The sequence below is a fragment of the Streptomyces sp. NPDC025618 genome, assembly GCF_055558795.1.
In genome coordinates, this window is sequence record NZ_JBVHLW010000037.1 from 1 (window position 1) to 56,438 (window position 56,438).

Annotated in this window: 45 protein-coding genes and 2 pseudogenes; 29 read left to right on the plus strand and 18 right to left on the minus strand. The window is 73.8% G+C overall.

Features of this window, described 5'->3' with window-relative positions; all coding sequences use genetic code 11:
- Positions 1–616: 616 nt before the first annotated feature.
- Together ACZ4A5_RS25345 and ptsP are read left to right on the plus strand one after the other, a co-directional pair.
- Entirely contained in the window at positions 617–1,066 is a 450-nt protein-coding gene (locus ACZ4A5_RS25345) for a PTS glucose transporter subunit IIA (protein ID WP_398872041.1), read from the plus strand.
- An 87-nt stretch (positions 1,067–1,153) separates the two neighbouring features.
- Positions 1,154–2,824: a phosphoenolpyruvate--protein phosphotransferase gene (gene ptsP, locus ACZ4A5_RS25350; RefSeq protein ID WP_398872039.1), complete on the plus strand. Its 1,671-nt coding sequence runs from the start codon at positions 1,154–1,156 to the stop codon at positions 2,822–2,824.
- A 71-nt stretch (positions 2,825–2,895) separates the two neighbouring features.
- Here ptsP and ACZ4A5_RS25355 read toward each other — a convergent pair whose 3' ends face one another.
- Positions 2,896–3,807, minus strand: a complete 912-nt coding sequence (locus tag ACZ4A5_RS25355) for a hypothetical protein (RefSeq protein WP_467588620.1) — start codon at positions 3,805–3,807, stop codon at positions 2,896–2,898.
- Between the two features lie 22 nt (positions 3,808–3,829).
- Positions 3,830–5,101, minus strand: a complete 1,272-nt coding sequence (locus ACZ4A5_RS25360; RefSeq protein ID WP_467588624.1) for an MFS transporter — start codon at positions 5,099–5,101, stop codon at positions 3,830–3,832.
- 46 nt (positions 5,102–5,147) lie between these two features.
- On the opposite strand from ACZ4A5_RS25360, the gene ACZ4A5_RS25365 reads away from it, so the two are divergent.
- Complete coding sequence (locus ACZ4A5_RS25365) at positions 5,148–6,467, plus strand: aminotransferase class I/II-fold pyridoxal phosphate-dependent enzyme (protein WP_467588627.1); 1,320 nt, start codon at positions 5,148–5,150, stop codon at positions 6,465–6,467.
- A 60-nt stretch (positions 6,468–6,527) separates the two neighbouring features.
- Here ACZ4A5_RS25365 and ACZ4A5_RS25370 read toward each other — a convergent pair whose 3' ends face one another.
- Positions 6,528–8,534, minus strand: coding sequence for an acetoacetate--CoA ligase (locus ACZ4A5_RS25370; RefSeq protein WP_467588630.1), 2,007 nt, complete (start codon positions 8,532–8,534; stop codon positions 6,528–6,530).
- A 220-nt stretch (positions 8,535–8,754) separates the two neighbouring features.
- Here ACZ4A5_RS25370 and ACZ4A5_RS25375 point away from each other — a divergent pair, with 220 nt between their 5' ends.
- The 3 genes from ACZ4A5_RS25375 to glpK all read left to right on the plus strand — a co-directional run bounded on the left by ACZ4A5_RS25375 (position 8,755) and on the right by glpK (position 13,595).
- Positions 8,755–11,172 (plus strand): glycoside hydrolase family 31 protein, encoded by a 2,418-nt coding sequence (locus ACZ4A5_RS25375; RefSeq protein ID WP_467588633.1) that lies wholly within the window; start codon positions 8,755–8,757, stop codon positions 11,170–11,172.
- Between the two features lie 44 nt (positions 11,173–11,216).
- Positions 11,217–12,002, plus strand: coding sequence for a M15 family metallopeptidase (locus ACZ4A5_RS25380; RefSeq protein WP_467588638.1), 786 nt, complete (start codon positions 11,217–11,219; stop codon positions 12,000–12,002).
- An 84-nt stretch (positions 12,003–12,086) separates the two neighbouring features.
- Positions 12,087–13,595: a glycerol kinase GlpK gene (gene glpK / locus ACZ4A5_RS25385; RefSeq protein WP_467588642.1), complete on the plus strand. Its 1,509-nt coding sequence runs from the start codon at positions 12,087–12,089 to the stop codon at positions 13,593–13,595.
- On the opposite strand, the gene ACZ4A5_RS25390 is transcribed toward glpK, so the two are convergent.
- From ACZ4A5_RS25390 to ACZ4A5_RS25405, 4 genes are all read right to left on the minus strand, one after another.
- Positions 13,592–14,197, minus strand: coding sequence for a GTP-binding protein (locus ACZ4A5_RS25390; protein ID WP_467588645.1), 606 nt, complete (start codon positions 14,195–14,197; stop codon positions 13,592–13,594). The two genes, glpK and ACZ4A5_RS25390, sit on opposite strands and share 4 nt — an antisense overlap.
- A 142-nt stretch (positions 14,198–14,339) precedes the next feature.
- A complete protein-coding gene (locus tag ACZ4A5_RS25395) occupies positions 14,340–14,777 on the minus strand; it encodes a DUF742 domain-containing protein (protein ID WP_467588649.1) in 438 nt (145 codons plus the stop codon).
- Positions 14,778–14,785: 8 nt separating this feature from the next.
- A complete protein-coding gene (locus ACZ4A5_RS25400; RefSeq protein ID WP_467588653.1) occupies positions 14,786–15,262 on the minus strand; it encodes a roadblock/LC7 domain-containing protein in 477 nt (158 codons plus the stop codon).
- Positions 15,259–17,694: a sensor histidine kinase gene (locus tag ACZ4A5_RS25405; RefSeq protein ID WP_467588656.1), complete on the minus strand. Its 2,436-nt coding sequence runs from the start codon at positions 17,692–17,694 to the stop codon at positions 15,259–15,261. Before ACZ4A5_RS25405 ends, ACZ4A5_RS25400 begins: the two co-directional genes overlap by 4 nt.
- Positions 17,695–18,054: 360 nt before the next feature.
- Between ACZ4A5_RS25405 and ACZ4A5_RS25410 the strand changes: the two are divergent.
- From ACZ4A5_RS25410 to ACZ4A5_RS25420, 3 genes and pseudogenes are all read left to right on the plus strand, one after another.
- Positions 18,055–18,390: pseudogene (locus tag ACZ4A5_RS25410) on the plus strand (hypothetical protein); the annotation flags it as partial.
- A 95-nt stretch (positions 18,391–18,485) separates the two neighbouring features.
- The gene (locus ACZ4A5_RS25415) at positions 18,486–19,634 is read left to right on the plus strand and encodes an L-histidine N(alpha)-methyltransferase (RefSeq protein ID WP_467588659.1); all 1,149 of its coding nucleotides are present in this window, start codon (positions 18,486–18,488) and stop codon (positions 19,632–19,634) included.
- Between the two features lie 103 nt (positions 19,635–19,737).
- Positions 19,738–20,364 carry a hypothetical protein gene (locus ACZ4A5_RS25420; protein ID WP_467588665.1) on the plus strand — a complete coding sequence of 209 codons (627 nt, stop codon included), beginning with the start codon at positions 19,738–19,740 and terminating at the stop codon, positions 20,362–20,364.
- Positions 20,365–20,399: 35 nt separating this feature from the next.
- Here the strand turns inward: ACZ4A5_RS25420 and ACZ4A5_RS25425 are convergent, their stop codons facing one another.
- The 6 genes from ACZ4A5_RS25425 to ACZ4A5_RS25450 all read right to left on the minus strand — a co-directional run bounded on the left by ACZ4A5_RS25425 (position 20,400) and on the right by ACZ4A5_RS25450 (position 30,111).
- Positions 20,400–25,145 (minus strand): coiled-coil domain-containing protein, encoded by a 4,746-nt coding sequence (locus ACZ4A5_RS25425; RefSeq protein ID WP_467588669.1) that lies wholly within the window; start codon positions 25,143–25,145, stop codon positions 20,400–20,402.
- Positions 25,146–25,192: 47 nt separating this feature from the next.
- Positions 25,193–26,110, minus strand: coding sequence for a hypothetical protein (locus tag ACZ4A5_RS25430; protein WP_467588672.1), 918 nt, complete (start codon positions 26,108–26,110; stop codon positions 25,193–25,195).
- A 73-nt stretch (positions 26,111–26,183) separates the two neighbouring features.
- Complete coding sequence (locus ACZ4A5_RS25435) at positions 26,184–27,707, minus strand: hypothetical protein (RefSeq protein WP_467588676.1); 1,524 nt, start codon at positions 27,705–27,707, stop codon at positions 26,184–26,186.
- Between the two features lie 66 nt (positions 27,708–27,773).
- Entirely contained in the window at positions 27,774–28,418 is a 645-nt protein-coding gene (pcp, locus tag ACZ4A5_RS25440) for a pyroglutamyl-peptidase I (RefSeq protein WP_467588679.1), read from the minus strand.
- Between the two features lie 32 nt (positions 28,419–28,450).
- Positions 28,451–29,419 (minus strand): DUF979 domain-containing protein, encoded by a 969-nt coding sequence (locus tag ACZ4A5_RS25445; RefSeq protein WP_467588683.1) that lies wholly within the window; start codon positions 29,417–29,419, stop codon positions 28,451–28,453.
- Positions 29,416–30,111, minus strand: a complete 696-nt coding sequence (locus ACZ4A5_RS25450) for a DUF969 domain-containing protein (protein ID WP_467588685.1) — start codon at positions 30,109–30,111, stop codon at positions 29,416–29,418. The genes ACZ4A5_RS25445 and ACZ4A5_RS25450 overlap by 4 nt, the downstream gene beginning before the upstream one ends.
- A gap of 204 nt (positions 30,112–30,315) precedes the next feature.
- Between ACZ4A5_RS25450 and ACZ4A5_RS25455 the strand changes: the two genes are divergently transcribed.
- From ACZ4A5_RS25455 to ACZ4A5_RS25470, 4 genes and pseudogenes are all read left to right on the plus strand, one after another.
- Entirely contained in the window at positions 30,316–30,960 is a 645-nt protein-coding gene (locus ACZ4A5_RS25455; RefSeq protein ID WP_467588688.1) for a GntR family transcriptional regulator, read from the plus strand.
- Positions 30,957–31,745, plus strand: coding sequence for a LamB/YcsF family protein (locus ACZ4A5_RS25460; protein WP_467588691.1), 789 nt, complete (start codon positions 30,957–30,959; stop codon positions 31,743–31,745). Before ACZ4A5_RS25455 ends, ACZ4A5_RS25460 begins: the two co-directional genes overlap by 4 nt.
- A gap of 11 nt (positions 31,746–31,756) precedes the next feature.
- A complete protein-coding gene (gene pxpB, locus ACZ4A5_RS25465) occupies positions 31,757–32,377 on the plus strand; it encodes a 5-oxoprolinase subunit PxpB (RefSeq protein ID WP_467588757.1) in 621 nt (206 codons plus the stop codon).
- Positions 32,374–33,234, plus strand: a pseudogene (locus ACZ4A5_RS25470) (5-oxoprolinase subunit C family protein); the annotation flags it as partial. The gene pxpB and the pseudogene ACZ4A5_RS25470, both read left to right, overlap by 4 nt.
- Positions 33,235–33,491: 257 nt before the next feature.
- On the opposite strand, the gene ACZ4A5_RS25475 reads toward ACZ4A5_RS25470, so the two are convergent.
- Complete coding sequence (locus ACZ4A5_RS25475; RefSeq protein WP_467588696.1) at positions 33,492–33,647, minus strand: hypothetical protein; 156 nt, start codon at positions 33,645–33,647, stop codon at positions 33,492–33,494.
- 225 nt (positions 33,648–33,872) lie between these two features.
- On the opposite strand from ACZ4A5_RS25475, the gene ACZ4A5_RS25480 reads away from it, so the two are divergent.
- The 7 genes from ACZ4A5_RS25480 (at position 33,873) to ACZ4A5_RS25510 (ending at position 42,724) form a co-directional block, all read left to right on the plus strand.
- Positions 33,873–34,328 carry an SPW repeat protein gene (locus tag ACZ4A5_RS25480; protein ID WP_467588700.1) on the plus strand — a complete coding sequence of 152 codons (456 nt, stop codon included), beginning with the start codon at positions 33,873–33,875 and terminating at the stop codon, positions 34,326–34,328.
- A 313-nt stretch (positions 34,329–34,641) separates the two neighbouring features.
- Positions 34,642–36,246, plus strand: coding sequence for a benzoylformate decarboxylase (mdlC, locus tag ACZ4A5_RS25485; RefSeq protein WP_467588703.1), 1,605 nt, complete (start codon positions 34,642–34,644; stop codon positions 36,244–36,246).
- 57 nt (positions 36,247–36,303) lie between these two features.
- Entirely contained in the window at positions 36,304–37,707 is a 1,404-nt protein-coding gene (locus tag ACZ4A5_RS25490; RefSeq protein WP_467588706.1) for an FAD-binding oxidoreductase, read from the plus strand.
- Positions 37,704–39,128, plus strand: a complete 1,425-nt coding sequence (locus ACZ4A5_RS25495) for a cytochrome P450 (RefSeq protein WP_467588710.1) — start codon at positions 37,704–37,706, stop codon at positions 39,126–39,128. Before ACZ4A5_RS25490 ends, ACZ4A5_RS25495 begins: the two co-directional genes overlap by 4 nt.
- Positions 39,125–40,600 carry an alpha/beta hydrolase family protein gene (locus ACZ4A5_RS25500; protein ID WP_467588713.1) on the plus strand — a complete coding sequence of 492 codons (1,476 nt, stop codon included), beginning with the start codon at positions 39,125–39,127 and terminating at the stop codon, positions 40,598–40,600. The genes ACZ4A5_RS25495 and ACZ4A5_RS25500 overlap by 4 nt, the downstream gene beginning before the upstream one ends.
- A gap of 58 nt (positions 40,601–40,658) precedes the next feature.
- A complete protein-coding gene (locus ACZ4A5_RS25505; RefSeq protein ID WP_467588716.1) occupies positions 40,659–42,437 on the plus strand; it encodes a peroxidase family protein in 1,779 nt (592 codons plus the stop codon).
- Complete coding sequence (locus ACZ4A5_RS25510) at positions 42,437–42,724, plus strand: hypothetical protein (RefSeq protein ID WP_467588719.1); 288 nt, start codon at positions 42,437–42,439, stop codon at positions 42,722–42,724. Before ACZ4A5_RS25505 ends, ACZ4A5_RS25510 begins: the two co-directional genes overlap by 1 nt.
- 79 nt (positions 42,725–42,803) lie before the next feature.
- On the opposite strand, the gene ACZ4A5_RS25515 is transcribed toward ACZ4A5_RS25510, so the two are convergent.
- Positions 42,804–43,088 (minus strand): hypothetical protein, encoded by a 285-nt coding sequence (locus ACZ4A5_RS25515; RefSeq protein WP_398871978.1) that lies wholly within the window; start codon positions 43,086–43,088, stop codon positions 42,804–42,806.
- 161 nt (positions 43,089–43,249) lie between these two features.
- On the opposite strand from ACZ4A5_RS25515, the gene ACZ4A5_RS25520 reads away from it, so the two are divergent.
- The 5 genes from ACZ4A5_RS25520 (at position 43,250) to ACZ4A5_RS25540 (ending at position 48,322) form a co-directional block, all read left to right on the plus strand.
- The gene (locus tag ACZ4A5_RS25520) at positions 43,250–43,927 is read left to right on the plus strand and encodes a response regulator transcription factor (protein ID WP_467588722.1); all 678 of its coding nucleotides are present in this window, start codon (positions 43,250–43,252) and stop codon (positions 43,925–43,927) included.
- Positions 43,920–45,317, plus strand: coding sequence for a sensor histidine kinase (locus ACZ4A5_RS25525; RefSeq protein WP_467588726.1), 1,398 nt, complete (start codon positions 43,920–43,922; stop codon positions 45,315–45,317). Before ACZ4A5_RS25520 ends, ACZ4A5_RS25525 begins: the two co-directional genes overlap by 8 nt.
- A 162-nt stretch (positions 45,318–45,479) precedes the next feature.
- Entirely contained in the window at positions 45,480–46,796 is a 1,317-nt protein-coding gene (locus ACZ4A5_RS25530; RefSeq protein WP_467588760.1) for an FtsW/RodA/SpoVE family cell cycle protein, read from the plus strand.
- A 116-nt stretch (positions 46,797–46,912) separates the two neighbouring features.
- Positions 46,913–48,103: a cytochrome P450 gene (locus ACZ4A5_RS25535; RefSeq protein ID WP_467588730.1), complete on the plus strand. Its 1,191-nt coding sequence runs from the start codon at positions 46,913–46,915 to the stop codon at positions 48,101–48,103.
- Positions 48,104–48,106: 3 nt separating this feature from the next.
- Complete coding sequence (locus ACZ4A5_RS25540; RefSeq protein WP_467588733.1) at positions 48,107–48,322, plus strand: ferredoxin; 216 nt, start codon at positions 48,107–48,109, stop codon at positions 48,320–48,322.
- Between the two features lie 25 nt (positions 48,323–48,347).
- Here ACZ4A5_RS25540 and ACZ4A5_RS25545 read toward each other — a convergent pair whose 3' ends face one another.
- Complete coding sequence (locus tag ACZ4A5_RS25545; RefSeq protein WP_467588735.1) at positions 48,348–49,007, minus strand: MerR family transcriptional regulator; 660 nt, start codon at positions 49,005–49,007, stop codon at positions 48,348–48,350.
- A gap of 131 nt (positions 49,008–49,138) precedes the next feature.
- On the opposite strand from ACZ4A5_RS25545, the gene ACZ4A5_RS25550 reads away from it, so the two are divergent.
- Entirely contained in the window at positions 49,139–50,446 is a 1,308-nt protein-coding gene (locus tag ACZ4A5_RS25550) for a YhgE/Pip domain-containing protein (RefSeq protein ID WP_467588738.1), read from the plus strand.
- A 141-nt stretch (positions 50,447–50,587) separates the two neighbouring features.
- On the opposite strand, the gene ACZ4A5_RS25555 is transcribed toward ACZ4A5_RS25550, so the two are convergent.
- A complete protein-coding gene (locus tag ACZ4A5_RS25555; RefSeq protein ID WP_467588741.1) occupies positions 50,588–51,592 on the minus strand; it encodes an inositol monophosphatase family protein in 1,005 nt (334 codons plus the stop codon).
- Between ACZ4A5_RS25555 and ACZ4A5_RS25560 the strand changes: the two genes are divergently transcribed.
- From ACZ4A5_RS25560 to panD, 3 genes are all read left to right on the plus strand, one after another.
- A complete protein-coding gene (locus ACZ4A5_RS25560) occupies positions 51,501–53,126 on the plus strand; it encodes a carboxylesterase/lipase family protein (protein WP_467588745.1) in 1,626 nt (541 codons plus the stop codon). The two genes, ACZ4A5_RS25555 and ACZ4A5_RS25560, sit on opposite strands and share 92 nt — an antisense overlap.
- A 27-nt stretch (positions 53,127–53,153) precedes the next feature.
- The gene (locus ACZ4A5_RS25565) at positions 53,154–54,719 is read left to right on the plus strand and encodes an ATP-dependent DNA ligase (RefSeq protein ID WP_467588748.1); all 1,566 of its coding nucleotides are present in this window, start codon (positions 53,154–53,156) and stop codon (positions 54,717–54,719) included.
- 80 nt (positions 54,720–54,799) lie between these two features.
- Positions 54,800–55,222: an aspartate 1-decarboxylase gene (gene panD / locus ACZ4A5_RS25570; RefSeq protein ID WP_467588751.1), complete on the plus strand. Its 423-nt coding sequence runs from the start codon at positions 54,800–54,802 to the stop codon at positions 55,220–55,222.
- Between the two features lie 82 nt (positions 55,223–55,304).
- On the opposite strand, the gene ACZ4A5_RS25575 is transcribed toward panD, so the two are convergent.
- Positions 55,305–56,333 carry a hypothetical protein gene (locus tag ACZ4A5_RS25575; RefSeq protein WP_467588754.1) on the minus strand — a complete coding sequence of 343 codons (1,029 nt, stop codon included), beginning with the start codon at positions 56,331–56,333 and terminating at the stop codon, positions 55,305–55,307.
- Between the last annotated feature and the right edge of the window lie 105 nt (positions 56,334–56,438).

A 56,438-nucleotide genomic window follows, 5' to 3' on the forward strand; every position in this document is an offset into this window, starting at 1 on the left:
AATGTTTACCCGTAATCGGGTGACACTCGCGTTGAGCGGCACAGCCAGGCGGAATAAGCCCGGCCGTGCACAGCGTCCTCGCTGTGTTGTTGCCTTCCCGAAAGAAGGACTTTCAAAGGAACCTCATCCATCGAGATGGACGGGGTGTTTTATAGTCTGGCGTTGACTTTTGGCACGCTGTTGAGTTCTCAAGGAACGGACGCTTCCTTTGGTCCCGCTTCCGGGCCCTCTGGGCGCTTCCCTTCGGTGTTCCACCACTCTATCAGGAGTTTTTCCGCTCCCTTACCGCTCGTTTCCATGGTCACAATGGACACACGGGCACACAGAAGCGGATCCGGGAAAAGGATCATATCCGATAGGTGCCGCCCCTCGCCTTGCCAGCAGTTGACTGCGGGCCTCGGTCGTGGGCAGGGATCCGACAGTACAGCTCCCGGCGGGGCGAGGCAAATCGATTCCGGGGCCGTCCCCCGCGCATAGGAGGGGCCTCGGTGGCTGCGCCGGGTGGCCCTCGCGCGTGCGGAATCAGCAGTTCCTATGACATACGCTTCTGGCCAGCGCGCCGTCCAGGACAGGCAGTGACGGCGTGTGATGAATCTTCACCCCTGGGAGGCTTCCCATGACCACCGTGACGTCCCCTCTTGCCGGACGCGCCATCGGACTCGCGGCAGTGCCCGATCCGGTCTTCTCCGGCGCGATGGTGGGACCCGGTACCGCTATCGACCCCGTGCGTGAGCCTTCGGCCGCGGTCTCGCCCGTTGACGGCGTCATCGTCTCGCTCCACCCCCACGCGTTCGTCGTCGTCGATGCCGAGGGGCACGGCGTGCTGACGCACCTCGGCATCGACACCGTGCAGCTCAACGGCGAGGGCTTCGAGCTGCTCGTCAACAAGGGCGACACGGTCACGCGCGGCCAGGAGGTCGTGCGTTGGAACCCGGTCGCCGTCGAAGCGGCCGGCAAGTCGCCGATCTGCCCGGTCGTCGCGCTCGAGGCCACGGCCGACTCGCTCGGCGATGTGCGCGAGGACGGCGACGTCAAGGCGGGCGACCAGCTCTTCAGCTGGCAGTAGCCGGCCCCGTCCCTGAGGACAGACAGGGACGGCACGTACGACATCCACCGCGGCGGTCGAGCCGCCGCATCAACGGAGACGGGTGAAATGGAGACAACGCTGCGAGGCGTCGGCGTGAGCCACGGTGTGGCGATCGGCGAGGTGCGGCACATGGGCACGGCGGTGCTGGAGCCGCCGGCGAAGCAGATCCCGACGGACGAGGCGCCGCGCGAACAGGGCCGCGCCCGCCAGGCCGTGGAGGCTGTCGCCGCCGACCTCATCGCGCGCGGCAACCTGGCCGGTGGCGAGGCCCAGCACGTGCTCGAGGCCCAGGCCATGATGGCGCAGGACCCGGAGCTCATGGCGGATGTCGAGCGGCGCATCACCGTCGGCAGCACCGCCGAGCGCGCGGTCTACGACGCCTTCGCCGCCTACCGCGCGCTGCTCGCCAACGCGGGTGAGTACCTGGCCGGCCGGGTGGCCGACCTCGACGACGTGCGGAATCGTATCGTCGCGCGCCTGCTGGGCGTTCCGATGCCGGGCGTGCCCGACAGTGACGAGCCGTATGTGCTGATCGCGCGGGACCTCGCACCCGCCGACACCGCGCTGCTCGACCCGACCCTGGTGCTCGGCTTCGTGACCGAGGAGGGCGGGCCGACCAGCCACAGCGCCATCCTGGCCCGGGCGCTGGGCGTGCCCGCGGTCGTCGCGCTGCCGGGCGCCGGTGAGCTGGCCGAGGGCACGGTCGTGGCCGTGGACGGCAGCACGGGTGACGTCTTCGTGGAGCCGAGCGACGAGAAGCGCGCGGAGCTGACGAAGGCCGCCGAGGCGCGGAAGGCCGCGCTGGCCGCTTCGTCCGGCCCGGGTGCGACGTCCGACGGGCACAAGGTGCCGCTGCTGGCGAACGTCGGCGGTCCGGCCGATGTGCCGGCCGCGGTCGAGGCGGGTGCGGAGGGCGTGGGCCTGTTCCGTACCGAGTTCCTCTTCCTGGACGACAGCCAGAAGGCGCCGTCCGAGGCCAAGCAGGTCGAGGCGTACCGCAAGGTCCTGGAGGCGTTCCCCGAGGGCCGCGTGGTCGTGCGGGTGCTGGACGCGGGCGCGGACAAGCCGCTCGACTTCCTGACGCCGGCCGATGAGCCGAACCCCGCCCTGGGTGTGCGTGGTCTGCGCACGCTGCTGGACCACCCCGAGGTGCTGCGGACGCAGCTCACGGCGCTGGCCAAGGCCGCCGAGGGGCTGCCCGTCTACCTCGAGGTCATGGCCCCGATGGTGGCGGACCGCGCGGACGCGAAGGCCTTCGCCGACGCGTGCCGTGAGGCGGGGCTGCGGGCCAAGTTCGGCGCGATGGTGGAGATTCCCTCCGCCGCGCTGCGGGCCCGCTCGATCCTGCAGGAGGTCGAGTTCCTGTCGCTGGGCACCAACGACCTGGCGCAGTACACCTTCGCCGCCGACCGTCAGGTCGGTGCGGTGTCGCGGCTCCAGGATCCGTGGCAGCCGGCGCTGCTCGACCTGGTCGCGGCCTCCGCCGAGGCCGCGAAGGCCGAGGGCAAGAGCTGCGGTGTCTGCGGTGAGGCCGCGGCCGACCCGCTGCTGGCCTGTGTGCTGACCGGTCTGGGTGTGACCAGCCTGTCCATGGGTGCCGCGTCCATTCCTTATGTGCGCGCGACCCTGGCCAAGCACACGCTCGCGCAGTGCGAGCGTGCCGCTGCCGCCGCCCGTGCGACGGACTCCGCCGAGGAGGCCCGTGTGGCCGCGCAGGCGGTGCTGTCCGGCGAGTGAGCCGGTGACGTGGTGACACGTCGTCAGATGCGGGAGGTGCCCCGCCGGGCCGGCGGGGCACCTTTCGCGTTTCAGGCCGTGGGGCGCCCGTCTCCTTCCGTGGGCTCGGTGAGATGCAGGCCCGCGCGGTAGTCGACGCCGGGCTCGGGCGGCACCGGTTCGCCGGTCCGGGCGTCGGTGCAGTAGGCGGCGAAGACCTCCGCCTCGCTGAGCGGCCTGAGCCAGCCGTCGCGCAGGCTCCAGCCCCGGACGGTGTCGCGGCGGCCGGGCGCGGCGGTGCGCAGGACGACTCCGCCGGGCCGCTCCGTGGCGATGCCCGCTCCCAGGACCGTGCAGAACACGAGGGCGGCGGCTTCCCCGAGGCGCAGCTCGCCGCCGTCGCCGTGCTCCGCGTGGAGGACGGCGACGAGCGGGGTGGCGCCTTCGGCGGGGACGCTGCACACGAGGTGGTGCGCGCCGGGGCCGGCCGCCTCGATGAGCTGCCGCAGGGCCTGGCTGGCGCGGGCGAAGGCGGCCCGGCCGATGTCCTCCCCGCAGGAGGCGCAGTCGCCGCGGGTGAGCAGTGACGAGGCGTACTCCCATGTGGCCTGCTGCTCGGCCTCGTTGACGAGCTGGGGCAGGAGTCTGCCGATCGGCTGGCCCTCATAGGTGACGCTGGTGCCCGCCGCCGCGACCTCCGCCGTATAGCGGGTGCGGCTGGCCGGGGTGTCGGGGTCGAGGCGGGCGTCCGCGCAGAACTCCTCGTAGTCGACGGGGTCGAAGAGGGTCACGGTGGTGTGCGTGCCCTGGGCGGCGAGTGACCGCAGCAGCCCCTCCATCTGCCGCAGATACGTCGCGTGGTCGTCGAACAGGAAGGATTCGTACCGCCTCATGGCGGCGAAGTCCTGCTCGTCTGCCAGCACGGCCACCGTGCTGGGCACTTCTCGGCGCAGTGCGCGCCGCGTCGCCGGTCGTCGGTTGCCGCTGTTCCCGGTGTTCGCCATGGTTCCCCCTCAGCGCGGACGATCAATGCTCACTCACCGTAACCGGTGGCACTGACAACGCCGTTGTGCCGCGGTCGCGCACCAGGTGGCGCTGGGCGTGGCAGACGGCGGCGAGGGCGGCGCCCAGGCCGAGCCAGCCGGCCGGTCCGGTGGCGATGGCGCAGGTCATGGCCAGGGGGCCGACGCTGCGTTGGGCGGCTTGGGCGAGGCCGTGGACGCCGAGGTAGGCGCCTTGGGCGGTGGGCGGGGCGAGGGCTACGGACAGTTCCCAGGAGACGGTGGCGTGCAGCATCTCGGCGACGGTGAAGGCGGTCGCGGCGAAGGTGAGGGCGAGGGTGGCGAGCCAGGGTGTCGCGACGACGGAGGCGGCGAGGGCGGCGCCCCCGGCGAGGAAGGCCGCGCCCAGTGGGAGGAGGGTGGCGCGTGCGGCGCGCGGGGTGTTGCCGAAGCGGGCGAGGGGGACTTGGAAGCAGACGACGAGCAGGTTGTTGAGGACGAGGAGGAGGGGTACGGCCTGGTGCGGTGCGGTGGTGGCGGTCACGGTCCACAGCGGCAGCCCGATCTTGAAGACGGAGTCGTCGAGGAAGAGCAGGGTCTCGCTGGCGGTATAGGCGAGGTAACGGCGGTCGCGCCAGGGGTTGTTGTGGCCTATCGGGGTGAGTGTGGTTTCCGCGTCGGTCATGGCCTCCTGGGCCGATGGAGCGGAGGGGAGTGACGGGGCGGAGGGGATTGGCGGTTCGGCGCAGCGGAGGGTGAGGAGCGCGCAGAGGACGAAGGAGAGGGCGTCGCCGGCGAGCAGCCAGCTGTAGACGGTGGTGGTGCCCAGGGTGAGCGCGCCGGCCGCGACGAGGCCGCCGATGGCCCATCCGGTGTTGGAGACGGTGCGGTTGATGGCCTGGTAGCGGCTGCGCTCCTCCCCCGCGATGCGGGTCGCGTAGAGCTTGGTCAGGACGGCGGAGGTCCGGTCGCCGAGGCTGCCGACGGTCGCGATGGCGAGGAGGAGGCGCAGGTCGGTGGTGGCGAGGAGGCCGAGAGAGGCGAGGGCGCGTACGGCTTGGACCACGGTCAGCAGGGGGCGCAGTGGTACGCGGTCGGCCAGGAGGCCGCCGAGGGGTGGGCCCGCTATGCCGATGGCGCCCGAGAGGCCGACGAGGAGGCCGATCTCGGCGGTGTCGAGTCCCGCGACGAAGGTGAAGTAGAGGGCGGAGGTGGCCCCCCAGAGCCCCGAGCCCGCCTTGTCGGCGAAGGTGACCGCCATCATCCGGTGGCCGTCCGGTCCCCCCGGTATCCGCATGTGCTCCCCCTTGACCGAGCTATTGTATTGATACATAGTTAGATCTGTGGCAACACAATATGAGATCAGCGGTACGAACGCCAAGGAGATTTCCGCCTCCGTCGAACGGGGCGTCGCGGACGGGTCGTTGCCCCCGGGCAGCGCCCTGCCGCCCGTCCGGGCGCTGGCGGAACGGCTGGGGGTGAGTCCGGGCACGGTCGCGGCCACCTACAAGGAGCTGCGCGGCCGCGGCATCGTCCTCACGCGCGGACGCGGCGGCACGGTGGTGGCCGAGGCCCCGTCGGTCGCCTCGCGGCGCCCGCCGAAGGTCCCGGTGGGCCTGCGCGACCTGGCCGACGGCCATCCGGATCCGGCGTTCCTGCCCGACGCGGCGCCGTCCGTGCGGGTGTCGCCGGGCGCGCGTTCGCACCGCTCCTCGCCCCGGCTGCCGCACCTGGAGGAGCTGACGCGCGCGTGGTACGAGCGCGACGGCGTGCCCTGTGGCGATGTCACCTTCGCGCACAGCGCGCTGGACTGCGTGGCCCGGCTGCTCTCCGTCGAGCTGCGGCCCGGGGACGCGGTGGCGATGGAGGATCCCGGCTACCACCACCTGCTGGACCTCGTGCCGGCCCTCGGGCTGCGGTCCGTGCCGGTCGCGGTGGACGACGAGGGCATCCGTCCCGACGCGCTACGGGCCGCGGTGCGCGCGGGCGTACGGGCGGTGATCTGCAGTCCGCGGTCGCAGAATCCGTACGGCGGGTGCTTCTCGGCACAGCGGCGGGACGCCCTCGTCGAGGTTCTGGCGGAGGCACCGGACGTGCTGGTGATCGAGAACGACCACGCGGCGGAGATCGCCGGGGTGCCGCTGCACAGCCTCACCGCGGGCGGCCTGACGCGCTGGGCCCAGGTCCGCACGGTCACCAAATACCTGGGGACGGACCTGCGGTGGGCGGCGATGGCGTGCGACGCGATCACGCTGGCCCGGCACGACGGGCGGCTGCTGCTGACGTCGGGCTGGGTGAGTCACGCCTTGCAGGAGACGGTGGCGAGCCTGCTGACGGACCCCGCCGCCCAGGATCTCGTACGACAGGCGAACGCCGCCTACGCGCTGCAGCGGCGGACGCTGCTGGACGAGCTGGCGCGGCACGGGATCGCGGCGCACGGAGCGAGCGGCCTGAACGTCTGGGTGCCGGTGCGGGACGAGGCGGCGGTGATCAACGGGCTGCGGTCATCGGGGTGGTGGGTGGCCGCGGGGGCGCGCTTCCGGCTGGCGGCTGGGCCGGGGGTGCGGGTCACCGTGACCGAGCTGCTCCCGTCGGAGGCCGGGCGGTTCGCGGCGGACTTCGCGGCGGCGCTGGGGGAACGGCAGGCGACGTACGGCGGGTGAGCGGGTTTCCCCCGCCCACCCCTTCCGTGGCCGGCTGTCAGGAGGGAGCGGGTCCGTCCGTCACGCCCGCTCGCGGCCCAGCTTCTCGTAGAAGTGCAGCAGCGCGACGTTGTCGACCGAGCCGGGGTTGACCGCCTTCTCCAGGGGCGTGCCCTGGAGAAGGCGCTTGACGGGGACCTCTATCCGCTTGCCTGTGAGCGTGTGCGGGATGCCCGTGACCTCGATGACCTCGTCGGGGACGTGACGCGGTGAGAGCTGCTCACGGATGGTGCGCTTGATGCGGCCGAGGAGTTCCTCGTCCAGCGTGGCGCCGGGTGCGAGGTGGACGAAGAGCGGCATCCAATAGCCGCCGTCGGGCCGTTCGACGCCGATGACGAGGGACTCGCGGATCTCGGGGAGCCGCTCGACGGCCTCGTAGATGTCCGAGGAGCCCATGCGGACGCCCTGGCGGTTGAGGGTGGAGTCGGAGCGGCCGTGGATGACGACGCTGCCGCGCGAGGTGAGGGTGATCCAGTCGCCGTGCCGCCAGACTCCGGGGAACATCTCGAAATAGCTGTCGCGGTAGCGGCTGCCGTCGGGGTCGTTCCAGAAGCGGACCGGCATGGACGGCATGGGGGCCGCGACGATCAGCTCGCCGACCTCGTCGACGACGGGCTCGCCGTGCGCGTCCCACGCCTGGAGGTCCGTGCCGAGGCAGGGGGCCTGGAGCTCGCCGATGTGCACCGGGAGGGTGGGCACGGCGCCGGCGAAGCAGCTGCACACGTCCGTGCCGCCGCTGACGGAGGCGATCCACATGTCGGCGGCGACCTCGTCGTGGAGCCAGCGGAAGCCGTCGGGGGGCAGCGGTGAGCCCGTGGTGGCCACGCATCTGACGCGGGAGAGGTCGAAGTCGGGGCCCGGGTGGACGTCGGCCTTGCGGCAGGCCATCACATAGGCGGCGGAGGTGCCGAAGAGCGTGGCTCTGGTGCGCTCGGCGACGCGCCACTGGGCGGCGGTGTCGGGGTGGCCGGGGCTGCCGTCGTAGAGCACGACGGTGGCGCCCACCAGGAGGCCGGAGACGAGGAAGTTCCACATCATCCAGCCGGTGGAGGTGTACCAGAAGAAGCGGTCGCCCGGGCCCAGGTCGCAGTGCAGGGCGAGCTGCTTGACGTGCTCGACGAGGATGCCGCCCTGGGACTGCACGATGGCCTTGGGCAGACCGGTGGTGCCCGACGAATAGAGCACCCACAGCGGGTGGTCGAAGGGGACCTGCTCGAAGACGGGCTCCACCGTGCCGCAGGTGAGGGCGTCCCACTCCAGCGCGCCCTCCGGGGCCGGGGTGCCCAGCAGCGGGATGTGCACCACGGCGCGCACCGTGGGCAGCCCCGCCCGCAGCTCGGTGACGGTGTCGGCCCGGTCGTGGCGCTTGCCGCCGTAGTGATAGCCGTCGACGGTGAACAGCACGACCGGCTCCACCTGCTGGAAGCGGTCGAGGACGCTGCGGGCCCCGAAGTCGGGGGCGCAGGAGGTCCAGACGCCGCCGACGGCCGCGGTGGCGAGCAGGGCGACAACGGCCTGCGGGATGTTGGGCACATACGCGCTGACGCGATCACCGGGACGGACCCCGAGCCGGCGGAGCTCGGCGGCCAGCGAGCCCACCTGGGCGCGCAGCTCGGCCCAGGTCACCGGGCGCGGGTCGTGCGTCTCGTCGGTGTGCAGCAGGGCCGGCTCATGGGCGCGGGCGGGGTCCTCGGCGGTGCGCAGCGCGTGCTCGGCGTAGTTGAGCGTGGCGCCGGGGAACCATACGGCGCCGGGCATCGCGGGATCGGCGAGGACCCTCTCGTACGGGCTGGAGAAGCGCACGTCGCACCACTCGGTGACGGCCTGCCAGAAGCGCTCCAGCTCCGCCACCGACCAGCGGTGCAGGGCGGCATAGCTCGCGGCGGGGTCGCCGGGGGCGGGGGCGGGCGCGCCGTGGTGCTCGGCGGCCCAGCGGTGGAAGCGGGTGACCTGTGCGCGGGCGACGCGGTCCTCGCCGGGGCTCCAGAGGGGCTCCGGTCGGTCGGCGGGCTGCGGTGCGGTGGTCATCGTGGCTGCTCCCGGCTGTACGCGTCGTGGGCGTCGCCGCGCACGCCGTCTGGGTGCCGTGCGTGACGCGGCTGAGCAGGACGATGCCATGTGATCGACTCGGGCACCAGCCCTGTGGATAACCCGTGAGCGGGCCCACTGGTGTCCGGTGGATCCCCGGGGGGTGAACGAGTGTTGAACGGAGCGCCGCCCCGAGGGCGGCGGTGGCAGGCTGAGCAGCATGGATGCGCGTGATCTGCGGCGGTTAGTGAATACGGTCGGGACGGCACGGGGCCTGCGGTCCCTGCGGTGGGCCTGGCGCAGGCGGTGGGCGGACGCGGCGGGTCTGCCCCGGCGGGGCGCGGAGCGGGCGCGGGTGCCGGGGGCCGTGCGGGGGGCCGAGCCGCTGCCGGGCGGCGGGGTGGTGCGGTTCGCGCGGTCGTCGCTGCGGGTGCGGGTGGCCGTGGGCGGCGCGGTGTTCTGCGGCTGGGACGGCGCGGAGCCGGAGCCGTCGTACGCCTTGGCGGGACAGGTGCCGGAGGCGGACGAGCGCGCGGTGCTGGAGCCGGACACCGACGGCGGCTGGCGGGTGGTGTCCGAGCGGGTCCTGGTGGTGGTGGGGCGCCACGGCTCGGTGGAGGTGCGGACGCCGGGCGGGGTGGTGCTGCGGCGCGATCTGCCGCCGCGGTGGTGGGAACCGGTGGATCCGGCGGCCCGGGAGGCGGTGGAGGCGCGGTGGACGCAGCGGTCGGAAGTGGCGGCCGACGCGCGGTTCTTCGGCCTGGGGGGCAGGGCGGCGGGACCCCGGCTGCGGGACGGTGCGTACCGCCTGTGGAACACCGACCCCGGCGGCGCCTTCGAGCCCGGTGACGATCCGCTGTACATCACGATGCCCGTGCAGTTGGTGGTCGCGGACGCGGGTACGCATCTGGCCTTCCACGACAACACCTGGGACGGCCGGGTGACGTTGCGCGAGGGCGAGGAGGGCGCGGGGTCGGGTCACGACCGGCCGGGGAGCTGCGAGGTGCGGATGGAGGGCGGTCCGCTGCGCTCCTGGGTGGTGGTGGGCACGCCCGCGCGCGTGCTGCACACCTGGTCCTCGCTGACGGGGTCCCCGGCCCTGCCGCCGGCCTGGGCGCTCGGCCCGCAGCACGCGCGCTGGGGGTTCGGCAGTGAGCGGGAGGTGCGCAGGGTCGTCGCGGGGTACCGGGAGCGCGGGCTGCCGCTGTCCGCGGTGCACCTGGACATCGATCACTATCAGGGGCATCGCGTCTTCACGGTGGACCGGCAGCGGTTCCCCGATCTGCCCGGTCTGGCGGCCGAGTTGCGGGAGCAGGGGGTGCGGCTGGTGTCCATCGTGGATCCCGCCGTGCGGGCCCGGCCGGGGGTCGCGGTGTACGACAGCGGCACGGCGGCCGGTGCGTTCGTGCGGGACGCGCGCGGGCGGGAGGTGCGCGGCGAGGTGTGGCCCGGTGAGTCCGTCTTCCCCGACTTCACCGATCCCGGGGTCCGCGAGTGGTGGGGCGGGCTGTACGCGGAGCGGCTGGCACAGGGCTTCTCCGGGGTGTGGCACGACATGAACGAGCCGGTGTCGTTCGCGGCGTTCGGCGATCCGTCGCTGCCGCGTTCCGCCCGGCACTCGCTGGAGGGCCGCGGAGGTGATCACCGTGCGGCGCACAATGTGTACGGGCTGACCATGGCGCGCGCGGGTTACGAGGGGCTGCGCGGACTGCGGCCGGAGGAGCGTCCGTTCCTGTTCTCCCGGTCGGGCTGGGCGGGCATGCAGCGCTACGGCGGCACGTGGTCCGGTGATGTGGCGACGGGCTGGCCGGGGCTGCGCGCGTCACTGGCGCTGGTCCTGGGGCTGGGGCTGTGCGGAGTGCCGTATTCGGGCCCGGACGTCGGCGGTTTCACCGGTCATCCGTCGCCGGAGCTCTTCCTGCGCTGGTTCCAGCTGGGCGCGTATCTGCCGCTGTTCCGTACGCACGCGGCGCACGACGCGGGCCGCCGGGAGCCGTGGGAGTTCGGGCCGGAGGTGCTGGAGCACGCGGGTGCGGCGCTGCGGGAGCGGATGCGGCTGTTGCCGTATTTCGTGACGCTCGCGCATCTGGCCCAGCGCACGGGCGCGCCGTATGTGCGGCCGGTGTGGTGGCGTTCACCGGAGGACCGTGCCCTGCGTGACTGCGAGGACGCGTTCCTGCTGGGTGATTCGCTGCTGGTGGCGCCGGTGCTGGAGCAGGGCACCGACCGGCGGGCGGTGCGGCTGCCGCGCGGCCGGTGGTACGACACGGTGACGGGGCAGGCGCACGAGGGGCCGGGGCAGGTGCTGCTGGACGCTCCCCTGGCGCGCCTCCCGGTGCTGGCGCGGGCGGGTTCGGTGATCCCGGTGACCGGGGCGGACGGCGGGGTGGAGCTGGAGGTGTGGGCGCCGGCGACCGGCCGTACGGGCGGCGGGGTGCTCGTGCCGGACACGGGTACGGGGTGGGCCGCGCCGTCGGTCGTGCGCTTCACGACGCGGCTGCGCGACGGTGTCGTCGAGGTGGAGCGGGAGGGGGCGGAGGATGTGGGCTATCCGGTGCGGGTGCGAGGTGAGGCGGGCGGCGCTCTCCTCCGGCCCGCCCGTTCCCGGGACCGGAGTTCGGCGCCGGAGGCGCCGTAAGGGGCCCTTCCGTGCGCGCCCGCGCTCTGCTATCTGGAAACGTCATGTCGAGATTCTCCGCAGCCCTGCGCGCCCTCGCTCTCCCTCTGGCCGGCCTCGTGGCGCTCTCCGCCGCCCCCGCCGCGCACGCCCGGCCGGTGGAAGCCGGACCGCCCGCCGGTTTCGTGGCACTGTCCGACGTCGATCCGACGATCCTCCAGGAGGTGCGGTACACCACCGCGCACAACTTCACCGGCCACCGTGTCGACGGCTACCGGCGCCCCGTGTGTCTCCTGACCCGTCAGGCCGCCCAGGCGCTGCACCGGGCGCAGCGCGCCCTGCTGCCGCGGGGTTACAGCCTCAAGGTGTACGACTGCTACCGGCCGCAGCGTGCGGTCGACGACTTCGTGGCCTGGGCGAAGGATCTCGCGGACGAGCGGATGAAGGGGGAGTTCTATCCCCGGGTGGACAAGTCGCGGCTTTTTGACGACGGTTACATCGCCGCGAAGTCCGGGCACAGCAGGGGCAGCACGATGGACCTGACGCTGGTGCGGCTGCCCGCCCGGCCGACGCGTCCGTACCGCCCGGGTGAGCGGCTGGTGCCCTGTTACGCGCCGCAGGAGCGCAGGTTCCCCGACAACTCCGTCGACATGGGGACGGGGTTCGACTGCTTCGACACCCTCGCGCACACGCTGGATCCCAGGGTCGGTGGTGCGCGGCGCGATCACCGGCTGCTGTTGAAATCCACGATGGAGCGGGCCGGTTTCGTCAATCTGCCGGAAGAGTGGTGGCACTACACGCTCCGCGGGGAGCCGTTCCCCGACACCTATTTCGACTTTCCCGTGGGGTGACGGCGGCGCTTGACGCTCCCATACGCCAGGTGAACACTGCCCGTTCGAACAGTGTGGGCCAGCGCAGTCCTCCGAGGAGACGCCATGACGGGCTCGTACGTCGCCGCGATCGACCAGGGCACCACCTCCAGCCGCTGCATCGTCTTCGACCGGGACGGGTCGGTCGTGGCCGTGGACCGGCGTGAGCACCGGCAGATCTTTCCCCGGCCGGGCTGGGTGGAGCACGACGCGGCCGAGATCTGGGCGAAGGTGCGCGCCGTGGTCGCGGGCGCGCTCGCGGCGGCGGGGCTGCGGGCGGAGGAGCTGAGCGCGCTGGGCATCACCAACCAGCGGGAGACGACGGTCCTCTGGGACCGTTCGACGGGCAAGCCGGTGCACAACGCCGTCGTCTGGCAGGACACCCGGACGGCCGCGCTCTGCCACGACCTGGGCGGCGCGGACGGGCCCGATCGCTTCCGGGAGACGACCGGGCTGCCGCTGGCCAGTTATTTCTCCGGGCCCAAGGTGGCCTGGCTGCTGGAGCACGTGCCGGGGCTGCGGCGGCGGGCGGAGAACGGGGAGATCGCGTTCGGCACCGTCGACTCCTGGCTGATCTGGAATCTGACGGGCGGCACGGACGGCGGGGCGCACGTCACCGATGTGACGAACGCGGGGCGCACCCTGCTGATGGATCTCGGCACCCTTCAGTGGGATCCGGCGATCCTGGCCGAGCTGGGCATACCGGAGGCGGTGCTGCCGGAGATCCGGTCCTCGGCCGAGGTGTACGGGAGGGCGGTGGGTCCGCTGGCCGGGGTGCCGGTCGCGTCGGCGCTGGGTGATCAGCAGGCGGCGCTGTTCGGGCAGACCTGCTACGGGGTGGGCGAGGCCAAGAACACGTACGGCACGGGCAGTTTCCTGCTGCTCAACACGGGTGAGCGGCCGGTGCCGTCGAAGAACGGGCTGCTGACGACGGTCGGTTATCAGCTCGGCGGGGAGGCGCCCGTCTACTGCCTGGAGGGGTCGATAGCGGTCACCGGCGCGCTGGTGCAGTGGTTCCGCGATCAGCTGGGCCTCATCCGCTCCGCCGACGAGATCGAGCCGCTGGCGGCGAGCGTGCCGGACAACGGCGGCGCGTATGTCGTGCCCGCCTTCTCCGGGCTGTACGCCCCGCACTGGCGCTCCGACGCCCGTGGTGTCATCACGGGGCTGACCCGCTACGTCACCAAGGCGCACCTGGCGCGGGCGGTGCTGGAGGCCACCAGCTGGCAGACCCGTGAGGTCGTGGACGCGATGTTCCAGGATTCCGGGGTGCCGATCGCCTCGCTCAAGGTGGACGGCGGCATGACGGCCAACTGCCTGCTGATGCAGCACCAGGCCGATGTGCTGGGGGTGCCGGTGATCCGGCCCGTGGTCGCCGAGACGACGTGCCTGGGCGCCGCGTACGCCGCCGGGCTCGCCACCGGTGTGTGGGGCGGCCTGGACGAACTGCGGGCGCACTGGCGGCAGGACGCGGAGTGGACGCCCCGGATGGACGCGGCGGAGCGGGAGGGCGAGTACGGGCGCTGGCGCAGGGCCGTGGAGCGCAGCTTCGGGTGGCTCGACGAGGGCACCTAGGGGGAGGGCGCCTGGGGGAGAGTCTGCGGAGCGTCTCGTTCCGTGACGCCGGTGGCGATGGCGTGTTCGACGACGGAGATCAGGACGTGCTTCACGGACTCGCGTTCGCGGGCGTCGCACATGACGACCGGCACGCCCGGGTCGAGGTCGAGCGCCTCGCGCACGTCGCTCTCGGGGTAGCGGTCGGCGCCGTCGAAGCAGTTGACGGCGAGGGTGAAGGCGATGCCGCGCCGTTCGAAGTAGTCGACGGCCGCGAAACAGTCGGCGAGGCGGCGGGTGTCGGCGAGGACGACGGCGCCCAGGGCGCCCTGGGCGAGCTCGTCCCACAGGAACCAGAAGCGGTCCTGGCCGGGTGTGCCGAAGAGGTAGAGGACCAGGTCCTCGCGGAGGGTGATCCGGCCGAAGTCCATGGCGACGGTGGTGGTGTGCTTGGTCTCGACTCCCGTGAGGTCGTCGACCGGGCGCCCGGCCTCCGTGAGCGTCTCCTCCGTGCGCAGGGGCCGGATCTCGCTGACCGCGCCGACCATGGTGGTCTTGCCCGCGCCGAAGCCGCCGGCGACGAGCAGCTTGAGGGCGAGCGGGGCGGTGCGGGTGGGTGTCATGGCGGCCCCCTTCGGGGGTGATCGTTCCGCATCGGTCGTGATCACGACAAGTTTTTGGACTCCCCCGGTGGACGGCGCGCCCGCCGCCTTCGCGTGCGTCCCGGTGTCCCCGGCCGCCGCACGGTGTGCGGCGGCCGGGCCGTCACAGCGTCCGGAGGGCGTCGATGACGTCCCTGAGGACGGTCTCGTCGGGGAGCTCCGCCGGTGGCACCGGGCGGGTGACCCGGACGAGTCCCGCCTCCAGCAGGTCTCCGACGAGCACCCGCAGCACGCCGACCGGCAGGTCGAGCTCGGCGGCCAGCTCCGCCACGGACTGCGGGCGCGTGCGCGAGAGTTCGACGATGTCGAGGTGCTCGGGCGAGAGCGTCCGGTCCGCGAGGGCGTGCGCCGCGCCGGACGGACCGGCGAGGGACTCGTCGGCGATGATCACCGCGATGAGGTCGAGTTCACCGCCGTCCGCGCCGCGGGTCCGGCCGCGGGTCATGGCGTACGGGCGGACCACCGGGCCCGCCGCGTCGTCGTACCACCGCACCGCGGCGTGTGCGTCCGCGGCGGTGCGGTGGCCGTCGTCCCCGGTCATGCCGGCCGTCACCCGTCGGCGGCCACGCCGGTCCGCGGAGCGGTGGCCAGGTGCGCGCCCACGCGCTTGACGAGCAGCGTCATCTCATAGGCGACCAGGCCGATGTCGGAGTCGGCGTCGGCGAGCACGGCGAGGCAGCTGCCGTCGCCGGCGGCGGTGACGAACAGGAAGGCGTTGTCGAGTTCGACGACGGTCTGGCGGACCTGGCCGGCGTCGAAGTGCCGGCCCACGCCCTTGGCCAGGCTGTGGAAGCCGGAGGAGACGGCAGCGAGGTGCTCGGCGTCCTCGCGGGAGAGCCCCTGGGACTTGCCGGTGGGCAGGCCGTCGCCGGAGAGCACCAGCGCCTTGCGCACCGTGCCGACGCGCTCGACCAGGTCGTCGAGCAGCCAGTTCAGGTCACCGGCGGCTGCCGGCCGCCGCTCGTGCGTGCCGGCCGGTGTGCCGTCGGTGCCGGTGGTGCGTATCGCGGCCTTCGGTGCGGTCATGGACCGTCCCCCTCGTGTGTGGTTCCTGGTGCTGTGGTTCTCATGCCGGTTCCATGATCCTCCCGCCCGCGCTGCCAGCCGCGCTGGAGGGCCGCCATGCGGGCCCGTACCTCCTCGGCGTCGCGCTCCGCTTCCGCGGCGGAGCCGTGCGCGGGGGCGTCCCGCGGCCGGCGGACGGGGCCGCTCCGCAGCTGTGGGGCGAGGCTGGCCTGGCGTACGCGCCGGGGCAGCCCGCCGGTCGGGGTGCGCTCGTCGTCGGCGTCCGGGCCGCCGCCGTCGGCGATCAGGGCGGGGGGTCTGCGGCGGGGCAGCGGCTGCGGTCCGTCGCCCGCCAGGTGGTGCTGTGCCTCGCCGTCGTCGGGCCCGGTGTCGAACGGGCAGAGCGGAAGCTCCGGTTCGGCCGTGGCGTGCCGGTGCCGTCCGGGCAGCGGGGCTCCGCCGGGCGCGGCGAGCGCCGAGAGCGGCGACAGGGGCGTCGTCGGCCGGTCCTTCGGCAGCTCCCGCGCCCCGGTGTCCTCGTCGTCCGGTGCCGCGCCCTTGCCCGCGGCGGTGAGCAGCGCGAGGGGGACGAGGACGACCGCGGTGGTGCCGCCGTACGGGGAGGGCTGGAGCGAGACCTTCACGCCGTGGCGGCGGGCGAGCCTGCTGACGACGAACAGGCCGAGGCGGTCGGTGTCGGACAGCTCGAACTCGGGAGTCTCGGCGAGCCGGAGGTTGGCTTCGAGCAGGAGGTCCGGTGCCATGCCGAGTCCGCGGTCGTGGATCTCGATCGTGAAGCCGTTGGGGACCCGCTCCCCCAGCACCTGGACGCCGGTGTGCGGCGGGGAGAAGACGGTGGCGTTCTCCAGGAGTTCGGCGAGGAGGTGGGTGAGGTCGCCGACGGCCGGGCCGTGCACGGCGAGGCGGGGCAGGCGGCGCACCTCGACGCGTTCGTACGCCTCGACCTCGGCGACCGCGGCCCGTACGACGTCCATCAGGGGGACCGGCCTGCGCCACTGGCGGGCGGGGGCGGCGCCCGAGAGGATGACGAGGCCCTCGGCGTGGCGGCGCATGCGGGTGGTCAGGTGGTCGAGGCGGAAGAGGTCGGCGAGTTCGTCGGTGTCCTCGGTGCGGCGCTCCATGGCGTCGAGGAGGGTCAGCTGGCGGTGCAGCAGCACCTGGCTGCGGCGGGCGAGGTTGACGAAGACGTCGGAGACGCCGCGGCGCATGTCGGCCTGTTTGACGGCCGCTTCGACGGCGGCGCGCTGGAGGGTGTTGAGCGCCTGGCCGACCTGGCCGAGTTCGTCGGGGCCGAAGTCGCGGCGGGGCGCCTCGGCGTCCACGTCGATCTGTTCGCCCGCGGCGAGGCGGCGCATCACGGCGGGCAGCCGTACGCCCGACGCCTCGTGTGCCTCCTTGCGCAGGGCGCGCAGGTCCCGGACGAGGCCGCGGCCGACCTTGAGGGAGATGACGAGCGAGCAGACGAGGGCGGCGAGCCCGAGGACGCCCGCGGCCGCGGCCTTGACGAGGACGACGGTGGCGGCGGGCTGGACGCGGTCCGCGTAGCGGTCGATGGCCTGGGTGCCCATCCGGCCGAGCTCGTCGAGGACCGTGCCGGCGGCGGAGTTCCAGCGCTGGGGGTCGACGGCGTGCGGGGCGCGGTCCGCGCCCGCGAGGACGACGGTGTCCTCGGTGGAGCGCAGGGTCTCGGCGGTGCTGCCGCGCCAGTAGTCCTCGTAGATCTTCTGGTCCGCGAGCGGCATGACGGCGAGGCTGGTGCTGTAGAGGACCTGGCGTTCGGCGACGCGGTCGGAGAAGGCGCGCAGGTCCTGGCGGCTCATGCTGCCGGCGGTGAGCGCGGAGGCGAGGAGGGCGTCCTCGCGGGAGAGGGCCTCACGGGCGCGGGCGATGTTGACGAGCGCGCGGCCCTGCTTGTCGAGCTCGGCGTCCTGGAGGGCGCTGAGGGTGCTGAGGAACGCGTAGTAGGGCTCGACGAGTTCGTTGTACGCGAGGAAGGCGCCGTGCCGGCTGATGGTGTCGTCCTCGGCTCTGCGACGCACGCTGTCGAGGTCGCCGAGGCTCTTCTCGATGGCGGTGAAGCGGGCCGCGGCCTGGGAGGTCAGTTCGCCGCGGACGTCGCCGTCGGCGCCGGAGCGCAGGGCGGCGACGGCCTTGTCGGTGGTGCGCTGCCGTGCGCGCAGGTCGGCGAGGGCGTCGGAGCGGCGGGGGTCGGCGAGGTGGACGAGGGTCTGGCGGCGTTCCTGCTGGAGGGCGCGGACCATGTCCTCCGCGGGGTAGCCGACCTTGCGCATGACGTCGGCGACGGTGAGCAGCTGGGCCGCCTCGCTGCCGGTGATCACGGTGGCGAAGGCCCAGAGGGCGGTCAGCGACACCATCGGCACGAGCAGCAGCGCCACGATCTTCCGGCGGATCGACTTCCCGCGAAAGCGCATGGCCTCCCCAACGTCAATCCCGGCGCCCCGGGGTGGTGTTCCGACAACAATGCGGCGTGAGCCTACTACTGCGTGGTACGGGTCTCGAAGGCCAGTGCGGGGGCCGAATCGCGGGTGTGGCGGCGGCGGGTCCCTTGTTGTCCGGTGATTCCAGGACTTTTCGGCCTGGCTGGATTGCTCTCCCCATGGGAACCTTTGGGCACCGTCGTTCGCTCTTCATGCAGGGGACCGGTGTCAGCACGGGGGCGGTTCGGGTGGCGTTATGCCCGGCCCCTCTCCTTTTGATCCCGTTCGGTCCCTCTGGTGAGCGTCTTTTGGCAGCAGCCCCACAAGGGCGGCCACTGGGGGAGGTGAGCGGTCATGGACCCGAATCGCGACATCCCGTCGCACCGGAGCCGCCCGCTGTGGGTCGAGGAGCCGGCGCGCCGGCCGCGGATGCCGGATCCGGTGCGCACGGCGGCGGTGCGCGCGGCCCTGATCGGCGCGGTGACGCTGGTGGAGGCGATGGTCGCCGCGCTGTTCGCGCTGGCCGGTTCGTGGCTCGCGCTGCCCGCGCTGCTGTGTGTCCTGGCGAGCGTGGTGGCGGCGACGTGGGCGGTGCTGGATGTGTGGGTCACGCGGCAGGTGTGGCGGCAGCGCCATGGTGTGGTCTCCGTGCCCAGCAGTTCGGCCCGTCCGGTGCGCCGGGCCCGCCGCCCCCGCTTCCCCTGATCGTCAACTGCCGGGTAGGTTCGGCAGTTGACGGGCGTACGCCGCCGGTCGGGGCGGCCGGGTGGAATGGGGGCGGCACGATGGTGGAGCGTGAGCAGGCGGTGCACCGCATTCCGGAAGTCCTGCGGGACAGCGGGTGGACCGTCTGCCTGGTCGGCGAGGAGCAGTCGGGCAAGCTCGCCCAGGTGACCGCGGGTCTGCGGCGCCGCCCGGACGGCTCGGGCTCCGGCAAGCTGATCACCTCCGGCTTCTCCTACTGGGGCCTGGAGTCGACCGTGGCCTGGGCCCACGCGTGCAACGACCTGTACTACCCGGTGATGCGCGAGAGCATCGCCTCCTTCAGCCGCCGCTGGCGCGGCATGGGCGAGCTGCTGCCGGAGGGCCCCCTGCACTATGTGAGCCTCGGTCCCGGCACGGGCCAGAAGGACCAGGCCCTGCTGCGGTCGCTCGACGGCCGCGGCCGGTGCGGCTGTTACATCCCGGTGGACGTGAGCGCCGAGATGCTGCGCCTCGCGCAGCGCGAGGCGCTCCAGCACCTGCATGTGCCGGTGGCCGATGTGCTGCCCGTGCAGCTGGATTTCTCCCTGCCCGCGAATCTCGACCGGCTGAGCACGCTGATCCGCCGCACGGTGGGCGAGGAACCGGTGGTCTATTCACTGCTGGGCAACACACTCGCCAATTTCGACAGCGACACCCAACTGCTGGCGCTGCTCGGCGAGAAGCTGCTGCGCCCGCAGGACCGCTTCCTGCTGGAGGTCGCGAGCACGGCCGGGCAGGACGAGCCCGCGGCCCGCGCGGCCGCCCAGGAGTACGAGAACAGCCCGCGCTTCCGGGAGTTCGTCACCAGCGCGCTGATGCAGTACACGGACCTCCAGATCGATCTCAACAGCATCACGTACGAGGGGCTCGTCGAGGACGACCGGGCGCTGCTGATCAAGGTGGTCTACCACAACCGCACAGGGGCGACGCTGGAGCTGACGCTGCCCGACCGCAGCACCGTGCCCTTCCCCGACCAGGACACCATCCGGCTGCTCCTCAGCCGGAAGTACACCCTGAGCGGCCTGGAGAAGATGCTGGTGGACGCGCGGCTGACCAAGGTGGGCGAGACGCACGAGACCGGACACACCGCCTTCGACCGGCCCGCGTTCGGGATGGCCCTGCTGCTGCTCCAGTCCGGTGACGCGCCCCGGCCGGGGCGGGCCATAGGGCCCAATCCGTTCGGCGACTGAGACGACTGAGGCGACTGAAACGGCCCGGCGGCCACAGCAGGCTGAAGGCCCCTTATGTTCCGGTGATGTTCCGGCCCCCTTGGGACGCTCGATAGGACACCTGATGGGTATCGTCAGCCGGCTCAGCCGGCAGTTCTTCGCTGCCGCCACCATCGCCTGCCTGCTGACCGCGCTCGGCATCTGCGTCTGGTGGGTGTGCGTCGCCCAGGGCCAGGGCAGCCACTTCGAGCCGGCCACCTCCGGGCTCGCGCTGGTCGCGGCCATCACCGGGGTGTACGCGGAGCGGCGGGCCGCCGCCCGGGAGCGGCGCGCGCAGGCGCTCTACGCCCTCGCCGGCGAACTGGTGAAGAACACCGAACTGCTCGACGGCGAGGGCTTCGCGCCCCTGGACCCCGAGGCGCCCAAGGCCCGCGTCTATCCCCGGCTGGTGCAGTCCGCGACCGACGCCGCGCTGGTGTCCGGGGTGTTCTCCGAGCCGGGTCACGACGAGCTGATCGCCCTGCTGCACCACTGGCGGGACGCCGTGCACGACTTCAACCGGCGGCTGGATCTCACCGAGCTCCGCACCTACGTGGGGGCCGTGCCGCCCGAGGAGTTGCTGGCGATCGACGCGGCGATGCACCGGGAGGGCGGCCAGCTGGACAGGGTGCGGAGCTTGCGGCTGCGCGTGGCGGCCCTGCTGCGGGAGCGGTACGGGGAGGGGGCGCGCTCGCTTTCCCCCTCCCCGTGACCGGGCTCCTCCTGCCCCGCCGGCCAAGCCGCCGGTCACGCCCCCGCCGGCACCGGCTCCTCCTCCGCCGGGCGGCGGTACATGCGGGTGGCCGTGATCTGCCCGTGCACCTGCTCCTCGTCCGGGTTCTGCTGCTGCGGCAGGCCGGGGCGCAGGTGTTCCTCCACGCTGATGTACTTCAGGCCCGCCCGGAGGTCCGCGTCGTTGCGCAGCCGGATGACCAGCGGGAACTCCGCCAGGGCCGTGGTGTCGAACAGGCCGGTGGTGTAGAGCAGCTGGACGCCCAGCGCGTCCGCGACGGCCCGCTGGAGCTCCAGCAGATACGTGGCGTTGGCGCGGCCGATCGGGTTGTCCAGGAACAGCGTGCCCGCGTACCGCTGCTTGTCGCGGCCGCGGTCGTTGCTGCGCAGGGCCGCCATGGTGCAGTACAGCGCGATGGCCGCGGTCAGCAGCTGTCCGCCGGAGAAGACGTCTCCCATCTGGCCGACCGACACCCGCTCGGCGCGCAGCACCGCGTCCGGCTTGAGGATCTCGACGGCGACGCCGCGCGGCTGCAGTGCGGCGGCGACGCCCCGCAGCAGCAGGGACATCCCGTCGCGCCGCAGGTCGGAGTTGCGCTTGACCGCGGAGCGGGTCGCCTCGTCGATGACCTCGCCGAGGCGCTCGGTGAGCGTGGCCTGGTCGGGGTCCTCGAAGCGGATGCGCAGGAACTCCTGGCCGGACCACTCCCCCAGGCCCTCGGGCAGCCGGGAGAGCCGCTGGGCGGAGCGCAGGGTGGTGAGCGAGGACTCGACGAGTCCGCGCAGCCGGTCGACGATGCTGTCGCGGTTGCGCTCCAGCTGCTCCAGCTCGTCGGTCAGCACCCGCAGCCGGGGCGCGAACGCCTCGGCCCAGGCGGCCGCGTGCTCGGGCAGGGCCGCGGCGGGCAGCTCGCGGATCTGCTGGCGGGCGGGGGTGCGCACCTGCTCGTAGCGGGTGGAGTTGGCGTGCCGCACGAGGATGTCACTCGCCTCGCGGACCGCGGCCTCGGCGGCCGAGAGCTCTCCGGCGCAGCCGCGCAGGGAGCGGCGGGCCTCGCCCGCGGCCTGCCGGGCCTCCTCCAGGGAGCCCCTGTAGGGCTCGGGCTCCTCGGCGTCCTCCTCGGGGGTGTTGTCTCGCAGGAGGTCGCGCAGGAGGGCCGCGGTGTCGTCGAAGCCGGTGGCGGCGTCCTCGGCGGCGCGGTGGGCGCGCAGCAGGTCGCCGTGCGCCCTGCGGGCGGCCTCCAGCGCGTCGGTGCGCGCGGCGAGTTCGGCGGTGGCGGTGCGCAGCAGTTCCTTGGCCCGGTCGGCGTCGGCGGGCACGAGCTCCTCGGGGAGCTCGGTGTGCGCGTCGCCTTCGGCGGGTGCCAGGCGCTCGGCCTCGCCGCGGAGGCGGCCGAGCTGCTCGCTCGCGGTGGAGGCGCGGGTCTCCAGCATCTGGACGAGCTGTTCGGCGCGGGCGGCCGCGGCCTGGCGGGAGGGGCCGTCGGCGCCGTCGGTGCCCTCCAGGAGCTGGGCGGCGCGGGTGCGGACCTTGTTGGTGAGGCGGTCGAGTTCGGCGCGGGCGGCGCTCTCGTCGCTCTCGGCGCGGGCCTGTTCGGCGCGCAGGTCGGCGCCGACGCCGACCTTCTCGTAGAGCTGGGACGCGGCGCGGTAGGCCTCGCGCAGGGCGGGCAGGGAGGCGGTGGGCGGCTCCACGGCGTCGGAGACGTCGTCGGGGGCGCCCGCGATCTCGGCGCGCTCGGCGCGCAGCGCGCGGGCGGTGCGGCGCGCGTCGTCGGCCGCGCGCTGGGCGGCGCGGCGGTCCTCGTCGGCCGCGCGGGCCCGGTCCACGTACGCGGCGGCGCGCTCCTCGGACTCGGCGGCCTCCTCCGCCAGTTCGCGCAGGCGGATCTGCCAGGAGGCGCGCTCGCGGAGCCGGTAGGCGAGTCCGGCGAGGGCGTCGGCGACGCGGCGGGCGCGGGCGGCGACCTCCTGGCGCTCGTCGCGCACCCGGGCCGCCTCGGCGGCGCTCTCCTCGGCCTCGGCGCGGGCGGTGCGCAGCTCGGCCAGCTGCTCGTGGGCGGTGTCGGCGGCCGTGCGGGCGCGCTCGGCCTCGGCGGCGAGCTCGGCGAGGCGGCCGGCCGGGCAGCCCGCGCGCCACGAGGTCAGCCGGGCGGCGAGGGTGCGGTCACCGGCGAGGCGTGCCGCTATGGCGCGGATCTCCTCGTCCCGGGCCGTGGCGCGGGCACGCAGCGCGTGGCGCTCGTCGTCGGCGGCGCGCTCGTCGTGCATGGCGGGGTTCGGCGGCACGAGGAAGACGCCGGAGCCGCCGGGGTCCTGGGCGTCGCGCGCGGGCGGCGGGGCGAGCAGGGCGGCGGCGGTGCCGACGGCGACGGCGGAGCGCGGCAGCAGCGAGGCGGCGCCGAGGACTTCGCGGGCCCGGGTGTGCGAGTCGGCGTCGGTGATGACGACGCCGTCGACGAGTTCGGGGCGGGCGGCGAGCACGGCGGCGTGGTCGGCCGGGTCGACGGCCTGGGCGAGGTAGCGCCAGCCGGGCAGGGCGGGGATGCCGTGCTCGCCCAGGTACTCCACGGTGGCCAGCACGTCGGCGCTGGGGGGCAGCAGTCCGCCGTCGCCGAGCGCGCCCAGGATCCGGGCGTCGTCGGCGGCGGCGGTGCGCAGGTCGAACATCTGCCGTTCGGAGATGGCGACGCTCTCGTCGAGCATCTCGCGCAGGGCGTCGGCGTTGCGGTCCACCTCCTCGGCGGTGAGGGGGCCCGTCGCCTGGCGGCGCGCGCCGTCGGACGCGCCCGCGGCGGTTCCGCTTCCGGGGCCGGTGCCCTCGGCGGAGCGGCGCGGGGCGGGCGGGCGTTCGCCGCTGCCGCTCTCCTGTCCGGGGGCGGCGCCGCGCTGGCCCGGCACCTGGCCGGAGGCCACCGGCTCGGGCAGGCCCAGCAGTTCGATGAGCCGCTGCTCGGCGCCGAGGGCTTCGGCGGCGCGGCGCTCGGCGTCGTAGGCCGCTTCGGCGGCGGTGGCGGCGTCGGCGGCGCGGGCGGCGGCGAGTTCCGTGCCGGCCAGGGCGGCGGCCGCCTCCTTGGCCTGCTCCGCGGACTGCCGGGCGCTCTCGCGGGCCGCCTCGTAGGCGGCGACGGCCGGCTTCTCGGCGTCGCTCGCGGCGAGCGCGGCGCGGGCGGGGTCGGCGTCGGGGGCGGTGTCGTCGAGCCAGCCGGCGCGGACGGCCTCGGCGGTCTCCTGCTCGACCTCGGCCAGGCGCTGGCGCAGGTGGCCGGCCTCGCTGCGGGCGCGCTGGGCCTCGGTGGCGGCGGCGGTGGCGTCGCGGTGGGCGGCCTCGCCGGCCTCCTGGAGCGCGGCGGAGCGCTCCTCCTCCTCGTTGGCGACCCGCTCGCCTTCGTCGGCGGCGCTGTTGAGGGCGCGTACGAGATCGGTGGCGGCCTGGGCGCGGGCGGCGAGGGCGGGGGCGGCGTCGCGCTCGGCCTCGCGGATGGCGGCGGCCACGCGCGCGGAGCGGTCGGCGGCGGCGCGGTGGCGCAGGACGGTCTCGGCGGCCTGCCACGCGGAGTGCAGGGTGCGGGCGTCGTTGAGCTCGCGGCGCTGGGCGGCGGCGGCCTTCTCGGCGGCGGCGAGCGCCAGGGAGGCGTGCCGGTAGGCGAGCTCGGCGGCGACCAGGGAGCGGCGGCCGCGCTCGGTCTCGGCGTCGGTGACGGCGTGCGCGGCGGCGGCGACCTGCTCGGCCAGTTCGGCGGTGCGGCCGCGCTCCTCGGCGCCGCGCGCGGACAGCGTGCGGGCGAGGGCGCGGGTGCGGCGCTCGGCGCCCGCGTGCACGCCGCGGGCCTGGTCGCGCTTGACGGCGGCGTCGGCGATGCGGGAGAGCAGGTCGAGGGAGCCGGCGGTGAAGTCCCGTTCGGCGGTCAGCTCGGCCCTGCGGCCCAGCTTGTGCGCGAAGCCGTGCACGAGGTCGGCGAGGCCGTCGGTGTCGCGGGTGTCGGTGACGGCCCGCAGGAGCAGGTCGGTGAAGTCGGAGTCGTTCTTGACGGCGAAGAGGCCGGCGGCCTCGCCCTCGTCGGCGTTCATCTCGCGCTGGTAGCGGAAGAGTTCGGGGTCGAGGCCGAGCTCGCCGAGGTGTTCGTTCCAGCGCTCGTGGATCTCTTCCCAGACCACGTCGAGGTTGGGGTACGCCTTGCCGGCCTCGGTGAGGGCGTCGCGGAAGCCCTTCATCGTGCGGCGGCGGCCGCGGGCGCCGGAGGCACCGTCGGCGGCGCGCAGGGCGGTGGACTCGGCGACGGGCAGCGAGTCGAGGCTGAGCCCCGGGCCGGGGCGGAAGGAGTACCACGCCTCGGCGAACTTCCGCGGGTCGTTGGACACCTGGCGGCCGCGCCACTCGCTGACCTTGCCGACGACGACGGACTCGCCGGTGAGGACGTGCTGCCACTCCAGGGCGACGTGCCCGCAGTCGTCGGCGAGGAGGAACTTGCGCAGCACGCCGGAGCTGGCGCCGCCCAGGGTGTTGCGGTGGCCGGGCAGCATGACCGAGAAGATCAGCTTGAGGAGGACGGACTTGCCGCCGCCGTTCTCCAGGAAGAGCACGCCCGCGGGTGCGGGGCGGCGGGGCGGGCCGGTGGGCTCGTCCTCGAAGAACTCCGCCTGCGCGGGCGCGGGGTCGGGCACCGGGGCGCCGACCCCCCGCAGGTCCAGCACGGTGTCGGCGTAGCGCGCACCGGCGGGCCCGATGGAGTAGAGGCGGACCCGGGACAGCTCGTACATGGCGGACTCTCGTTGTCGTGACGGGCGGTTGGTCAGGAGGCTGCCGGCTAGCGCCGGGTGGTGTCCCCGTGCTCGAAGAACGGCAGGCCGGCGTCGGCCACCAGGTCGAGGGCGTCGGCGTCGTCCGGCGGCAGCAGGCTCGGGCTGCCGTCGCCGACGGGCACGATGCCCAGTTCCAGCAGCTCGGACATGGCGGCGGTGCCCGCCATGTCGCGGACCTGGAGCTGGTAGCGGGCCGTGGTGCGGTACGCGCCGCCGGCGTCGTCGCCGGTGCGCTGGAGGAAGCCGGAGTCGACGAGGAAGGCGACTGCCTTGGCGATGATGCCGGTGGTGGAGCCCGCGAGGCGGCGGGCGTCCTTGGTGGCGCCGGTGGCACTGCGGCGGGCGTAGACGCGCCACGCGGCCTCCAGGCCGGGGGCGTCGCTGGTGGGGTCGGTGTTCTCGCCCTGTTCCGCGGCGCGTTCCTCCAGCCTGCGGCATGCCTGGCGGACGAAGGCGTCGATGCCGTTGACGGTGACACGGCCGATGTAGCCATCGTCGGCGAGGTCCTCGGGGCGGGGGAAGGCCATGGCGGCGACCGCGAGGTGGGCGAGGCCGTGCAGGAAGCGGTCGGCGGAGTCGACGGTCGCGCGGCGGGCGTAGTCGCCCATCCGTACGGCGAAGACGGAGTCCTCGGCGGCGGTGACGGCCATGCCGGCGCGGGTGGAGACCTCCAGGACGACGAGCCCGAGGCCGGCGGCGACGGCGTCGGCGAGGCGCGCGAAGGCGGGGTCGTCGCGGTGGCGGCGCAGCAGCTCGGTGTATTCCGCGTCGCGGGCGGGCTGGAGCTTGGGCTGGAGGCCGAACGCGATGAGCCGGGCGGCGTCGGCCGCGTCGGCGGGGGTGACGTTGCCGCTGGGGGCGGGGGCCTCGCCGTCGGCGGCGGGCTCCGGCTGTGCCGCGTCGTCGATGTCGTACTCGGTCACGGTTGCTGCTCCTGTGAGTGCTGCTGCGGGTTGACGGCCGGCCCGGTGCGGCGGGGCGCTCCGGCGGTCCCGCTCATGACGCCGCCTCGCGGTCCGCCGCCATGCCGGCCGCGTCGAGCAGGGCCTTGCCGACGATGAGGTCGGCGCCGCCGAACTCCGGGTCGTCGAGCTCCGTGCCGTCGTCGACGGCGAAGAGGAGGGTCGGCTCGCCCTGGCGGTAGGCGGTGCCGACGGGCGGACTCGCGGCGTGAACGGCCAGGAGGGCGACCAGGTAGGGCAGTTCGGGGTCTTCGCGGCGCGCTTCGGCGAGCAGTCCGGACAGGCGGCGGGGGGCGTCGGCCGGCAGGTCGAGCAGTTCCATGGCGCTCGCGAGCTGCGCCTCGCTGAAGCGGCTGTCGTCGGGGGTGGTGATGAGGTCGGGTTCGGGCATCTCCGCGCCGAGGTGCTCGCGCTCCGCGGGCGGGGTGAGCAGCAGCTCGACGAGGTCGCCGACGCGTACGGACGCGGGGGTGCGCAGGCCCGTGCCCTTGGCGAAGAAGGCGTCGGTCACCCGCCCGGCCTGTTCCACGGGGAGCGGCAGGAGGGGGGCGAGGAGCTGGCCGTAGAGGTCGAGTCCGGAGCCGGGGGCGGAGGGGGCGAACGCCTGCCGGTCCTGTTCGGCGCGGAAGAGGGGGCCGGCCTCCAGCAGCCTGGACTGGAGCTGGGTGTGGCGGCGGATGCAGTCCTTGACGATGTCGACGAGCTCGGCGGCGCGGCGCTTGTGCTCGGGGTCCTCCGCCTCGTCGCGTGCCTTGCGGATGTTGGTGAGGATCGCGTTCTCGTGGCGGTAGCGGTCGGCGACGTGGTCGAGCGCCTCGGCGATCATGTCGGGGACGGTGCGCAGCCAGTCGACGGCGCGGACGTTGCGCCGGGTGGCGTCGAGGGTCTTGCGGAGGGTCTCGGCGTACTGCACGGTGCGGTAGCGGGCCTGTTCGGCGGCGAGCTGGGCGTCGGCGAGGCGGCCCCGGCTGATGAGGACCTCCAGCTTCACCTCGGCGGCGATCTGGGCGCTGGTGACGTCGGTGTCGAGGGCCCCGACGAGGACGTTGACCGCTTCGTCGGTGGTGCGCAGGAAGACCGTGCCGCCGTGGCCGGGGACCTCTTCGATGAGCTTGAAGTCGTAGTCGCGGCGGACGTACGCGCCGTCGGCGCCGAAGGTGCCGTAGACGGCGCGGAAACCCCGGTCGACGCTGCCGACGTTGATGAGGTTCTCCAGGACCCACCGGGCGACGCGCTCGTGCTCGGCCGCGGGGCGGCCGGGTGCCTGGGCTCCGACGCGCGGGAGCAGCCGGGACACTATCTGCTCGTGGTCGGCGCCGGTGTCGAAGTCCATGTTGAGCGTGACGAGGTCGATGGCGGCGAGCGCCACCTCGGCCATGGCGTAGCCGCCGTACTCCCCGGCCAGGTTGGCCTTGCGCGCGTCGAGGTCGTGCAGGGGCGCGGTGCAGGCGAGCGCGCGGAGCCTGCGGGCCAGGCCCTCGTCGGCGGCGGGGCCCGGGGCTGGGCGCGGGGGCCCGTTGAGCTGGGGCGGAACGGCCGCCGGGGCTGGAGAAGTCACGTCGCACAGAGTAGGCGGTCACACCGACAACGGACGAAACGGCACGGGTGAAATGCCCGTACTGTCCTAGTGTGTGGTGCCGCCGGCCACGCGGATGTCCTGGTCGCGCCCGGCGGCGGTGATCGCGATCACACGCAGCGCCGCGGCCGCGGCGGCCACGGGGAGTGACGGCAGCGCCCGGTCGGTGACCTGTTCCGGCGCGTAGGGCACGTGCACGAACCCGCCGCGCAGTCCTGGGTGTTCGGTCGCGGCGAGGTGCAGCAGCCCGTAGAAGACGTGGTTGCAGACGAAGGTCCCGGCGGTGTGGGAGAGGGAGGCGGGCAGGCCCGCTTCGCGTACGGCGGCGACGCACGCCTTGACGGGCAGGGTGGCGAAGTAGGCGGCCGGGCCGCCCGGGACGACCGGTTCGTCGAGTGGCCGCGCGCCGGCGTTGTCGGGGATGCGGGCGTCGTCCAGGTTGACGGCGATACGTTCGACGGTGATGTCGGGGCGGCCGCCGGCCTGGCCGACGCAGAGCACGACGTCGGGGGTGGTGGCGGCGACGGCCGCGCGCAGGGCGTCGAGGGCGGTGCCGAAGACGCAGGGCAGTTGGGCGACGCTCAGTTCGACGCCTTCGGGCGGGTGCCCGGCGGCGGCCCGGACGGCCTGCCAGGACGGGTTGACGGCCTCTCCGCCGAAGGGTTCGAATCCGGTCAGCAGCACCCGGGTCATGGCCGCTCCTCCGCTGGGGTTCGTGGGGGTCGTCAGAAGGCGAACAGGGACATGATCACGATGTTGCAGCCGAGCAGGGCGACCGCGGTGGGGAGTTGGGCCTTGATGGGGCCGTACTGGTCCTTGAGTTCCAGCAGGGCGGCGGGTACGACGTTGTAGTTGGCGGCCATGGGGGTGACCAGGGTGCCGCAGAATCCGGCCAGCATGCCGATGGCGAGGACGGCGGGCGCGCTGCCGTGCTCCTGCGTGACGAGGACCGGCCAGCCGACCGCGGCGGTCATGACGGGGAAGGCGGCGAAGCCGTTGCCCATGACGACGGTGAAGAGGAACATCCCCACGCAGTAGACGACGACCGCGAGGTAGAGGGAGTGGTCGGGGAGCACCGCGGTGGTGATCCTGCGGACCTGGTCGCCGACCCCGGCGACGGAGAAGATCGTGCCGAGGGTGGCGAGCAGCTGCGGCAGCAGCATGGCCCAGCCCATCGTCTCCAGGATGGAACGCCCGGCGTGCACGGGGGTGGAGAGCTTCCTCTCGCCCAGCAGCGCCATGCCGACGGCGAGGGCGACGACCGCGCCGATCCCCAGGCCGAGGATCGTCTCGCTGCCCTTCTGGAGGACGGGCTGCCCGCCCACGGAGAGCTTCTTGACGCCGACGGCGCAGATCAGGGCGACGGCGGGGATGGTGAGCGCCGGGACGAAGAGCTTGCCGCCCAGGCGCCGCGCGCTCGCCGCCCGCTGCCCGGGCGTGGTCGTACGGGCCGTGCCGCGGCCGGTGAAGCCGAATCCGGCGAGGCAGACCATGACGAGGACGGCGGCGCCCAGGGGTTCGGCGGGTGCCGACTTGTCGGCCACCCAGGTGCCGTAGACGAAGCCGAGGCCGAGGAGGCCCCAGAAGGCGGCGGTTCCATAGCGCCTGGGGTTGGTGCGGTCGGTGAGCATCTGGGCGGCCATCAGCAGGAAGATGGCGCCGACCAGCCAGTAGAACCACTCCGCCTTGATCACTTGACGGCTCCCACCGGCTTGTCGGTCACTGTCGTGCGGGCGAGCGTGCGGTCCAGGCGCAGCAGCCGCCAGCCGTGGACGGCGAGGGCGCACAGGGCGGTGGGCACGGCCCACAGCGCGAGGTCGAGCGGTTCGAGGTGGGTGTGGTAAGTGGTGTTGACGAAGCCGGTGATCAGCAGGATCGAGCCGACGGCCAGGAAGACGTCCTCGCCGAAGAAGAGGCCGACGTTGTCGGCGCTGGCGGCGAAGGAGCGCACCCTCTCGCGGACCTTGTCCGGCAGCGGCCCGTGCAGACGCTCGGCCGCGCCCTCCGCCATGGGGGCGGCGAGCGGGCGGACGGTCTGGGCCTGCCCGAAGACGCTGTTGAGGCCGAGGGCGGCGGTGAGCTGGCGCATCAGGAGGTAGAGGGCGAGGAAGCGGCCGGTGGTGAGCGAGCCGAAGCGGGATATCAGGCTGCGCGCCTGTTCCTGGAGGCCGTGGCGCTCCAGGAGGCCGATGACCGGGAGGGTGATCACGAAGATCGTCACCGAGCGGCTGGAGGTGAATCCCTCGCCGAAGGCGGCGAGGACCCGCTGGGGCGACAGGCCGCCGAGGAAGCCGGTGGCGATGCCGGCGCCGCCGACCACCAGCAGGGGATTGCGTCTCGTGGCGAAGCCGATGACGACCACGAGGACGCCGAGGAGAACGATCATGCGCCCTGCCTTCCGGAGGCCCGGACCTCATTCGAACGAGTGAGGCAACTTGGCGAGGAGGCTAAGATATTGTTGAACAATCCTCAAGAGGCTTGACTCACGATTCCGCAACGCCCCGCCGGTCCCGGCCGGCCCTTGAACCCCGCACCCCGCACGCCCCGGCTCCGCACCGCCCGTCACACCCGTCGAACCATGGGGGACGCCATGGCACTGTCCACCGCCCAGCGCGTGGCCGACACGCTCCGCGACCGCATCGAGGGCGGCGGCCTGCCGCCCGGCACCCAGCTGTCGGAGGAGGCGCTCGGCCGGGAGCTCGGGGTCTCGCGCAACACCCTGCGCGAGGCGTTCCGGCTGCTCGTCCACGAGAGCCTGGTCGTGCACCGGCTCAACCGCGGCGTCTTCGTCCGGGTCCTGGAGCCCGCCGACGTCACGGACATCTACCGCGTGCGCGCGGCCCTGGAGACCGCCGGGGTCCGGGCCGCCGCGAGCGCGGCCCCCGCCCTGCGCGCGGCGGTCACCGACGCCGTCGCCCGGGGCGAGCGCGCCGCCGCCGACGGCGACTGGCCGGAGGTGGCCTCGGCCGACCTCCGCTTCCACCGGGCGCTCGCCGCCCTCAGCGGCAGCGCCCGCATCGACTCCGCGATGGATCTGCTGCTCGCCGAACTGCGCCTGGCCTTCCACACGATGCCCTCGCCCCGCCGCTTCCACGAGCCGTTCCTGCTGCGCAACCGCTCGCTCGCGACACTGCTGGAGAACGGCGACCACGGCCGCGCCGAGGCCGAGTTGACCACCTATCTGGATGACGCGCGCCGCCTCATCCTCGACACGATGCGGGAGGCCGCCTCATGACCGGACCGGAGCACGACACCGACCCCCGCCCCGTCCTCGACCTCAACGCCGATCTCGGCGAGGGCTTCGGGCGCTGGCAGCTGACCGACGACGAGGCCCTGTTGTCCGTCGTCACCAGCGCCAACGTCGCCTGCGGCTTCCACGCGGGTGACCCCTCCACCATGCGCCGGGTGTGCGAGCGCGCGGCCGGACTCGGCGTCCGCATCGGCGCCCAGGTCTCCTACCACGACCTCGCCGGCTTCGGGCGGCGCGCCATGGACGTGCCCCCGGACGAGCTCGCCGACGAGATCACCTATCAGATCGGCGCGCTGCGCGTCTTCGCGCGGGCGGCCGGCTCGGACGTCAGTTATGTGAAGCCGCACGGCGCGCTCTACAACCGCACGGTCACCGACGCCGAGCAGGCGCGGGCCGTCGTGGCGGGTGTGCTGCGGGCGGGCGGCGCCCTGCCCGTACTCGGCCTGCCCGGCTCGCGGTTGCTCGAGGCGGCGGCGGAGGCCGGACTGCCGGTGGTCACCGAGGCGTTCGCCGACCGCGCGTACACCGCCGCCGGGACGCTCGTCCCGCGCCGCACGCCCGGCGCCGTGGTCCTCGACCCCGAGGCGATCGTCGCCCGGTCGGTGCGGATGGCCCGCTCGGCCACCGTCACCGCCCTCACCGGCGAGGACGTGACCGTACGGGCCCGCTCGCTGTGCCTGCACGGCGACACCCCCGGCGCCGCCGGAAACGCCCGCCGGGTCCGCGCCGCCCTGGAGGCCGCGGGCGTGCGGGTGGAGGCGTTCGCGTGAGCACGCCCGCCATGGAGCTGCGCGCCCTGCCCGTCGGGCGGCACGCGCTGCTCGTGGAGGTCGCCACCGGCGACGACGCCCAGGCGCTCCACGCCGAACTGCTGCGCCGCCGCGCCGCGGGCACTCTCCCGCCCGTGCGCGAGATCGTCCCCGCGGCGCGCACCGTCCTGCTGGACGGCCTGGCCGAGCCGCGGGCCCTCGCCGCGGAGCTCGCCCGCTGGAGCGTGCCGCCGCTCGCGGCCGCGGAGGGCACCCCGGTGGTGCTGCCGGTCCGCTACGACGGTGAGGACCTCGCCGAGGTCGCGGCGCTGTGGGACGTCACGGAGGAGGAGGTCGCGGAGATCCACTCCGGCCTCGAATTCCGGGTGGCGTTCTATGGGTTCGCGCCCGGCTTCGGCTATCTGAGCGGGCTTCCGGAGCGGCTGCGGGTGCCGCGCCGGGCCACCCCGCGCACGGCCGTCCCCGCCGGTTCCGTCGGCCTGGCCGGCACGTACACCGGCCTCTACCCGCGCTCCTCCCCCGGCGGCTGGCAGCTCATCGGCCGTACGGACGCGGTGCTGTGGGACGTCGCGCGAGAACCGGCGGCGCTGCTCTCGCCCGGCACGCGCGTGCGCTTCGAGGTGGTCGCGTGAGCGGCACCCTCACCGTCGTCCGGCCCGGCGCCCTGACGACCGTCCAGGACCTCGGCAGACCCGGCCACGCCCACCTCGGCGTGGGGCTCTCCGGCGCCCTCGACCGGCCCGCGCACCGGCTCGCCAACCGCCTCGTGGGCAATCCCGCGGAGTGCGCCACGCTGGAGACCACCGTCAACGGCTGCGCGGTGCGGCCGGACCGGGCGGTGACGGTGGCGGTGGCGGGCACGCCCTGCGCGGTGCGGGTCGACGGACGCCCGGTGGCGTGGGGCGCGGCCGTGCGGGTGTCCGCGGGCGCCGTCCTGGACGTCGGTCCCGCCGTCGGCGGGGTGCGCGCGTACGTGGCCTTCGGCGGCGGTGTGGCCGTGCCGCCCGTGCTCGGCAGCCGCTCCCGGGACCTGCTGTCGGGCCTCGGGCCCGAGCCCCTGACGGAGGGGGCGACACTGCCCCTCGGCGCGCCCCAGGGGCCCTCCGAGGGCGCTGACGCGGTGCCCTGGGCCGGACCGCCGTCCGGTGGGCTGGTCCTCCCGCTGGTGCTCGGCCCGCGCGACGACTGGTTCACCGCCGACGCGCGGCGCACGCTCTCCGGCGGCGGTTACCGCGTCTCCCCGGCGAGCAACCGCATCGGCCTGCGGACGGAGGGGCCCGCCCTGGCCCGCGCGCGGGAGGGTGAACTGCCCAGTGAGGGAATGGTCCTCGGCGCCGTCCAGGTCCCGCCGGACGGGCGCCCGGTGGTCTTCCTCGCCGATCACCCGACGACCGGCGGCTATCCCGTCGTCGGCGTCGTCCCCGAGCCGGCGCTGGCCGCCGCGGCGCAGGCCGCGCCCGGCACGCCCGTGCGCTTCGTGCCCGTACGGGCCTGGGGGGGGGGGGGGGGGGGGGTGGTTGGGGGGGGGGGGGCGAGGGGCTTCGCCGCCCTTGTCGCCGCACGCTGTGGGGGGTCGGTGGCGTTGTCGTCGGTGCCCCCATCCCCCCCCCCCCCCCCCCCCCCCCCCCCCCCCCCCCCCCCCCCACCCCCCCGCGCCCCCCCCCCCCCCCCCCCCACGGCCGCCGTGGCCGCGCCAGCCGTGGCCGCCGCCGTCGGTGGCCGGCCGTGGCCTCGGCCGTGACCGCGTCAGTCCACGCCGCGGATGATGTGCGACTCCGCGTCGACCTCCTCGGTGCTGGTCTCGGGTGTCTCCCGCGGCGCGGCGCGGCGGGCCCCCACGGTCTCCTCCAGGCCCTCCGACCGGCCCGGCACGTGGTCGCCCTGCGTCTTCAGCTGTTCCACGACGGCTTCCTTTCGCACGCTGTTCCCCTGGTCCCCCCGAGGGCGCCACCGGCTCACGCGTCCGGAATGCGATGCCCGGGTTTCCCCAGCGTGACCTGTCGAAACAGAAGCCACCACATCGGATATAGCCAGATATGAACTACCCCCATTCGGGTGGCAAAAGGGGACATTGGCGATAAAATGCAGGCAGGTCCGAACTGACACTGAAAGAAGAAGGTGGCTGACGTGACCGCCCCAACCTCACCCCGGATCGAACACCACCCGGACATCCTGGCGCTCCGCGCCCACTCCGAGGAAACGACCAGCACCCCCGTCGCGCAGGGCGTCGAGGCCCTCGCCCTGCTGTGCGGCGTCTATCTCGCCGCCTCCCCCTGGATCGCCGGCTTCAGCGGCGCGACGACCCTCGCCGTCAACAACCTCATCACCGGCGTCGCCTTCGCCTGCCTCGCCGGGGGCTTCGGACACGCCTATGAGCGTACCCACTCCATGAGTTGGGCCGGGCTCTGCATCGCGGCCTGGACGATCGTCTCGCCGTGGGTCGTCGCCGGGCACGCGTTCGCCACGCGCGCCGTCGTCAGCAACGTCATCGTGGGAGCGGTGGCCTGCGTCGCCGCGCTGGCCCTGGCCGGCCTCGGGATGTCGCGCACGGCAGCGGCGCGGCCGGGACTGCGGCGACGCTGAGCAGCGGGGCGGAAGCGCCGGGTGAGCGCGCGCCCGTGCCGCCGCCCGCCCGCTCCGCCTCCGCTCTCGGTGTCCAGGCAGGACCAGGCCGATTCTTGTCGTCCGCGGGCCCCGCCGCCCGTACGCCGGGTGACGGGGCCCTCCCGCGCGCCTCACGCGCCCCCCTCTACACCAGCTTCCCGGTCATCGCGAAACGGGCGTTCACCCCTGGGAATGAAAACCCGGCTGATCTTCGGAATTGATGACTCCGCCGGACGGGAACAGGCAATGCTCCCCTCCTCCCCGGTCACTCCCATCTCAAGAGGTGCGCGCCATGACGACCGTACGAGCCGCCGTGTTCGAGCTGTTGCGGGCCCGCGGCGTGACGACCGTCTTCGGCAACCCCGGCTCGACCGAACTCCCCTTCCTCCAGGACTTCCCCGACGACTTCCGCTACGTCCTCGGCCTCCAGGAAGCCGTGGTCGTCGGCATGGCCGACGGGTTCGCGCAGGCCACCGGGACCACGGCGGTCGTCAATCTGCACACCGCCCCGGGCGTGGGCAACGCCATGGGCGCGATCATCAACGCCGCGGCCAACCACACCCCGATGGTGGTGACGGCCGGGCAGCAGGTGCGGGCCATGGTGACCATGGAGGCGCTGCTGACCAACGTGGACGCGACGCTGCTGCCCAGGCCCGCCGTGAAGTGGGCGTACGAGCCGCCCCGCGCCCAGGACGTGCCCGCGGCCCTCGCCCGCGCCTTCCACATGGCCGAAACCGCTCCCCGGGGCCCGGTGTTCCTGTCGCTGCCGATGGACGATTTCGACGTCGAGCTCACCGAGGCGGAGGCCGAAGCCGCGCGTCAGGTCGCGCGCCGCCGCGTCACCGACGCCACCGCGGCCGACGAGCCCGCGATCGAGGCGCTCGCCCGGCGGCTCGACGCGGCGGTCAACCCGGTGCTGGTGACGGGCGGTTCCGTCGACGCCGAGGGCGCGTGGGACGCGGCCGTCGCGCTCGCCGAGCGGCGGGGCCTGCCGGTGTGGGCCTCCCCCGTCGAGGGGAGGGCGGGCTTCCCGGAGGACCACCCGCACTACCGCGGCGTGCTGCCCCCGGCGCTGGCACCGCTGGCCAAGACCCTGGAAGGGCACGATCTGGTCCTGGTGGCCGGGGCGCCCGTCTTCCGCTACTACCCCTACGTGGCCGGGCCGGTGCTGCCCGGGGGAGCCGAACTGGTGCTGCTCACCAGCGACCCCGGCGAGGCCGCCCGCGCCCCGGTGGGCGACGCGCTCGTCGCGGGCCTGCGGCCCACACTGGAACGGCTGACGGAGCTCGTACGGAAGGCGGAAGGGCCCGCCCCCGTGCCCCGGCCGGAACCCCCGGCGCGGGATCCCGCCGAGCCCATGTCCGCCGTCACCGCGCTCGCCGCCGTCGCGAGCGCCGCCCCGCCGGACACCCTGTGGGTCAACGAATCCCCCTCCAATCTCCAGGCGTTCCGCGAGCTGATCCGCGTGGGCAGGCCCGGCTCCTTCCTCACCACCACCGGCGGCGGGCTGGGTTTCGGCCTCGCCGCGGCCGTCGGCGCGCAGCTCGGGCGGCCGGAGCGGCCGGTGGTGGCGGTGATCGGCGACGGCTCCGCGCAGTACGCCATCACCGCGCTGTGGACCGCGGCCGCCTGCCGGGCGCCGGTCACCTTCGTGATCCCCGCGAACGGCGAGTACGCGATCCTCAAGTGGTTCGGGCGCTTCGAGAACACCCCCGGCGTGCCCGGCCTGGACCTCCCCGGGCTCGATCTGTGCGCCCTCGCCCGCGGTTACGGCGTGACCGCGCACCGCGCGACGGGCGCGGCGCACCTCGCCGAGCTGGTCGCCGCGGCCACGGCCGCCGGCGACGGTCCCGTCCTGATCGAGGCGCCGGTCACCACCGTGCCGCCGGCCCTGTGACCGCTCTCCCCCGCTCCGCCCGCCCCACCTGTGCCTGACCGCGCCCTGGAGTTGCCCATGACCGTATCCGTCGAGAAGCCGCTGCTCGCGGCGCTGGCCGAAGCGCTGCCCGAGGGCGCCGTGCTGACCGGGGACGACGAACTCGCCCCGCACAGCCGGGACGCGGCGCCCTTCAGCGAGGCGGGCAGACCCGCGGTCCTGGTGCGCCCCGAGACCGTCGAGCAGGTCCAGCACGTGGTGCGCACGGCGCGGGCGTACGGCGTGCCGGTCGTCCCGCAGGGCGCGCGCACGGGGCTGGCCGGTGCCGCCAACGCCGTCGACGGCTGCCTGTTGCTGTCCATGGTCCGTATGAACCGCGTCCTGGAGGTCGACCCGGCGAACCGGCTGGTGCGCTGCGAGCCCGGTGTGATCACCGCGGACCTCGCGGCGGCGGTCGCCGGGCACGGCCTGTGCTATCCGCCGGACCCGGCCTCCTGGGAGCGCTGCACGATCGGCGGCAACATCGCCACCGGCGCGGGCGGGCTGTGCTGTGTGAAGTACGGGGTCACCGCCGACTACGTCCTCGGGCTGACCGTGGTCCTGGCCGACGGCGAGGTGCTGCGCGTCGGCCGGCGCACGGTCAAGGGTGTCGCCGGATACGACCTGACCCGGCTGTTCGTCGGCTCCGAGGGCACCCTGGGCGTCATCGTCGAGGCCACGCTGGCCCTGCGGCCGCCCCCGCCGCCCGCGCTGGCGCTGCTCGCGCGGTTCCCCTCGGCCACGCACGCGGGCGAGGCCGTGGCGGCGATCATCGGCGCGGGTCATGTCCCGTCCGCCCTGGAGCTCATGGACCGTACGACCACCGAGGCGGTCGCGGCGCTGGGCCACCCGCTGCTCACGGGCGGCGCGGCGGCCACGCTGATCGTGGCGAGCGACGCGCCCGACGCCGCCGAGGCGGTGCGGGCGATGGCCGTGCTGTGCCGGGAGGCCGGGGCGCTGTCCGTCACGGCCGCCGCCGATGGCGAGCGGTCCCGCGAGGTCCTGGACGCCCGCCGGATGGTGCTGCCCGCGGTCAGCGCCCACGCGGGGCGGCTGCCCGGTGATGTCACGGCGTTCATCGAGGACGTGGCGGTGCCGCGCGCCCGGCTGGCCGAACTGATCGACCGGATCGAGCACATCGCCGGCGAGTACGGCCTCTACATCTCCACCGTCGGCCACGCCGGTGACGGCAACCTCCACCCCACCGTCGTCTTCGACCGCTCCGACGCGGACGCCGTCCGGCGGGCGCGGGAGGCATACGACGCGATCATGGCCGCCGGTCTCGAACTGGGCGGCACCATCACCGGCGAGCACGGCGTCGGCACCCTCAAGCGCGACTGGCTCGCCCGTGAACTGCCGCCCCGCAACCTGCGGTTGCAGCGGGACGTCAAACGGCTGCTCGACCCCGAGGGGCTGCTCAACCCGGGGAAGGTCCTCGCATGATCCACCTGTACAGCACCACGGACGTCGGCACGGAGCGCGGCACCGCGCTGCCCACCGCGTCCGCGGGCGAGAACCTGCGGCTCGCCGTCACCTACCTCCTGCCCAACTACCTCAAGGGCGTCTTCCGGGCCCGGCCCCGCGTCGCGGCGCTGGTGGCCCGGCTGGACGCCGGCCGGCACGCCGTGGACACCATGCGGCGGCTGCGCCGCGTGCACGGCCGCGGGCCGGTCATGGTGCGCGGCACCTCCGGGCCGACCCTGCTCGTCCTGGACGCGGAGGACGCGCGGCAGGTGCTGGCCGGGCCGGTGGAGGTGTACGCGGTGGACACCTGGGAGAAGGTGACCGGCTTCGCGGGCGTGCAGCCCGACGCGCTGGTCGCCTCGCACGGCGGGCAGCGCGCGGTCCGCAGGGCGTTCAACGACTCCGTCCTGGACGCGGGCTGCCCTGTGCACCGGCTCGCGGACCACTTCCTGCGGGTCGTCGGCGAGGAGGCCGCGGCCCTGCTCGGCCCGCGCGCGCTCGCCGGGCTCGACAACGACGCCTTCCGGGAGCGGTTCGACCGTGTGGGGCGGCGCTGCTTCCTGGGCGAGGCCGCGGCGGACGACGAGGAGTTCTCGCTGCTGCTGGACGAACTCCTCGCCGAGGCCAACTGGATGGGTGCCCGGCGCTGGCGTGCGGCCCGCGCCCGCCGGGCCCGGCGGCGCATGATGCAGCGCCAGGCCCGCTATCTGGCCGAGGCCGATCCGCGCAGCCTGACCGGGCTGTTCGGCGGCGCGCCCCGGGGGCCGGAGACGGCGCCCGAGGCCCAGGTCTCGCACTGGTTCATGGCGCTGGCGGCGGTGCGGGCGGCCACCGTGCAGGCGCTGGCCCTGCTCGCCACGCACCCCCGGCACCACGAGCGGGCCCTGGCGGAGGTCGGGGCCGCCGACCGCAAGCACGGCCCCCGCACGGTGGCCGGCTTCTGCGACATGCCGTACGTGCGCGCCTGCGTCCAGGACGCGGCACGCCTGTGGGCGCCCGTGCCCAGCCTGATGCGGCGGACGACGGCGGAGACGCGCTGGCGGGGCGCGGTGGCGCCAGGGGGTGTCAACATCCTGGTGCCCGCGGGCTTCCACGCGCGCGACGGCGAACGGATCGACTACGCCCACCGGTTCGCGCCGGAGAAGTGGCTCGACGGCACGGCGGACGACGACTGGGCGATCAGCCCGTTCAGCCGGGGCGAGGCGCAGTGCAGCGGCACGGAACTGGGGCTCCAGCTGGCCACCGGCTTCGTCGCGGAGCTGCTGCGCGGCGGCGAACTGGCCGTCTCCGGCGTCCGCCTGAGCCCGTCGCGTCCCCTGCCGATCACCTTCGACACGACGCACCTGCGCATCGGCGTCCGCGCGGCGGCGCGCCCGGACGAGGAGGGGGAGGACGCGTGACGGCGGAGAACACGGTTCCGGCCGAGGAGCCGGAGGCCGTACCGGAGGCCGCTCCCGAGGCGCCTGGGACACCCACGCGGGAAGCACCGGCGGTGCGGTCCCTCACGCCGCAGGCGCCCGAGGAGTCCCCCGCCCTCGACACCGCGGAGCTCGCCGCCCTCGCCCGGACGCTCAGCGAGGCCGCCGGGATCGTGCGGGAGGCCGGGCGGGCCGTGACGGCCGTGGCCACCGATCCCGCGCTGCTCAGGTCGGTGGGCCGGTCGCCGCGCAGCGGTGCCCGCGCGGTGGGCGCCCTGGCCCGTACGCTCGTCGACCCCGCCGGGCTCGGGTACGCGCCCGACGGCGGCAGGGTGGGCCGGGCGGCCTGGCTGGGCGGGGTGCTCACCAGCAGGCGGAGCCTGGCGCTGGACATGGCGGTGACCGCGCTCAAGCTGCGGATCCGGCTGTGCGCGGTGCGGCACCGGGAGTTCGTGGAGGAGGGGCCGGTGCGGCGGCTGCTGATCGCCATCGACTCCGACCGGCAGCTGCTGGCCCTGCGCATCCTCCGGCAGAACGTCCGGGCGCAGGGCGCCCAGCGCGCCCTGGCCGCGCTCGCGCCCGCCCTCGCCGAGGTGATGGCGTGGAACGCGCTGGTCGACGAGAACCCCTTCAACGACGAGGCGGCCTGGTGCATCGTCACGGGCACGCGGGCCGACGGCGACCCGCTGCTCGGCCTCGGCATCGGGGCGTGGGCCCGCTGGGACCGGGGCGCGGGCCGGGCCGTGGCCCTGCCGCCGGACCCGGAGTTCCTGGCGGGGCTCGACCTCGACGGCGGCATCAGCGGCCAGTTGCGGAACCTGGCCGCTCTCGGCAACGACGGCCGGACCCTCGTCCAGCGCGTCACCGGCCCCGACGGCATCACCCGCTATGTGGTGCTGCTGCCCGGCATGGCCTTCGGCCTGCCGCGCAACCCCACCCCGCAGGACCTGGTGGGGGCCGTCACCGCGGTGGGCCGCAACGACTCGCCGTACACGCGGGCCGTGCGCAAGGCTCTCGCGCTGACCGTGCCGGACGGCGCCGAGATCGCGCTGATCGGGCACAGCCAGGGCGGGGTCACGGCCATGAGCCTGGCCGAGCTGCCCCAGGTCACCGACCGCTGGCGGCTGACGCACGTCGTCGCCGTCGGCTCGCCGATCGACTTCAAGCGCCCGCGCGACCCGCGGACCCAGGTCGTCAGCATCGTCAACGAGCACGACGTGGTGCCCAGTCTGGAGGGCCGCAGCCCGGTGTCGGTCTTCCCGCTGCCCGCCGGCTGGCTGGAGATCACCTGGGCGGACCCCACGCACGACTTCCCGCAGTGCCACAACGTCGACGTGTACGCGCAGGGGCTGGACAAGGTGGTCCCGGAGGCGCGGGACCAGGTCGACGAGCTGCTCGCGCCGTACCGCGGCCGGGTGGAGGAGACCGTCGTCCTCCGGCTCCACGACCGCTGAACCCCGCCGCCCGCACGGATTCCCCGCCCCCGGCCCCTTCTGATGGAGAGCTCTTTCGATGACGCCCGTCCCGCGCCCCCGCCGCGAGTGGCACTCCCTGCCGTTCCCGCTCGCGCTCCTGGAGATCAAGAGACAGCGGGAGTTGCTGCGCGCGCACAATCTCTACGACACCTACGGCGCGGGCGGCGAGCGGCCCCGCACGCCGAGCCCGGAGCTGCTGCCGTACCGCAGTTACGACGGTTCGGGCTATGACCCGGCCGACGTCGACATGGGCCGGGCGGGCACCCGCTTCGACCGCAACTGCCCGCTGCCGCAGACCTTCCCGGAGGACGAGGAGAAGGGGCTGTTCAGCCCCGGCCCGCGCGAGGTGAGCAGGCAACTGCTGGCCCGCCGTTCGGGCTTCCGGCCGGCGCCCACGCTCAACATGCTGGCGGCGGCGTGGATCCAGTTCCAGAACCACGGCTGGTTCAGCCACGGTGACAACCGCGTGGACGAGCCGCTGGACGTCCCGCTCGCGGCGGACGACGACTGGCCGGCCTGCCCGATGCTCGTACGCCGCTCCCGCCCCGACCCGGTGCCGCACGCCGACCCGACGCGGCCGCCGACGTACGAGAACACCGTCAGCCACTGGTGGGACGGTTCGCAGATCTACGGTTCGAGCGAGGAGCGGTGCCGGGCCCTGCGGACCGGTGAGCGCGGCAAGCTGGCCATGGCGGACGGGCGGCTGCCCGACGAGGTGCGGCCGGGCCTGTCGGGCATCGACCTGACGGGTTTCAACGACAACTACTGGGTCGGGCTGTCGCTGCTGCACACGCTCTTCGCCAAGGAGCACAACGCGATCTGCGACCGGATCGCGGCCGCGCACCCCACCTGGGACGACGAGCGGCTCTTCCAGACGGCCCGGCTGGTCAACGCGGCGGTCATGGCGAAGATCCATACGGTGGAGTGGACCCCGGCGGTGATCGACCGGCCGGTGACCCGGGCGGCGATGCACATCAACTGGTACGGCGTGCTGCCCGCCCGGGTGCGCGGCCGCGTCGGGCGGTTCGGCAGGGGCGAGACGGTCTTCGGAATCCTGGGCTCGCCCACGGACCACCACACGGCCCCGTTCTCCATGACCGAGGAGTTCGTGACCTCGTACCGGCTGCATCCGCTGATCCGGGACGAGTACGCCATCCACTCGCACCGCACGGGCGCGCTGATCGAGCGCACGGACTTCGAGCCGCTCCAGGCGCTCGCGACGCGGGAGGCGGTGGACCGCTGGGGCTGGTCGGACCTGCTGTACTCCTTCGGCATCATGAACCCCGGTGACATCACCCTGCACAACCACCCGGACTGTCTGCGCGATCTCTCCCGGGTCTCCGGGGAGCGGGTCGACCTGGGCACGGTGGACATCCTGCGCGACCGCGAGCGCGGCGTGCCCCGCTACACCGCCTTCCGCGCGGCCCTGCACCGGCCGCCGGTGACCGACTTCGAGGAGCTGACCGGCGGGAACGTGGGGCTGGCGGCGGAGCTGCGCGAGGTCTACGACGGGCGGCTGGACCGCGTCGACACCATGGTCGGGATGTACGCCGAACCCCGGCCGCGCGGCTTCGCGTTCAGCGACACCGCGTTCCGGATCTTCGTGCTGATGGCGTCCCGGCGGCTGAAGAGCGACCGCTTCTTCACCACGGACTACCGGCCGGAGGTCTACACCCCGGAGGGCCTGGAGTGGATCGACCGCACCGGGATGACCGACGTCCTGCTGCGCCACCACCCGGAGCTGGCGCGCCCGTTGCACGGGGTGCGGAACGCGTTCGCGCCCTGGCGGATGCTGCGACCCGGAGGGATCAACTGATGGAGCGGAACGACGCGGGGGCCGCGCCCTGGTCGCGGCCCGTCCGCGCGGAGGCCACGCAGCTGCTGGAGCAGGCGCGGCGGCTGCGCGCGGGCGCGCTGACGGTGTCCCTTCCCGACCCGGAGGGCGCGGCGCTGCGCAGGCAGATCCTCGGTCACGCGGTGCGCGCGGAGTCCGCGGCGCGGTCCCTGGAGCGGGCGGCGGACGCGCTGGCGCGTCACGAGCGGGTGCTGTCCGCGCTGGAGCGCAGGCGCCGTGAGAACGGCGGGGCGACGCAGATCGAGTGACGCCTCGGGGCGTGGAACGCCGGACGGGCCGGAGAGGTCCGGCCCGTCCGGCGTCATGGGGACCCGCGTCCCGGCCATCTCACCCGGTCCGCGCGTACCAGCGGTCGCCACGCGACTCCGCCAGCCCCTGGTCGGCGAAGCCGGTCACGTGTTTGAGGACCGTGCGCGCCTGATAGCCCACCGCCTCGGCCAGCTCCTCCAGGGACGCGCCCGCGGCGCCGTAGGTCCGCAGCCCCTCCCACGTACGGGCCATGTGCCTGCCGAGCTCGGGGACCACCACCGGGCGCGGCGGTGCCGTCGTGGCGCGGGGCCGCGGGGTGAGGTTGACCTTGCGATGCCGACGGCCTTTCTGGCGCTTGCTCATGGATGTACCACTGCTCCGTCCCGTAGAGGATCGTCTCCGTGACGACAACTCGGCGCGGCGGCGGGCGGTTACGGCCGTTCCACCGGGTGTGCGAGACATCACGCGGCGCGAGCGGTCCGGCCACCCCCGGGGGAGCTGGGACGGTATGTGACGCTTGGGGCGTGCGCATACTGATTGTCGAGGACGAGGTGGGGCTCGCCGATTCGCTCCGCCGGGGGCTGGCCGCCGAAGGCCACGTCGTGGACACCGTCCACGACGGGCCGCGTGGCCTGGAGGCAGCGCTCGCCGGAGCGTACGACGTGATCGTGCTCGACGTGATGCTGCCAGGGCTGAACGGCTACGAGATCTGCGGCCGCCTGCGCAGGCTGGGCCAGTGGACGCCGGTGCTGATGCTGACCGCCAAGGACGGGGAGTACGACGAGGCGGAGGGGCTCGACGCGGGGGCGGACGACTATCTGTCCAAGCCGTTCTCCTTCGTGGTGCTCGGCGCCCGGCTGCGCGCGCTCGGCCGCCGCGGGGGCGCCGAGCCGGTGCGCCTGCTGCGGGCCGGCGACCTCGTCCTGGACACGGCGGCGCGGGCCTGCCGGCGCGGGGAGCGGGAGATCGAGCTGACGGCGCGGGAGCAGTCCGTGCTGCGCTGCCTGATGCTGAGCACTGGGCAGGTCGTGGCCAAGCGGGACATCCTCGACGAGGTCTGGGACTCCCCCGCCGACACCGATCCGAACATCGTCGAGGTGTACGTCTCCTCGCTGCGCAGGAAGATCGACGCTCCCTTCGGCCGCCGGGCGATCGTGACCGTGCACGGCGCGGGCTACCGGATCGCGCCCGACGGTGGCTGACGCCGCCCGCCGCTCCCGGCTGCTGCCCCGCACCGTCCGGGGCCGCGCCGCCGCCGCGGCCGCGCTGGCGATGGCGCTGGTCCTGGGGGTCGGCGGCAGCTGGCTCTACGCCGTGCTGCGCACCAATCTGCTGGACGACACCAACGGCCGCACCGAGCTCGCCGCCCGTGAGGTGGCCGCGCAGGCGGACGCGGGCAGGCTGCCCGCGCTGCTGGCGGCGCCCCGGGCGGGCGTCGACGTGGTCCTGGTGCTGGACGGGCGCGGCGAGGTGGTGGCCACGACCCGCCCGTCCGCGGGCCCGCTCGCGCGCGAGTTCCGGGCGCTGCGCCCGCCGCCGGGGCAGGACGTGGCGTCGCGCGTGCTGCCCGGTTCGCGGGCGATGGGCGGGGAGCGCGGTGCCGTGGTGGTGGTGCGGGCCTCGCCGGGCGGACGGGAGCGCTACGTCTACGCGTTGACGGTCCTCAACGACGTGGACGGTGCCACGCACGCGATCGCCCTGGGCCTGCTCGCGGGTTCCCCGCCGCTGATCGCCCTGGCCGCGCTCATCGCGTGGGCGGTGACGGGGCTGGCGCTGCGGCCGGTGACGAAAATCCGTACGGAGCTGGCGGCGGTCACCCCGAGCGGGCTGGACCGGCGGGTGCCGGAGCCGGGGGCCGGCGACGAGGTGGCGCTGCTGGCCCGTACGGTCAACGCCACGCTGGACCGGCTGGAGCAGGCGGTGGGCCGGCAGCGGCAGTTCGTCGCCGACGCCTCGCACGAGCTGCGCAATCCCGTGGCGGCGGTGCGCTCGCAGCTGGAGGTGGCGCTGGCGGCCCCGGGTGGTCCGACACAGGAGTCGGTGCGGGCCACGCTGGCGGAGACCGTGCGGCTGCAGCGGGTGGCCGCGGACCTGCTGCTCCTGGCGCGGCTGGACGCGCGGGTGCCCTCGGCCGGGGAGCCGGTGGACCTGGCCCTGCTGGCCGCCGAGGAGGCGGCGCGGCGGCCGTCCGGGCGGGTGCCGGTGGCGGTGCGGGCGGACGCTCCCGTGCCGATGCGCGGCCGCGAGGGGCAGTTGGAGCGGTTGCTGGCCAATCTCGTCGACAACGCGCTGCGGCACGCCGCGAGCGGGGTCACCGTGCGCGCGGCTCTCGCGCACGGCGGTGCGGTGGCCGTGCTGGAGGTGGCCGACGACGGGCCGGGCATCCCGGAGGACCGGCGGGAGCGGGTCTTCGAGCGCTTCGTGCGGCTGGACGCCGCGCGGGACCGGGAGAGCGGCGGCAGCGGGCTCGGGCTGGCCATCGCCCGCGAGATCGCGCACGCGCACGGCGGGACGCTGACGGCCGGTGAGCGGGCGGGCGGCGGCGCGCTGCTGGTGGCCCGCTTCCCGCTGGGCGGCTTGACCGATTCCTGAAGGTTCGCTCGGAACCTTCAGGTTTTCTTCAGCGCCCGCGGTCCAACATTGATCAGTGTGACCGTGGAATCCGTGCAACTCGAGGGCCAGGACGAACGGCCGGCGACGCCGGAGCGCCCGCTGGCGTCCCGGCGGCGCAACCGTGAGGCGCTGCTGCTCGGGATGGCCGTGCTCATCAGCTGCTTCGGTTATGTCTACGCCGGGCTGTCGGTCAACGGCTCCTTCCCGCGCGGCTTCCCGGGCTTCGCGGCGAGCATGGTGTGCCTGGCGGTGGTGCCGCATCTGGCGGTGCGCCGGTGGGCGCCCTTCGCCGATCCGCTGATCCTGCCGGTGTCGGTGCTGCTGTCGGGGCTCGGGCTGGTGCTGCTCTTCCGGCTGGACTTCGCCTACAGCGCCCGCTTCAGGACCGCGGAGCCCACCGCGTCCGGGCAGTTGCTGTGGACCGTGATCGGTGTGGCGGTGTGCGTGGGGGTGATCCTGCTGCTGAAGGACCACCGGTGGCTCCAGCGCTACATCTATGTGCTGATGGCCGCCGCGCTGGTGCTGCTGATGGCGCCCGCGTTCTTCCCGGGCGACACCTACGGCGCGAAGCGGTGGATCTTCGTGGGGCCGCTGTCGTTCCAGCCGGGCGAGTTCGTCAAGACGATGATCGCGGTGTTCTTCGCCGGCTATCTGGTCATCCACCGGGACGCGCTGGCGCTCACCGGGCGGAAGGTGATGGGGGTGCGGCTGCCGCCGGGCCGGCAGCTCGGGCCGATCCTGGGCGTGTGGGTGCTGAGCCTGCTGGTGCTGGTCTTCGAGCGGGACCTGGGCACTTCGCTGATCTTCTTCGGGCTGTTCGTGGTGATGCTCTACACCGCGACCGAGCGCACCAGCTGGGTGCTGTTCGGGCTGGCGATGGCCGCGGTGGGGGCGACGGTGGTCGGGTCGACCGAGCCGCATGTCAAGGGCCGCATCGTCGCCTGGCTGCACCCCTTCGACATCTTCCTGCCCCCGGAGCGGCGGCCCATGGGGCTGATCTCCAGTCAGCTCGCGGACGCGCTGTTCGGCTTCGGCAGCGGCGGGGTGACCGGCACGGGCCTGGGGCAGGGTCACCCGGAGCTGATCGGCTTCGCGGGGCGCAGCGACTTCATCCTCACCACGGTCGGGGAGGAGCTGGGGCTGGCCGGGACGATGGTGGTGCTGGTGCTGTACGGGCTGCTGGTGCAGCGCGGGCTGAGCGCGGCGCTGGCCTCGCGGGACCCGTTCGGCAAGCTGCTGGCGGTGGGGCTCTCGGCGGCGCTCGCCCTTCAGGTCTTCGTGGTGGCCGGGGGCGTCATGGGCCTCATCCCGCTGACCGGCAAGGCGCTTCCGTTCCTCGCCAAGGGCGGCTCGTCCCTGGTGGCGAACTGGCTGCTGGTGGCGGTGCTCCTCAGGATCAGTGACGCGGGCGGCCGGGCGCGCCAGGAGGCGGCGTCGGTGCCGCGGGCGCGCTCCTGAAACGGCGCGGAAGAGCGAGCGCTCAGCGGGGCCCCGACGCACCGTGGCCACTGCACGCAAAGGCATTTACCGTGAGGTTGGCAATGGCGCCACATCCCGTACGGGAAGGGGTACGCATGACCACCGCACATGTCGAGCCCGCCACCTATCCGTTCAACGAGGCATCCGGTCTCGCCCTGTCCGAGCTGTACGAGCACGCGCGCAACGGTGAGGGGCTGCTGCGCGTGCGGATGGAGCACGGTGAGCCGGCCTGGCTCGTGACCCGTTACGCCGACGCCCGGCTCGTGCTCGGTGACCGGCGGTTCAGCCGGGCCGCGGCCGCGCACCACGACGAGCCGCGCCGGACTCCGGGGCGGCGGGAGTCCGGGATCCTCAGCATGGATCCGCCGGACCACACCCGGCTGCGGACCCTGGTGTCGAAGGCGTTCACCGTGCACCGGGTCGAGAAGCTGCGGCCTGCCGTGCGTGAGCTGGCGGAGAGCCTGCTGGACCGGATGGTGGCGGCGGGGCCGCCCGCCGACCTGGTCGAGAGCTTCGCGCTGCCCCTGCCCGTCGGGGTGATCTGCCGACTGCTGGGCGTGCCGGCCGAGGACCAGGGGCGCTTCCGCGTCTGGAGCGACGCGGCGCTGTCGACGAGCGCGCTGAGCACGGAGGAGATGGCGGAGACCAGAGACGAGTTCCGCGCGTACATGGCGGAGCTGGTCGAGGCACACCGCGTGCGGCCCGCGGACGACCTGATGACCGCGCTGATCGAGGCGCGGGACGTGGACGACCGGCTCACCGAGCTCGAACTGATCGATCTGATCGACGGTCTGCTCATCGCCGGTCACGAGACGACGGCGACCCAGATCCCCAACTTCCTGTGCACGCTGCTGGATCACCCGGAGCAGTTCGAGCGGCTGCGCGCGGAGCCGGAGCTCGTGTCCACGGCGGTCGAGGAGCTGATGCGTTTCGTGCCGCTGGGCGTGGGCGCGTCGTTCGCCCGCTATGCCACGGAGGACGTCGAGGTGGGCGGCACGCTGGTGCGCGAGGGCGAACCGCTGCTGGTGGCGGTCGGCGCGGCCAACCGCGACGCGCTGCGCTTCACCACGCCGGAGTCCCTCGACCTCGGCCGCACGGGCAACCAGCACCTGGGCTTCGGGCACGGCGTGCACCACTGCCTGGGCGCCCCGCTGGCCCGGCTGGAACTCCAGGAGGCGCTGCGGGCGCTGGTGTCGCGGGTGCCGGGCATCCGGGCGGCGGGTGACATCGAGTGGAAGACACAGATGCTGGTCCGCGGGCCGCGCACGATGCCGGTGGGGTGGTGAGCGATGGTCTGGCAGGTGTCGGTGGACCGCGCGCGGTGCCTGGGCTCGGGCATCTGCGCGGCGCTCGTACCGGAGCTGTTCGAGATGTCCGAGGAGCGGTCGCGGGTGCGCCGCGGTGAGACGGCGCCCGACGAGACGGTGCTGGACGCGGCGGAGTCCTGTCCCGCGCTGGCGATCTCGGTGAGGGAGGGGACGCGGACCGTGGGGCCGCGCCCTTAAGGCATGGCCGGGGCGGCGCCGGCCCCTACGAGGAGGCGTCCTCGAACGCCGTCCGGCGGCGGACCTGGTCCTCCTGGGCCAGGCGGCGCAGCAGTTCGAGCATGGGGCCGGAGAGGGCCAGGACGACGACCGCCTGCTCGGCCAGGGTCGGGGAGTCCTCGAAGGCGGCCGCCCGCTCCAGGTCCAGCCGGGCGATGGAGCGGGCCAGTTCCGCGTAGGCGAGGAGGCGTTCGGGGCGGTAGTCCGCGTCGAGGCGCCGGAGCTCCCGGAGGACCGTGGTCAGGCCGCTGATGTGCGGCGAGGTGCCGGGGATGTGCCAGTCCATCGCCGTGATGAGGCCGGAGACGTCCGCCGCCGCCGCGGCCTCGGCCTCCGCCGCCTCCTCCGCGCCTCCGGCCGGGGCCTGGGCGACGGGCACGGGCAGGGCGTAGCTGATCGCCTTGAGGGTGCCGTCGGCGCTGTCGGCCCGGTCGACCGCGGCCAGGACCTCGCGGGTGGCGGCGATGGAGAGGCCGCCCAGGGTGGTCAGGGCCTTGATCAGCCGCAGCCGCTGGACGTGCTCGTCCCCGTACTCGGCCAGCGTGGCGGCTGTGGCCCGGCCGGCCGGCAGCAGGCCTTCCCGGCGGAAGTACTTGATGCTGGCGACCGGCACGCCGGTCGTGCGGCTGAGCTCCGAGATCTTCATGCGGCTTCCTCGTCGGTGAAGTGGCCGGGCACCCCGCGGTCGCGATCAGACACCCCTATCCGATACTGTCACTATCCAGCACTGGATACCTCAAGTATCTAGTAACTCTGTGTGATCGAACCGGAGCGTTCATGTCTTCCCCTCCGCCCTCCTCCGCGCTCCGCAGTCCGCGGCTGTGGATCGGCTCGGGCCTCATCCTCGCGGTGATCGCCGCGCTGTTCTCCCTCCTCTACGTCGGCGGCAACGTCAACCCCAAGGGTCATCTGCACGACCTCCCCGTCGCGCTGGTGAACGAGGACAAGGGTGCCGACGTCGCCAAGGGCAAGCACCTCAACGCCGGTGACCAGGTCATCTCCGGGATCAAGAAGTCCGCGGAGGGCAATGACAGCTTCGACTGGCAGGTGCTCGGCAAGGCCGAGGCCGACAAGCGGCTCGGCCAGGGCAAGCTCTTCGGCGCGATCGTGGTGCCGGAGAACTTCACCGCCTCGCTGACCGGGCTGCTCAGCCCGCAGCAGACGAAGGCCGTCCGGCCGACGATCACGGTGCTGACCAACCAGTCGGCCGGCAGCTTCGGCTCCTCCATGGCCAGCTCGGCGACGCAGAAGGCCACCCACGGCGCCTCCGCCCAGCTCGGCAAGGAGCTCCTCAAGCAGGCGAACGCCCAGGGCGGCAAGCTCGCCCCGGCCGCCCAGCTGATGCTCGCCGACCCGGTGAACGTCCAGGTCACCGACGGCCACCCGCTCGGCACCCACAGCGCCATGGGCCTGAGCGCCTTCTACTACGCCCTGGTCCTGGTCGTCTGCGGCATGCTCGGCGCCAACGCGCTCGTCTCGCAGGTCGACACCTTCCTCGGCTACGCGCACACCGACTTCGGCCCCGTCCGCCAGCGCAACCCGCTGCGCCACACGAGCCGGGTGCGCACCCTGGCCATCGACTCCGTGCTCATGATCGGCCTCTCCGTGCTCATGGGCTCCCTGGTCGAGCTCGCCACGGTCGGCGTCCTCGGCATGGACGCCTCCCACCTCGGCCTGCTGTGGGTCTACTCCGTGGCCACCATCGCCGTCGTCGGCATCGGCGCCCTGGCCCTGCTGCGCGCCTTCGGCCTCCCGGGCATGCTGCTCTCGACGATCATCTTCGTCGCGATGGCCGTCCCGTCCTCGGGCTCGACGGTGCCGTTGCAGGCGCTGCCCGACTTCTTCCGGCTGCTCTCGGAGTTCGAGCCGCTGCGCCAGATCACCGGCGGCCTGCGCTCGATCCTCTACTACGACGCCCAGGCCGACGCCGGCCTGACGCGCGCGTGGGTCTCCCTGGGCATCGCCCTCGTCGTCGCCGCGCTCTTCGGCTTCGGCGTGACGCGCTTCTACGACCGCAAGGGCCTGCACCGGGAGCCGCCGTCCGCGACGTCCGTCGACGTGGAGCCGGAGCCCGCGAAGGTCTGACCGCTCCCCCGCGAAAACGGAACGTGCCCACTCCCCTTCAGCGGGAGTGGGCACGTTCCGTTTTCGCGCGGCGGAGCCGCCGCGATGTGACGGCCCGGCGGCGGCCCCGAGCGGCCCGGCGCGCTCGCGGAACACTCCACCTCAGGCACCGCCACCGGCGGTCTGCCCGTACGTGCCCGGGTCCCACGGCCCGTCGCTCAGCGGAAGGCCCAGTTCAGCAGCGGCGCGCATGAGCGGTTCCGGCCCGGTGACCAGCCCGACCTGCCCCGAAGAGCGCACCACTCTGCGGCAGACCGCCCCGCTCTCCTCCAGCAACGGCACCAGCCCGGCGTGATCCCAGAGGCCGCCCCACGGGTCGAGGTTCAGGTCGACCGTCCCGGAGGCCACGGCCAGCATTCCCCGGAATCCGCCATGCAGGCTCTCATGAGAAGCGCTCCCGGCAATCCTCCCGAGCGCGCCGTCCAGCCCGATCTCCCGCCAGCGCCGCAGGGATGCGTACGTGATGGTGGCGTCTGCCAACCGGCCTGTTCTCGAACAGCGCAGACGTTCTCCGTCCGGCCCCCACGCGCCCTGCCCCGCCACCGCCCGCCATACCGCGCCGTCGTGCGGAGTCACGACGACACCGACCACGGGACGCGAGGCGTCGAGCAGCCCGACGATGACCGCGCACTCACGTGAACTCCGCAGGTAGCAAGCGGTGTTGTCCAAGGGGTCCACGACCCAGCAGCGCGGCCCGTCGCCGACCGACCCGAATTCCTCCCCCCAGGAACCGGTCCTCGGCGAACTCTTCCAGGATGACCGACCGGATCGCGCGTTCGGCGGCGACGTCGACCTCGCTGACGGGAGAACCGTCCGCCTTGTACCGGACCCGCGCGTCAGCGCGACGACGGCGCAGGACCTCCGCCGCGGGGTCGCCCGCGCTCGTATCGGGCCCCTTGTCCTCACCGGCGCCGGTACGAGGGACAAGCAGAACAGGTGTACATGGGACCTTCTGGGTACATTCCGGGCGCCCGGGCCGACCCCTGCGCCCGGTCCCAGCGAAAGGGCACCCTGAATGCCGGAATTCCCCTTCCACCGACTCCGAAGCACCCTGCTCGGCACCGTACTTCTGGCCCTGCTCAGCGCCCTCGTCGTGACCGTACCCACAGAGGCGAAAGCACCGGAGAGACCCCTCGTCGCCACCGACCACGGGCAGGTCCGCGGCGTGGCGCACGGCACGTACAACACCTTCGACGGCATCCCCTTCGCCGCTCCCCCCACCGGCGCGCGGCGCTGGCAACTGCCCGCCGCGGCGGCGAAGTGGAAGGGCGTACGCGACGCGGGCGCGCCCCGCTCGCGCTGCGCGCAGCTGTCGCCGGACAAGCCCGGCAAGGTGCTCGGCTCGGAGGACTGCCTCTATCTGAACGTCACCGCGCCCAAGGGCCGCGCGGCGGGCCGGGGCCGGCCCGTCATGGTCTGGGTGCACGGCGGCGGCTTCACCTCGGGCGGCGGCAGCGACTACGCCGCGCAGCGGCCCGCGGTGCGGGGCGACGCCGTGGTGGTGACCGTCAACTACCGGCTGAGCGTGTTCGGTTTCTTCGGCCACCCCGCACTGGGCGGCGCGCCCGACTACGGCCTCGCCGACCAACAGGCCGCCCTGCGCTGGGTGCGGGCCAACGCGGCCCGTTTCGGCGGCGACCCGCGCAATGTCACCCTCTTCGGTGAGTCGGCGGGCGCGCTCAGCACCTGCGCCCACCTGATCTCGCCCACGTCGGCGGGGCTCTTCCACAAGGCCGTGATCCAGAGCGGCTCGTGCATGACCTCGATGCCCGCCGGAGCCACCGCGCCCGGCAGCCCCGCCTACAGCCCCTGGGTGCCGCAGAGCCGGGTGCAGGACGCGGGCACAACGGCCGCCCGCTCGCTCGGCTGCCTGGTGCCCGGAGCCGAGGCGCTGCGCTGTCTGCGCGCGCTGCCGGCGGCGAAGCTGGTGACCCCGGAGCTGACGCAGAAGTTCTCGCTCGTCTCCTACGGGAACGCGCTGCTGCCCGAGCGGCCCGAACGGGCGCTGGAGAGCGGCCGCTTCCACCGGGTGCCGGTCGTCCAGGGCACCAACCACGACGAGATGCGGCTCTTCGTCGCCCTGTCGCTGGCCGACCACCCCATCCCGGACGCGAACGTCTACCGGGCCCGGCTGCAGGGCTCCTTCGGCAACGCGGCGGCAGCGGTCGAGGAGCTCTACCCGGCGGCGAAGTACCCCTCGCCCGCGCTCGCCTGGTCCGCGGCGCTCACCGACCGCGCGTGGACGTGCACGACCCTGCGGGCCGACCGGGCGCTGGCCGCGCGCGTGCCCACGTACGGCTACGAGTTCAGCGACCCGAACCCGCCGGTGATCCCCGGGTTCCCGAAGGTGAAGGACTTCCCGTACGCGGCCGCGCACGCCTTCGAGCTGCCGTATCTCTTCGACATCCCGGTGGAGCCGGCCTTCACGGCGGCGCAGCAGGAGCTGTCGGAGCGGATGGTCGGCTACTGGGCCCGCTTCGCGCACACCTCCCGCCCGGACCTGCCCGGCGCGCCGCGGTGGCCGGCCTTCCGGAACGACGCGCCGCTGGTGCTGAGCCTGGCGCCGGGTGCCGACGGGATCCGGGTGGTGGATCCGGGCGCCGAGCACCACTGCGCCTTCTGGGACGCGCACCAGGCGTGATCCCCCGCCGCGGGGCACGATGAGGGCATGCTCCTGGCCGAGATCGCCCGTGTGTCCGCCGCCGTCGCCGCGACGAGCTCGCGGTCGGAGAAGACCGGCCTGCTGGCCGGTCTCTTCCGGGCGGCCGGGCCCGAGGAGGCGCCGCTCGCCCTCACCTATCTGGCGGGGCGGCTGCCGCAGGGCAGGGTCGGGATCGGCTGGAGCGTGCTGCGCGACGCGCCGCCGCCCGCCGCGGCGCCTTCCTTGACCGTCCGGGACGTGGACCGGGCGGTCGAGGCGTTCGCGGCGGTGGCGGGCAAGGGCGCGCAGGCCGAGCGGAAGCGGCTCGTCGACGCGCTGATGGGCGCGGCCACCGCGGAGGAGCAGCGGTTCCTGCGCGGGCTGCTCGGCGGCGAGCTGCGGCAGGGCGCGCTGGACGCGCTCGCCGTCGAGGGGCTCGCGGCCGCCGCGGGCGCGCCGCCCGAGGACGTACGGCGGGCGGTGATGCTCGGCGGCGGCTCCCCTGCGGCCGTGGCCCGGGAGCTGCTGGCGCGCGGCCCGGCGGCGCTGGCCGACTTCCGCCTGGAGGTGGGGCGGCCGGTGCAGCCGATGCTGGCGCAGACGGCCAAGGACGTCGACGAGGCCCTGGACCGGCTCGGGCCGTGCGCGGTGGAGGAGAAGCTCGACGGCATCCGGGTGCAGGTGCACCGGGACGGCGACGGCATACGGATCTTCACCCGCGCCCTGGAGGAGATCACCGAGCGGCTGCCGGAGCTGGCCCGGGTGGCGCGGGAGCTGCCGGTCGGTCGGGCCGTGCTCGACGGCGAGATCATCGCCCTGGACGACGCGGGACGGCCGCGCCCCTTCCAGGAGATCGCGGGCCGGGTCGGCTCCCGGCTGGACGTGGCGGGCGCGGCGCTCACCGTCCCCCTCTCCCCCGTCTTCTTCGACCTGCTGGCCGTCGACGGCCGCGACCTGCTGGCCCTGCCGGTCTCCGAGCGCCACGCGGAGCTGGCCCGGGTGGTGCCGGAGCCGTTGCGCGTACGGCGGCTGGTCGTCGCCGAACCCTCGGACGGCGGTGCGCGGGCGGCGGCCCGGGACTTCGCCGAGGCGGTCCTGCGGCGCGGCCACGAGGGCGTGGTGGTCAAGGCGCTCGGCGCCCCGTACAGCGCGGGCCGCCGCGGCGCCTCCTGGCTGAAGGTGAAGCCCGTCCACACGCTCGACCTGGTGGTGCTGGCCGCCGAGTGGGGCCACGGCCGCCGCACCGGCAAGCTCTCCAACCTCCACCTGGGCGCCCGGCTGCCGGACGGCTCGTTCGCGATGCTCGGCAAGACCTTCAAGGGCCTCACCGACGCCCTCCTGACCTGGCAGACCGAGCGCCTGCGCGAGCTGGCGGTCAGCGACGACGGCTTCGTGGTCCGCGTCCGCCCGGAGCTGGTCGTGGAGATCGCCTACGACGGCATCCAGCGCTCACCCCGCTACCCGGCGGGCATCACCCTGCGCTTCGCCCGCGTGCTGCGCTACCGCGAGGACAAGCGGCCGTGGGAGGCGGACACGGTGAAGGGGGTGCGGGCGGCGCACGCGGAAGGCGGTGTGAGCGGGGGCACGGAGTAGGCGCGGGCCCCGGACGCTACCCTGGCTTGCGACGGCGCGTACCCCACGGGGGCGCGACCCCATCCGCAGGGAGATACAGCGTGCTTCGCACCATGTTCAAGTCCAAGATCCACCGTGCCACGGTCACCCACGCCGATCTGCACTACGTCGGGTCCGTGACCATCGACGCCGATCTCATGGACGCCGCCGATCTGCTGCCCGGCGAGCTCGTGCACATCGTCGACATCGACAACGGCGCGCGCCTGGAGACGTATGTGATCGAGGGCGAGCGCGGGTCCGGGGTGATCGGGATCAACGGGGCCGCCGCGCATCTCGTGCACCCCGGGGATCTCGTCATCCTCATCAGCTACGCGCAGGTCGAGGACGCGGAGGCCCGCGCCCTCGTGCCCAGCGTCGTGCACGTCGACGCCGACAACCGGATCGTCACCCTGGGCACGGACCCGTCGGCCCCGGCCCCCGGCACCGAGCGCAGCCCGCACGCGGTGGGCACGGGCGGGAGCTGAGGGCCCGGGGGCCGGGGGGCGGCCTCCTCGCCGCCGTGGTCCCGTGCCCGCGCGGTCGGAGGCGGACCTCCGCACCACCGCCCTATGCGGCAGGCTTCCGCAGCCAGTCCGCCTCGGTGGTCCAGAACATCTGGCGTGCCCCGAGGTAGTCGCGGGCGAAGCCGGTGAACCGCTCGCGGGTGTACGGCTTGCCGGTCTTGGGGTCCTTGGCGTTGATGTCGGGTTCCTGGACGGCCATCGCGACGAGAGGAAGGGCGGCCTTGTACTCGTGGAGGAACTTGTAGGAGTTCTCCATCTGGTACGGGCGGTCCGGCAGGGTGTCCGGGCCGCCGATGCCGATCTTCTTGTCCCTGGCGAGGTCGAACATCTCCCTCATGCGCTTGTGGTCGTCGTCGTCCGGCAGGAAGTTGACGTACTGGATGAACTGCGTCTTGGCGAAGACCTTCTTGCCGAAGCGCATGTTCTCGATCTCGGCGTCGATGTAGGACTTCGAGGTGTACTTGGTCTGATCCGTCTTGGTGTCCACGTCGACCGCGGTCTCCGGGAGATTCACCCCGGCGAGCTTGCCGTCGAACTTCTTCGCCATCGCCTTCAGCATGGCCTGGAAGTCCGTTCGCACGCCCTTGTTCCACTGCGCGGCCATGGCCCCGTGGGTAGTGGGGTTGTCGGGGTTCTCATCGATCGTCGGCGCGACCCCGCCCTCGTCCTTCACATACTGGGGGACGTTGGCGTCCTTCATGGCGACGTCGAAGAACCGGTCCTGAATCTGGATGAACAGCTGCTTGTGGCGTTCCTGGAGATACTTCAGGGCGTTGTCCAGTCGCGACCACTTGTACTCCCCCTTCTTCCCCTCGAGGGCCTTCCAGGGCACCACCACCTGCACGCCGCCGATGTCCTGACGGTCGATCATGGCCTTGACCTTCGGATTCTCGCCGGACGTGGCGTCCTCGAAATCGCCGAGCGACATGTACAGATTGTCCGTCACCTTGCCGTGGGAAACGGGGGCGGCGGCCTTGGCGGGGGCGGGAGCCGCGGCGGCGACCCCCGCGGTGGCCGTCAGGGCGACGGCCGTGAGGACAACAGATCCGACTGCACCACGTTGCATCATCATGAACGGGACGCTAGTGACCTGAGTCGTTGATGCGTCGTTTGATATGCATGGGGCGTCCGGGGCCGCGGTTGGCCGAGCTGGTGTTGTCCGAGCGTGAGCGTGAGG

Bases quoted from the DNA above. Each gene is read 5' to 3' on its own strand.
- ACZ4A5_RS25345 (WP_398872041.1), top strand. From the start codon at position 617: ATGACCACCGTGACGTCCCCTCTTGCCGGACGCGCCATCGGACTCGCG.
- ptsP (WP_398872039.1), top strand. From the start codon at position 1,154: ATGGAGACAACGCTGCGAGGCGTCGGCGTGAGCCACGGTGTGGCGATC.
- ACZ4A5_RS25355 (WP_467588620.1), bottom strand. From the start codon at position 3,807: ATGGCGAACACCGGGAACAGCGGCAACCGACGACCGGCGACGCGGCGC.
- ACZ4A5_RS25360 (WP_467588624.1), bottom strand. From the start codon at position 5,101: ATGCGGATACCGGGGGGACCGGACGGCCACCGGATGATGGCGGTCACC.
- ACZ4A5_RS25370 (WP_467588630.1), bottom strand. From the start codon at position 8,534: ATGACCACCGCACCGCAGCCCGCCGACCGACCGGAGCCCCTCTGGAGC.
- ACZ4A5_RS25375 (WP_467588633.1), top strand. From the start codon at position 8,755: ATGGATGCGCGTGATCTGCGGCGGTTAGTGAATACGGTCGGGACGGCA.
- ACZ4A5_RS25380 (WP_467588638.1), top strand. From the start codon at position 11,217: ATGTCGAGATTCTCCGCAGCCCTGCGCGCCCTCGCTCTCCCTCTGGCC.
- glpK (WP_467588642.1), top strand. From the start codon at position 12,087: ATGACGGGCTCGTACGTCGCCGCGATCGACCAGGGCACCACCTCCAGC.
- ACZ4A5_RS25390 (WP_467588645.1), bottom strand. From the start codon at position 14,197: ATGACACCCACCCGCACCGCCCCGCTCGCCCTCAAGCTGCTCGTCGCC.
- ACZ4A5_RS25395 (WP_467588649.1), bottom strand. From the start codon at position 14,777: ATGACCGGGGACGACGGCCACCGCACCGCCGCGGACGCACACGCCGCG.
- ACZ4A5_RS25400 (WP_467588653.1), bottom strand. From the start codon at position 15,262: ATGACCGCACCGAAGGCCGCGATACGCACCACCGGCACCGACGGCACA.
- ACZ4A5_RS25405 (WP_467588656.1), bottom strand. From the start codon at position 17,694: ATGCGCTTTCGCGGGAAGTCGATCCGCCGGAAGATCGTGGCGCTGCTG.
- ACZ4A5_RS25415 (WP_467588659.1), top strand. From the start codon at position 18,486: ATGGTGGAGCGTGAGCAGGCGGTGCACCGCATTCCGGAAGTCCTGCGG.
- ACZ4A5_RS25420 (WP_467588665.1), top strand. From the start codon at position 19,738: ATGGGTATCGTCAGCCGGCTCAGCCGGCAGTTCTTCGCTGCCGCCACC.
- ACZ4A5_RS25425 (WP_467588669.1), bottom strand. From the start codon at position 25,145: ATGTACGAGCTGTCCCGGGTCCGCCTCTACTCCATCGGGCCCGCCGGT.
- pcp (WP_467588679.1), bottom strand. From the start codon at position 28,418: ATGACCCGGGTGCTGCTGACCGGATTCGAACCCTTCGGCGGAGAGGCC.
- ACZ4A5_RS25450 (WP_467588685.1), bottom strand. From the start codon at position 30,111: ATGATCGTTCTCCTCGGCGTCCTCGTGGTCGTCATCGGCTTCGCCACG.
- ACZ4A5_RS25455 (WP_467588688.1), top strand. From the start codon at position 30,316: ATGGCACTGTCCACCGCCCAGCGCGTGGCCGACACGCTCCGCGACCGC.
- ACZ4A5_RS25460 (WP_467588691.1), top strand. From the start codon at position 30,957: ATGACCGGACCGGAGCACGACACCGACCCCCGCCCCGTCCTCGACCTC.
- pxpB (WP_467588757.1), top strand. From the start codon at position 31,757: ATGGAGCTGCGCGCCCTGCCCGTCGGGCGGCACGCGCTGCTCGTGGAG.
- mdlC (WP_467588703.1), top strand. From the start codon at position 34,642: ATGACGACCGTACGAGCCGCCGTGTTCGAGCTGTTGCGGGCCCGCGGC.
- ACZ4A5_RS25490 (WP_467588706.1), top strand. From the start codon at position 36,304: ATGACCGTATCCGTCGAGAAGCCGCTGCTCGCGGCGCTGGCCGAAGCG.
- ACZ4A5_RS25495 (WP_467588710.1), top strand. From the start codon at position 37,704: ATGATCCACCTGTACAGCACCACGGACGTCGGCACGGAGCGCGGCACC.
- ACZ4A5_RS25505 (WP_467588716.1), top strand. From the start codon at position 40,659: ATGACGCCCGTCCCGCGCCCCCGCCGCGAGTGGCACTCCCTGCCGTTC.
- ACZ4A5_RS25510 (WP_467588719.1), top strand. From the start codon at position 42,437: ATGGAGCGGAACGACGCGGGGGCCGCGCCCTGGTCGCGGCCCGTCCGC.
- ACZ4A5_RS25515 (WP_398871978.1), bottom strand. From the start codon at position 43,088: ATGAGCAAGCGCCAGAAAGGCCGTCGGCATCGCAAGGTCAACCTCACC.
- ACZ4A5_RS25530 (WP_467588760.1), top strand. From the start codon at position 45,480: ATGGCCGTGCTCATCAGCTGCTTCGGTTATGTCTACGCCGGGCTGTCG.
- ACZ4A5_RS25535 (WP_467588730.1), top strand. From the start codon at position 46,913: ATGACCACCGCACATGTCGAGCCCGCCACCTATCCGTTCAACGAGGCA.
- ACZ4A5_RS25540 (WP_467588733.1), top strand. From the start codon at position 48,107: ATGGTCTGGCAGGTGTCGGTGGACCGCGCGCGGTGCCTGGGCTCGGGC.
- ACZ4A5_RS25545 (WP_467588735.1), bottom strand. From the start codon at position 49,007: ATGAAGATCTCGGAGCTCAGCCGCACGACCGGCGTGCCGGTCGCCAGC.
- ACZ4A5_RS25550 (WP_467588738.1), top strand. From the start codon at position 49,139: ATGTCTTCCCCTCCGCCCTCCTCCGCGCTCCGCAGTCCGCGGCTGTGG.
- ACZ4A5_RS25560 (WP_467588745.1), top strand. From the start codon at position 51,501: ATGCCGGAATTCCCCTTCCACCGACTCCGAAGCACCCTGCTCGGCACC.
- ACZ4A5_RS25565 (WP_467588748.1), top strand. From the start codon at position 53,154: ATGCTCCTGGCCGAGATCGCCCGTGTGTCCGCCGCCGTCGCCGCGACG.
- ACZ4A5_RS25575 (WP_467588754.1), bottom strand. From the start codon at position 56,333: ATGATGATGCAACGTGGTGCAGTCGGATCTGTTGTCCTCACGGCCGTC.